Genomic DNA, 57,671 nt, shown 5'->3' on the forward strand with positions numbered 1-57,671 from the left:
CCGCTAGCGTTCATCCTGAGCCAGGATCAAACTCTTCATCGTTGTTTCTTATATATTCGTCCCAACGTCTCCAAATTCCGTCCCCGGCCCCGATCCTATCGATCTAAATTCTTGATATCTTATCTGTTCTCCGAAGTACACAAGGCATATGCCCCGGTACCTCGCTCTCCACAATATTTCAATGAACTACTCTTCATGGACGGAACCCCTGAGGCCCCGACCGACGCCACGGGAATCCCCCAAAGCGGGTGCAAATATAATCAGCATTTTTAATTACACAATGGATATTTCGAAAAAAAATTAAAATAATTTTAAAAAAAATATAACTAATTGATTTTAAGTGATTTGTATTAAAAATTAAATTGACCCAATGCATTAAAATGATATTTAACTGGGAATCAACGCCCTATCCGAATAGGTGGAAATTCATAAAAAAGTCAAATGATTAAAATACAATGAATTAAACAATAACGAAAAACAGCTATGAGAAGAAATTCCAAACGAGACCAAAGCGAATTACAAAGTCTCTATATGGATAATTTGGAGCCGCATAAAAATCATAACCAGTAAAAGAAGAATTAAAATGTTCCGCTTTTAAATATATTCTGGTCTGTTTCACTCTAGCGTTTATGAAAAAATCCAATAATGGAAACCCCCCATGCTCCTCATCGTTTTGAACATAAAACTCTCCTAACAGAGGGCTATATGCATCCATCGTATAGCTTGTGAAATATTTAAAAGTGATTCCGGTCTGCAAATACATCGCTTTATTAAAGACATCCGAAGAAAAATACAAAGTATTCCTCGTTACCAACTGTGGTACATTTAATGCATTATTATCTTGAGAAACATTCTGATACATTACCTTATTGTTCAAAGCAAACTTGCCCAATCTGAATTCTTTGGAATATTTTGCTTTTAAATACGATATGGCAGATGCTTGTTGGAAGGGTCGGATATTGGCTTGCTCTCTATTTTCCTCTATCAATACGGAAGTGTCCGAACCAAAATATGTATAGTTGTTTATTGTTTGATAGTCAATTGAAAGTTGACCCCATACGCTAGAATCAATATCTAAACGGAAACTATTTGTATTCTCCTTCTCAAAGGTGTCCGTATTTTGCCAATTATAATTAAGGTATTCGCTTTGATAGAGCAAGAAATTGAAATTTGGCATACGTGATGATGAGTGTACGGATAGCTCTACTTTATGTTTATCTTTTATCATATATGATGCCGATGCATCCAGTATATTTCCTGTAAGCTCTCCCGACAGGTTATACTTTAATGAACCCTGTATATCAAAATCACCGATTCTTTTGATATAATCACCTCCTAAAGCAATCTCAGTACCTTTTAATTGATTTTGAATAGTTTGCCCCTCCCCAGTTATAAAAATGCTATTAAAAGCATAATTATAATTATACATATTAGCGTTCGCCCTAATAAGTCCTAGTGTTTTATTGTAGAATTGAACATTAAACTGATTATAAAACGTTTTTAGGGATGCTTTGTCATCTATACTTGATAGAACAGATTCACCAAAATATTCGTTACTGTTATCCTGCAAAAATTGATAAAATTTAGTCTCGTAATTAAAAGCATGACCGATAGCCAAAGAAGTTTTTTCAACGTAACTTGAATCTTTCCTTTTTCTAATTAATTTATATTGATGATCTAGATAATACCTCTTGCCTAATACCTTATTGTCAGCATCATCAAAACGGACATCCACTCTAGGTCTATTTCGAAAATCCTCATCCCCTGATTCAAATTGAAGCTCCTTGTCGGTAAGCCCCCCGTTTTCTTGCGAGTCAATGTTTTGAGCTGCGATATGGGCTCTTATTAAGTATCTTTCATTTTTAGTCTGATAATTTACCGTAGTCCTGAAATTTCCCGATAATATCTGATCAAATTGGTACTTGCCTAAAGATCGATGCCCTTTATATGCTAAAGAAAAATTCAATCTTCTAGAAGTATTAAAAGTCAACATTGCATCTAATAATTGACCTTGTTCTAAAGTAGTCTTAAAAAAAAGATCTGTCATAGGAGTAGGAACATTATAATAGTCAATATCCTCTATTTCCAAATAATTGTAGTGTTTAGCCTTTGCCCCAAGTTTCGGATATAAATCTCTCCGATTCAAATTGACACCTAGCTTATTATACGCTTGGCCTGTATTTGAGAAGGGCATCAACTCAAAATCATCTTTTCTAAGATAATTATACTTGTATTCCTTTTGAATAGTAAGTGTAGTATCCAAAAATGTGGTGTCCCTTTCGAAAGAAATTATTTTATAATCTTCGATTGTAAGACCTAAGATGGAATCATTGGTGAGTTCTCGTTTTAGATTTTTATTAGGTTCAATCGGTAGGTCTGTACTATCTCTCTTTATATTATCTCCTTTGGGCTTATCCTCTTGGCAAAAAATAGTTGAAGTGAAAAGAAGTAATAAAAGCGCAAAAAGATATTTCATGCATACATATTGTCTATGGCAAAGTTAATTTTTTTGTTCCTAAGTAAATGTGAAAGTTTGGGGAATAAAAAAACCCCTGTTTCTCAGGGGTTTTTTATATAAATAAAATTAGTGATTAATTCTCGAACCACATTGGAGCAGTCAAATTCTCAACACCGGGAGCATTTGGATTTGCGGTCACCTCACTAAGTGGTATTTGATACCTTCTAATAAAATCAGTCAAAACAGCACCTGTAGGAAGCGTTAAATCTGGAACTTTGTTTCTTCTCCAGTCAGTCCATGACTCAATTGCTCTAGTAAAGTTAGCAACATACGTTTCTTCGTGAATTTTCCTCAAAGCAACTGCATCACTATCTCCAGAAATACTAGCCCTGGCAGAAGCCATGTAAGCATCTTTATCAGCAGCAGCTATTTCTCCAGGTTGACCATCATAATAGTCTAGAGACTGTTGAATTCCTGCTCTATAGAAAGCATTTGCATCCCCAGAAATATATCCTAGCAAAGCTGCTTCCGCCAGATAAAAATTGGTCTCCGATGCAGTAGCATATCTATCTGGCATACTTCTCCTAATAATATTTAAGCTAATGGTAGATACACCCTCCGTACTGAAAACACCTTGCTCCTGTCCTACATAATTACCATCATCGTTTGTATCAAAATAAGTAGCACGTCTAGGATCATCATTAGCATTCATAATATCTATTATGGGGATACCTCCACCCCAAAAAGTATTAACACCACCTCCAAATTGATCAATAGTTTTCCAAATCGGATTTTCATTACCTGGAGTATCAGTATAGCGCAATTCTGCATCCTCAGACTCATCCAATATTAAAGGTTGATTTGCCACAGCTTGAATGTCAGCTTGAACAGAAGCAGGATCTACATTTGCAATTAACATCAAAGCCTTCAATTTCAAAGAATTGGCAAAACGAATCCAAGATTGCCTGTCTCCATTATATACTAAATCTCCGCCTTCCACGATATCAGTATCTGTCGAAAGATTAGCTAAAGCTTCATCCAAAAGCGCAGGAATACCTCTTAATACCTCCTCTTGAGAATCAAATTGAGGTGTTGGAAATTCAACGACCTGCAAAGCTTCGCTAAAAGGAATATCCCCAAAAATTTGAGTTAAATTAAGGTATGCAAAAGCCTCAAGCACTTGGGCCTGCCCCTTCACGTTCAAAGCTGTAGGATTATTTGCATCTGTCAGAATCTGCATTTGATTCAAATTCCTAAGTGCCGTAGTATATTGACCAACCCAAACGTTGTTGGTAGTGTTAGCACTGATGTTATATCTCTCAGGATTGGCAAAAACTCCAAAACCAACCGTTGCCGACCATGACTGAGAATGAAAGTTTGTAGCATTCATTTCTACAGTTCTGTTAGCAGACAGACCCGCAACTAAAACCTGAGGCAATAACAAATCAGCCTCAATAACGATTGCAGCTAAAGGATCGGTATTTATACCTTCAATGGAATCTTCACAATTAACCAATGTGGATCCCAATAAAACACATAAAAATGTTCTATAAATTATATTTCTCTTCTTCATTTCTTAAAAATTAACTGTTAAGTTCATACCAATACTCCGTGGACTTGGAACAGAACCACGTTCAATACCATCTAATTGACTTCCTGAACCTCCAATACTAGCCTCTGGATCTATATGAGGAACCTTAGAGTTGAATATTGCCAAGTTACGACCTTGAATACCCATTTGTAAAGCTTTAATAGGAGTTTTTTCCAATACGCTAGATGGAAAAGTATACGTTAAACTCAACTCTCTCCATTTAATGAACGTCGCATCAAAAATATTACCTTCAGCTATACTGGCACTTGAAAATTGAGACCAGTATCTCTGAGTACTCTCAATAGGTGTTGTGTTTGGAGAAAAAGTACCATCACCATTGTCAACAAAAGTATTAGGATCCACAAATAAGTTATCCCTATCAACTGCTGTCTCTGCTGCCAATCCACTAGTTCTTAAAGCACCTACTGTATTAGAAAATAACAATCCTCCCTGTCTCCAGTCAAATGTAGTCGAAAGTCTAAAGCCTTTGTATCTAAATGTAGTGGACAGACCCATTGTGAAGTCTGGCTGTATTGTACCTAAATCGCCAGCCTCTCCAATTTGTCTGATACCATTTTCATCAACTAAAATCTGGTCTTCTATTTCATTACCTTCACTATCTGTAGCCCTAGCAAATCTTGTTCCAAATAATTGAAAAGGTTTACCTTCAACTGCTCTTACTGATATACCATTAAATTCTGTTGCTAAGTTCAAAGATTCTCCAGGCAAATCAGATAAATCCTCAACAATAGTTTCATTTTGGGTGAAATTAGCAGTCAAATCCCAACCGAAATCACCAGTTTCAATTATTCTCGCATTGACATCAATTTCATAACCTTTGTTAGATACACCACCAACATTCGTTAAGAAGTTAGCAAATCCAGAAGTCTGAGGTGTTGGAACGAAAACAATATCGTCTTCCGTAAGGTTTGAATAATAGGTAGCATTAATATTTAATCTACTTTTAAACAATCCAAGTTCCAAACCTACCTCATAATTTTCCTGATTAGAAGGTTTTAATTGTTGATTTGTAATACTACCGTCCGTGTTAAAGGCTAACTGTCCATTGAAAGGAAAAGTACCCCCTGTTCCAAATTGACCAAAGAATGCATTATCTGGATTAAAGGTGAAATCTAAAAGATAAGGATCCGTATCACCCCCAACGTTTGCCCAACTACCTCTCAATTTACCAAAACTGAATACATCTCCTGAAATACCCAAGGCATCCGAAAACACCCAACTCAAAGAAACAGAAGGATAGAAGAAACTATTATTTTCTACAGGTAATGTAGATGAAAAATCATTTCTTCCCGTTGCGTTCAAAATCAACCAATTTTTGTAGTTGAACGTTATGTCACCAAAAACACCAAAGATTCTTCTAACACTAAAATCCTTAAATGGGTTATTCACGTCTGCATTACCAGGTGCAAAAAGCTCAGGAACAGTTAAATCAGAAGCAATGTTTCCGAATCTTTCAAAAACCCTTTCATTCCATTGCATACCAGCACGTGTGGTAACATTAAAATCATCAGAGATGTCTTTATTGTAAGTGGCAATCAAATCCAATGTAAGCTCTCTACTATTGATTAAGTCATCTCTAAACCCACCATTCAATCGCCCTATGGTCCCGATTGAGTTTTGAGTAAATCGCTTGTCAACAGAGGTATCATATCCCGCTCTTGCTAAAACATCGAACCCATCAAAAGGAAGGTATTGCATAGAAACATTACCAAAGAAACGCTCAACATTAACTTCAGGAGCATTTTCAAATGCTACCCAGTAAGGGTTATTCTGTTGCCCACCTGGATCGTTTATTTGATTGCCTTGGTCATCCCTAAAATTTCTAAACAGATTATAATCTGTTATTCTTGGCTGAAAATTAACAATCCCAGTAAGTACATTCGGGTCATTGGCCCCAACTCTAGCTGTACCGGAAAGGTTAGTTCTAACATAGTTAAAACTAGTACGAGACTTCAATTTTTCTGAAAATTCTTTACCTGCATTAAATCCTACATTTAAACGATTTAAGCCTGAATTTGGAACAATACCTCTTTGATCCGTGTAGGAAATACTCAATCTATAATCACTTCCGTTTTCGCTTCCACCGGCAACCGTTACACTATTGATACTTGTAGCACCAGTTTCGTAAAAATCTCTTAAATTTTGTGGAAAGGCTCTAAACGTGGTTTGTTGACCATTAAAATTCTCATAAGTCTGACCACTCAATGAACCTATGCTTGGACCCCATCCTGCAGAAAACTGACCGTTAGGCAATTCATTAAAATCATACACACCCTCATCACCAGGCGCGAATTCATTTTGATAATCAGGAAGTACCAAGGGCGTATCAAATCTAAAGTTTGAATTAAAAGATATACTGGCTTTTGAACCTTTTTTACCTCTCTTAGTGGTTATCTGGATAACACCTCCAGATGCTCTTGACCCGTATAATGCAGCAGCAGACGCGCCTTTAAGAATGGTAACGCTTTCTATATCATCTGGATTGATGTCTTGGGCTCTGTTACCGAAATCAAATCCACCAGTAATTCGAGAACCACTGGCCGTATTGGCATTTGAAATAGGAACACCATCTACAACAAATAAAGGTTGTACGGTTCCCGATAAACTTGAGTTACCCCTAATTAATATTCGTGTAGACCCACCGACGTTACCACTTTGATTTGTGATTAACAATCCCGAGGACTTCCCTTGGAGTGCATTAAGAACGTTGGATTCACGAACTTCATTTAAATCCTCTGATTGTACAGTTGAAACGGCATAACCTATGGTTCTTGCCTCACGCTCTATACCAAGGGCAGTTACAACCACTTCCTCTAATGCCTCAGCATCTTCTTCCATAGTAACATTAATGGAATTGGACGCACCAACTGTCCTGTTGACTGTCTTTTGCCCGATATAACTAAATCGTAATACCTTGCCCTCGGCAACATTAATAGAATAATTACCATCAAAATCGGTTTGAGTACCGTTAGTAGTTCCTACTTCAACAATAGAAACCCCAGGCAATGGTAATCCTGATTGATCCGATACAGTACCGGAAACTGTTTTTTCCTGTGCATAGGAAAAAGAGATGAAAAACACCAATAATGGCGTTAACATCCATGTAAACTTCTGTTTCATGAATTATAATTTTTGAATTAGCTTGCGCCAAAAGTCTTAAAAATTGCCAACTTATCCAAAAGGTATCCTAACGCTATTTAATATTTTGTTAAAAAACGCTTATTATTTACGAAAAAAACAATTTATTTCAATTTTTATTAAATATTATTCAAATTTTTAACCGTTAAAGTCACAGCAAATTCATAAAAACTTCAATAAAGACCTATTAATGCTCAAAAGTTTTTACCAATATTCAAATGAAATTGGCACGGATGAAGCCGGTAGGGGCTGTCTAGCCGGCCCTGTCACGGCTGCGGCAGTAATACTTTCTAATAGTTTTGAAAATGTTTTGCTGAACGATTCCAAACAATTATCGGAGAAAAAACGCACTATTCTAAAGCCTATTATCATGAAGGAAGCCGATTTTTCAGTAGTGGCTCACGTTTTTCCAGAAGAAATTGACGAAATTAACATCTTGAATGCCTCTTTTCTAGCCATGCACAAGTGTATTAATCAATGTACCATGAAAGTCCCGTTGATTATTGTAGATGGAAATAGGTTTAAACCGTTCAAAAACATTCCTTTTGAATGCATTATAAAAGGTGATTCTAAATACATGAGTATAGCCGCGGCATCCGTTTTGGCCAAAACAACAAGAGATGCTTACATGGAAAAAATCCATGAGGAATATCCCATGTACAATTGGAAAAAAAACAAAGGTTATCCTACAAAAGAACATAGAGAGGCCATCAGAAAATATGGTATCACCAAATATCATCGTAAATCCTTTAGACTTCTTCCCGAGCAACTTACACTTGATTTATAAATACCATAAATTTGTGTAATCAAAGTGTTTTTAATGCGTAATACGTTTTACCTCATATATTTTATATTTATTTTAATTGTAGCTGGATGTTCTCCCGAAAAAAACAAGGCCAGTTCTTTAACCGGATTCATTCCCGAGAATGCCTCAATTACCTTAAAAATTAACGACTATCAATCTTTCGCATCAGACTTTAAGGATAATAAAATTATAGCTCAACTCAAGTCACTTCCTATTGGGCAAAATATTTCTAAAAAATTAATTCCGCTTCAATATGTAGAGAATCAGTCCGAGGGTTTATTGACTTTCATTGGAACCGATGAAAATTTTGACTTCACTTATATCTCTGAAGATTCTCTTCAATTTAATTTTGAGCATAGTCCCAATAAGTCGTTGGAAACTTTGGAATCAGGTGGAAAGACATTCAAGAAATATCAAATAGACAGTCTACAATTTTACACAACGCAATTATTTGAAAAAGAGATTCTCAGTTCCTCATTATCGGTTTTGGAAAAACTCAAAGAAAATAACCGTGATAACATCAAGAATGAGCAATTAGAACGATTGCTCAATGCTTCCGACAGTACAAAAACTGCCAACCTTTTTATAGATTTTACTAAAGATGATAGTATCCATAAAATATTATTAAGAGACAAAGAGTCGTCCCAACTATTGAAATTTACAGATTGGATTTCGCTGGATGTAGAAGTAGACAACGAGGAAATTCTATTAAATGGTGTAAGTGTCATTGGCGATTCCTTAGCGAACTATCTAGCCATTTTTAAAGACGCTGTAAACAAACCCGGCAGAAGTAAATTCTATGCTCCGAAGAATGCGAGCTCTTACAAAACTTACACACTTCCAAATCACAAGATATTCGATTTCAATAGACAAGAATATTTAAATATCGATATTCAAAGAGATTCATTGTTCGCTACGGTCGAGGAAGTGGGAATCGCTTCCATCAAGAATGAAAAAATAGTATTCCTGCATACCTATGGTGCCGCAAATATTATGGATTTTTTAAAATCCGTTCAAAAAAATACTACAGATTTTCAGGGTTCGGAAATAATGGAACTAAACGAAAGCAATTTCCTGAATCAACATTTCAATCCACTACTATTGGATTTTAAATCCAATTTCACATGTATTCTGGAAAATACCCTAATTTTTTCTGAGCGAAAGAAAACACTTGAGAATGTTATCAGAGATTATAAAAGCGGGAACGTCTTTGAAAAGTCGAAAATCTTTTCCACTGCAAATAGGATTGTCACCAACCAATCGACTATACTGACCATCGAAAACGGCAATGGCTTTAAAGAATCACTTTCTACGATTATTTCCCCTGATTTTTCAAGTTCCTTTGATATAACCGATTTTAAAGAGTTTGTATTTGGCTCCCAATTTGTATCAGAAGGTGATTTTATGTTGACCACCTTTTTCATAAAAAAAATATCCGATGAAAATAAAAGCAATACGGTCTCTCCAATATTTAAGATTGAATTGGATGCGGATATTGCGACAAAGCCCCAATTCGTAATCAATCATAGGACCAATAAAAAGGAAATAGTTGTTCAGGATGAGGACAATGTACTATATCTCATATCTACAAAAGGGAAGGTCCTTTGGAAAAAACAATTGGATTCTCGCATTCAGGGAAGAATCCAACAAGTGGATATCTATAAAAATAAACGATTACAACTAGCCTTCACTACAAATAACCAATTTCTAATTCTCGACAGAAACGGAAAAGAGGTTTCACCGTTCAATAAAAAATATGATGGGGGCAACTTAAACCCATTGGCAGTATTTGATTATGAAAACAATAAAAATTATCGTTTTGTGGTTACCCAAAACGATAAGGTTTTCATGTACGATGGTAAAGCACGGATTGTCTCCGGATTTAAATACACTAAAGCGGAAGCAAGTATCTTAAAAGCGCCTCAGCATTTCAAAATCGGCAAAAAGGACTATTTGATTTTTCAGTTGGAAGGCAACAAACTTAAAATTTTAAATAGGGTCGGGGATGTGCGGATCAAAACCAAGGAAATCATCCCCTTTTCGGAAAACGACTTGCGCCTTTACAAAAATACTATCGCCTTTACTACGACGAATGGTCAGCTCTTTCAAATCGCAACGAACGGAACGGTCAAAAAAACAGATCTGAATCTTAATAAGGACCATGGTATGGATGCTACTTCCAAGACCTTGGCCATTATGGACGATAACATACTACGAGTACGAGATAAAAAAGTAGCCTTGGAGCTTGGGGTATATACAAACCCTGCTATTTTTTACCTGAACGATAAAATATACGTGTCGGTGACGGATATCCAGAACCAAAAATCCTACCTCTTTGACAGCCAAACAAAGACGATACCCGGTTTTCCCATCTATGGCATTTCTACTATTGATATGGTGGATATGGACAACGACAAAAAACCGGAACTGGTCATCCAAGACCAAGAAAATTCCTTTACCGTTTACAAAATACGTTGACACATATTTTTTCGGGATTCATAAAGAAAGTACTGCCAACTATACAATCCTAAGTCATTGACCTGCTCTTTTTGATAATTTTATGGTGATGTATTCTTCAGTTCAAGAAGTATACTTTCTATAAAACCTTATTCATTCAAGAGAACTACATATGAAAACTACATATTCCCTCGTCAAGATAATTTTCGTAACAGGTATTTTTATGCTATGCTCCACCTGTGCCAATGCCCAGTTCCTAAAAAAGTTAGGGAAAAGAGCGGAGAAAGCCGCTGAAAGAGCAGTTGAAAAAAGGGTCGATAAAGAAGCTACAAAGAAAACCGATCAAGTTTTGGATAGTATTTTGGAACCTGGTAGCGGCAGCAGTAAAAAAACGCCTTTACCGACTGGGGGAAATCCTCAAAATCAAACTCCGGATGACAATCCGTCATCGGAGAATACAAATGGTCAAGACGCTTCTACCAAAGAAAATCCTAAAACATTATCGATCTACTCTAAATTTGACTTTGTACCCGGTAACGAACCGTTATTTTTTGATGATTTTTCCAATGAATTCGTTGGCGATTTTCCCAGTAAATGGAACACTAACGGCGGTGGAGAATTAACGACAATAAATGACGGAGATAACAAATGGCTAAAGATACTACCCGGATATAATAGTATGTATATTCCCGATATTACGGATTTGCCAGAGGATTTTACGCTCGAATTTGATGTAATCGCCAATGGATTGAACGATAAGACGTCCTCACAATCATTTTTGAGTATCATTATAGCGGACAACAACGATTTTAACAAACCTAAAAACTTCGGGATGGCAGAATATTCCTTTTGTCAATTTATAGCTACAGGTGTCACCGTAGAAAACGTTGTTAATGGTACTAGACAAATCAGAAATACAACCCAAGCCGATATTCGTGATGTTGTAAAAGCAAAACATCACGTTTCCGTTGCCGTGAACCAACAACGCTTTAGAATGTGGATCAATGAACAAAAACTTGTTGATGTCCCTAGATTGCTCCCGGCAAATGTAGCAATGAAAGGCATTAAATTTCAGCTAAGGGGCACTAATATCAACCAAGAGAATATATATCTGAGCAATTTCAAAATTGCCAAAGGCGGTGTGGATTTAAGGAGAAAGCTTATCTCGGAAGGTAAAATATCCACCAATGGTATTTTGTTCGATTCCGGCTCCGATAATTTAAAAGCGGAATCCATGGGCATTATTCGGCAGATATACCAAGTCTTGCAACAAGAAAAGGGCATTAATTTGAAAATTGTAGGACATACCGATGCCGATGGTGCTAGCGATGCAAACCTTAAACTCTCCAAGGCACGTGCCGAAGCCGTTAAAAATGTGCTGGTCGATATCTATGCCGTTGATGGGAACCGACTCTCCACCCAAGGCAAAGGGGAAACCGAAGCGGTAGGCGACAACTCGACCCCAGAAGGAAAAGCGCAGAACCGGAGAGTGGAATTCATAAAACAATAACTAAAACTGAAAAATTATCCCATGAGAACAAAAATCATTATCGCCCTGACCTTATTATATAGTTCTACAAACCTTTTTGCACAGAATAACTGTAGCAAATACTATCCTATGACAGAGGGCACCAAATTCCAATACACAATGTTCGATAAGAAAGATAAAGTGGAGGGCACAACCGAATATGTTATTTCAGAAGTAGATGATTCCCGTGGTGAAACCGAGGCTACCATGAAAACAAAATTCACGGATAAAAAAGGAAAAAACGTATTTGAATCCGACTTTAAAATCACTTGCACGGGAGAAGGTATAAAAATAGATTATAAAAGCCTTTTCCCCTCGCAAATGGAACAGCAATATAAGGATATGGGCATGGAAATGGATATTACCGGAACGGATATACAACTACCGAACAACCTCTCCGTTGGACAAACCCTAGATGATGCCAATGTAAACGTAAGTATGAACATGAGTGGAATGAAGATGAAAATAGATGTGGATATGACGGATAGAAAAGTAGAAAAAAAAGAATCGGTCACCACCGCTGCCGGAACCTTTGATTGTTATTTGATTACTGAAAAAAGCACGTCAAAAGTGATGATGGCCAATCAAGAAACCAGCAACAAAGTATGGCTCTCGGAAGGTGTGGGTATGGTAAAACAAGAAAGCTATGGAAAGAATGGAAAGTTAATGACCCGCATGGAACTGACCAAGTTTAACTAAAGATAATAATTGTATTAAGAAACCTCGGTCTAGACCGAGGTTTCTTGTTTTACGAGCTCTGCTTCAAATAAGGTTTCAAAGTGTCTGAGGAGTTTTTGTTTTACCTCGGCCATATCAACTTTTGTCTTTCCCAATTCAACAACATTCCAGGAAGTCACCGCCTTGTCCTTTATCCCACAGAAAATCATCAAATCAAAATAGAAAAAGGCAATATTTCTATTCAGTACAAATCCATTCAAAGCTTTCCGGCGTTTGTAAACCTGATTACAAATTTAACCTAAGTCGATAATCACAAAGTCTCAAGTTAGTAACCCTCTGATTATCTTAAAGATAAATAAACCCACTCACACATTATTTTTCACCTATTACACAAATCATGGCATCGTCTCAGGGGTATTAGTATAATTTTGAAATCAACACTAGATACAAACTTTAAAATTCGGCCGAAGTCCAAAGTTTTTCTTTCCATGTGTTTACTGTTTTAAATGAAAACATAAATAAGAAAAATCAAAACAATGAAAAATGCAATTTTAAATTTTAAACTTTTAGTAATGGTACTGGGTGCCGTAATGTTATTCTCCTGTTCGGCGGAGGATGGGGAAGACGGAGCCATTGGCCCACAAGGCCCCGCCGGGATTGACGGTGTAGACGGTGCCAATGGGCAGGATGGTGAAGATGGCAATGCCAATGTAACATCTGTCTTACTGGAAAATCAAACAATTAGTAATGGTGATACTGTGTTCGATGTGCCTCAGCTTACCCAAGCCATATACGATACCGGTATCGTGTATGCATATGTTACGGTAACCGGCAATAATTATTGGGAAGTTTTGCCTCTGTCTCTCGGAGGTCAGATAATTCTTGAAATTGATAAAATTGAAATCGGGAGTATTACACTAAAAGCCAACTTTACGCAATCAAACCTTAGGTTAAGATTTGTTTTTGTTGAAGGTAACCTAACTGGCAAAACAATCATTGAAAACATTAAAAAAATGTCCTACGAAGAAGCAATGGATTATTTTGGATTGGAATATTAAAAGGTCATATCCTAAATAATTTAAAACCTCGGCTCAAACCGGGGCTTTTTGTTTTACGAACTCAGCTTCGAACAAGGTTTCAAAATGTGCGAGGAGCTTTTGCTTCACCCCATCCATATCAACTTTTGCCTTTCCCAATTCAACGTTCAAGGAAGTCACCGCCTTGTCTTTTATCCCGCAGGGAACCATTAAATCAAAATAGCCCAAATCCGAATTCACGTTTAGTGCAAAACCGTGCATGGTCACCCAGCGGGAAGCTCTAACGCCCATAGCGCAAATCTTGCGGGCAAAAGGGGTCCCAACATCTAACCAAACTCCTGTTTCACCTTCGGAGCGTTCTGCTTTGAGACCGTACTCGGCCAAAGTCTGTATAACCATTTCCTCCAACAAGCGCAAGTATTTATGAATATCAGTGAAAAAATTATCCAAATCCAAAATGGGGTAGCCCACTATCTGTCCAGGGCCATGATAGGTAATGTCTCCTCCCCTATTTATTTTATAGAATTTGGCCCCTTTTTCCGCGAGCTTATCTTCGCTCACCAGAAGGTTGGATAGGTCGCCGCTTTTACCCAAGGTAAATACATGCGGATGTTCCACAAATAAAAAATGATTTGGAGTTTCAACGGTAGTGCCTTCCCTTCTGTTGGAAATTTTAATGGCCAATGTTTCCTGAAAAATCTGCTCTTGATAGTCCCAAGTTTCCTTGTAATCCTTACCTCCCAAATCTTGTAATAGCACCTTTTTGTTCATTACCACAAAGATAGTGATTGTGTGGTGATAGCTATCTAGTCTTCTAGCTCCACTTCAAGATTCAGCACCTCAGGATTTTTCATTAATTCTAGAAATCCTACCTCATAAATTAATGTTTTTCCATCTGCAGAAAACATGGCCCCATGGACAGAGGCGCTTTTTACTCTTTTCGGAAAATGATATTTTAGGGTGTAGGTAGAACCTGCCAAGAACATTTCTGCACTCTGCAAGCTATCGGTCATTTGTTTGTGCAATTCCATATCGGTAATGATGGCTTTTCTAGTGAACGTGTTGTTCTGAAAGTTATAATCCACTTCAGAGGCTTGCTCATTATCGCCCATGATTTTGGGCGTATTGCCCCCTTGCGGATTTAAACTGCTTATACTTTGAAAAGAATTAAAGGCATCCCCTATTTCATTTATGTTCTTAAAATCGTTATACATATCAAACTTCATTACTTTCTCTTCAGGATTCATGACCATATGAAGTGTAAAGGGTTCCAATTTTTTCAATTTAGCCTGTTCTTCAGGCGACAGGGTTGCTATACTATCCTTTTTGTCTTCTAAAAATTGTTTGAACGATACAGTAGAATCAATTGCCTTTTCACTGCTTTTCATCATTTCTTCACCGGCCATATCCATCAATTGAGAACCATCAAAATTGATGCTGATCTTCCCGGAGCCATCCTCTTCTAAAAAAATTTCTTCCGTAAAATTGCACGAAACTATGAGTCCTATCAATATTAAAAAGGACCAAAACTTAGCCTTTATCATTTTGTATTTTAATTTGGATTATTAAGAATGACCAAGGCAGCAATAACACCTGGCACCCAGCCACAAAAAGTTAAAAGTAGTACAATTAGAAAAGAACCGCAACCTTTCCCGATAACCGATAACGGTGGGAATATAATGGCCAGTAAAACGCGAAGAATACTCATGATCAGTGATTTTGATTGATGTATCTTATACGTCACCAAACTCGCTGTTTTGTTACAAAATATCCTATTTTTACGGTAATAGGACAAGATTTGTGAAACCTACCAGACTCATAATTTTTCTAATCTTTGCGTATAGTTCTGCATGGGCGCAACATCAATTTAGTGGATATCTTGCCGATAGTACTGCCAACAAGACCGTATATCTTTCCATTATCGAAGATTACCGCAAAACTTCCAGGACCTATTTGGACCAAATTATTCAAAAGTCGGAAACCGATACTACAGGTTTTTTCAGTTTCAACGGAGATTATCTACCTTCAGAAAACAGGATTTACAGCTTACATGTAGACAATTGTTCGGAAGCAAAGGAGAACAAACATTATTTAGGTGGATGTGAAAATAGCGAACGGGTACTTTTCATTGCGAACAAGAACGATACCATTTACTTTCCCACCACATTTGATAATGAAATCTTTTGTAACATCACTTCAACCAATGCAGCTTCCAGCCAACTATTGGACATCAATCTTCTAAAAGAGGAAATGATTTTTGATTTTTCCAATTACAGTAGTCCGGCCAATAAGCAATTGAATTTAAAAAAATGGTTTCACAAGCTTCATTCTTTTGCTCAGGGCTTAGACGAACCTTTGGCAGAGCTTTATGCTTTTGAATTTTTATCGGACCGAAGAAATGAAACCTATGAATATTACTTGAAGGATGTTCAGGACAATCCATATTACGATAGTTTATCCGATAGACTTCGAGAAAAATATCCAAGTGCTCGGTTTACCCAGTTATATGCTTCGGATATTTTAATGGACAAACAATTGGGTAATTCCAAAGAATCCGCTGATTTTGATTGGAAATGGATATTGGCCGCATTACTTTTTATTTCGGTGATATCGAACCTATATCTCATATCTAAAAAAATGCAACGCGCAAAAAAGCAACAACAAACTACCCTGGGTAAATTAACGAATCAGGAACAAAAAATTGTTGAATATATTTTAGCGGATAAAACCAATAAAGAAATTGCCGCTACACTTTTTATAAGCGTGAGCACCGTGAAAACACATATAAACAATCTCTACAAAAAACTGAATCTTACCAATAGGGAAGACATCAAAAAAATGTTTTCTTGATCCTTTAAAAAAATCCATCTGGGGTCTAGTCCTCATTTCAACCCTATAAAAACTCCAAAATCACTTTCCTTTTTACAATTTAGATTTTCATTTAAACCATTTATTATGAAAATCTATACAAGTTTTATTATTGCGATCGCAATTGCTCCTTCCCTTTTTGCGCAACTGACCAGTCAAGAAATTTTATTTAAAAACGGTAGTTCATTTTTAATTGGTCCAATTAGCGTTAATGATTTATCCCAAGGCAGTTACGCCAATTGGTACCGGCCAAACTATGACAGTTATGGTGTTGATAGCATCAATGTTTCTAAATTTAAGAACGAATTAAAATCATACCATATCCTTGTTTTTCTAGGTACATGGTGTGGCGACAGCAAAAGGGAAGTTCCAAGATTGATGAAAATCCTTGACACGGCCGAATTTCCATCGGAAAATTTGAAAATGGTAGCCTTGGACAGACGTAAAGCGTTTTACAAAAAAAGCCCTACCGGAGAAGAATGGGGATTGGGCATAAAGCGCGTACCCACTATCATTTTCTACAAGCATGGCAAAGAAATCAATAGGATCATAGAATCTCCCAATAGTACTCTTGAGAAAGATATGCTAACCATTATGAACGGTACTTCTTATGAACCTCATAAAGCGAAGTCCTTACATTTTGACTAAATGGATAAAAACCTTAAAATAGCTTTTAAAAATTCGTTTTGCAAAAAACCTTTTACTATGGGCAGATTGAAAGATTAATGCATTGTGGCTATATTTGCGGCTCTAAAAAAGCATACGATGCAATTATCCGAACAAGAAGTCGTCCGAAGAGAAAAATTGGGAAAATTAAGGGAGTTGGGCATAAATCCATATCCGGCACCTATGTATCCTGTCAATGCTACATCAAAAAGTATTAAAGATGATTTTCAGGAAGATAAAAAAGTAATCGTTGCCGGAAGGCTAATGTCCCGCCGAATTCAAGGGAAAGCTTCGTTTGCGGAAATACAGGATAGTGAAGGGCGCATTCAAGTCTATTTCAATCGCGATGAGATCTGCGAGGGCGAGGATAAGACCTTGTACAATGAAGTATATAAAAAATTATTGGATATAGGCGATATCATAGGTATTGAAGGCACGCTCTTTACTACAAAAGTGGGTGAAAAAACCATCATGGTCAAAAACTTTACCATGTTGAGCAAGGCTTTAAAACCATTACCGCTCCCTAAGCAGGATGCAGAGGGAAATATTTATGATGAATTCAACGATCCGGAACTCCGCTATCGGCAACGCTATGTAGATTTGGTAGTGAATCCCAAGGTGAAGGAAACTTTTATAAAGCGAACCAAAATTACCAACAGCATACGGGAATTCTACAACGAACGTGGTTATTTGGAGGTGGAAACACCAATTTTACAACCTATACCTGGTGGGGCGGCGGCAAGGCCCTTTTTAACGCACCACAATGCCTTGAACATTCCTTTGTATTTGCGAATTGCCAATGAACTTTACCTGAAAAGGTTGATTGTAGGCGGATTTGATGGAGTTTATGAATTCTCAAAGGATTTCCGTAACGAGGGGATGGACCGTACCCACAATCCGGAGTTTACGGTAATGGAACTTTATGTAGCCTACAAGGATTATCATTGGATGATGGAAACCACCGAAAAGCTGCTGGAAAAAGTGGCTATCGATGCCAATGGAACTTCAAAAGTTACGGTAGGCGAAAATGAAATAGAGTTTAAAGCCCCATATGCAAGGGTTCCCATTTTAGAAGCCATAAAAATACATACCGGGGTAGATGTGGCCGGAATGGATGAAAACGAACTTCGTGAAACAGCCAAAAAATTAGGTCTTGAAGCGGATGAAACTATGGGCGTAGGAAAACTGATAGATGAAATTTTTGGTGAAAAGTGTGAACATCATTACATACAGCCTACGTTCATCACGGATTATCCCAAAGAAATGAGTCCGCTTACCAAGGAACACCGTTCTAACCCGGCATTGACGGAGCGTTTTGAATTGATGGTCAACGGCAAAGAATTGGCAAATTGCTATTCCGAGCTGAACGACCCTATTGACCAACGCGAACGTTTTGAGGAACAATTGCGTCTGTCCGAAAAAGGGGATGATGAAGCCATGTTCATTGATCAGGATTTTATCCGTGCGTTGGAATATGGCATGCCCCCAACCTCGGGAATCGGTATTGGTATAGACCGCTTGGTGATGTTAATGACCAACAATTCCTCTATTCAAGAAGTATTGTTTTTCCCTCAAATGAGACCGGAAAAAAAGCCGTTACAGTTATCGGAAAATGAAAAAGCAATTTTTGATATCCTCAAAAAGGAGGCAAAAATAGAATTATCCGTACTTAAGGAAAAAGCAGGACTTAGCAATAAAGCTTGGGACAAGGGCATCAAAGGATTGACAAAACAAAAAGTAGCCAACGTCTTCAAAGAAGGAGATGTTTTGTTTGTAACGATTTCGGAATAGTTTCTATTGATAGCCTGATAAAAAAATCATAGCTTAGAAGCCATATCTTTTAACGCATGGCATTGAGCAAAAAATTAGGGCTTTTATTAGGTCCTATCCTTTTCCTGATTTTAATAAACCTTCCGGTATACCTTATTTCGAATAATGCAGATGCCGTAATTGCCATAGCCCTTTGGATGGTTATCTGGTGGATCACAGAGGCGGTCTCTATCTCCGTAACGGCATTGTTGCCCCTACTCCTATTTCCCATTTTAAAGATTATGCCCATGGGAGATGTCGGGGCCAACTACGGTAGCCCCATTGTATTTCTCTTTTTTGGCGGTTTTGTAATGGCATTGGCATTGGAGAAAGTAAATCTGCATAAACGCATCGCTTTAAATATTATCAAAATTACCGGCACCACCCCCAACAAGGTCGTTTTAGGGTTTATGATCGCTACTGCAGTATTGAGTATGTGGATCAGTAACACGGCCAGTACGGTGGTCATGCTGCCCATTGCGATGTCCGTTATCCAATTGTTGATCAATGATGAAGACGGTTTTACCAAACAGGATAAAAATTTCGCTTTGAGCGTAATGCTGGGCATTGCCTTTTCCGCCAATGCGGGCGGTATCGCCACGGTCATCGGGACGCCCCCCAATTCGGTTTTGATAGGACTTTTAGAGAATGAATATAATATTGAAATCTCTTTTTTGAAATGGATGGTCATGGGGCTTCCGTTTTCCATAATCCTAATTGCCTTATGCTATTGGGTTTTGGTTAAATTGATGTTTCCCAACGGAAATCTAAAATTCAATGCTTCCAAGGAAATCATTGCTACGGAACTTCAAAAGCTTGGGCCTACCTCGGGGAAGGAAAAAATGGTCTTGGTCATTTTTGGCGTAACCGTATTCCTTTGGATTTTTAGAACGGTCATTAATTCCATATTTCCGGATTTGGGACTTTCCGATACCATGATCAGTATTTTTGCTGCCATTTCACTTTTTGCCATTCCCTTCAACCTGAAAAAAGGGGATTTTATACTGCAGTGGAAGGATACCCAAAAATTGGCTTGGGGCATTCTCATTCTTTTTGGTGGAGGCTTGGCCTTGGCAAAAGGAATGTCCGTCACCGGAATTGTGGATTTGGTTGCGGACGCCATCGCAAAAAGTGAAATCAGTGTGCTTCTAACCGCATCGCTCCTTATTTTTCTAATGCTCTTTATGACGGAACTTATGAGCAATGTTGCCCTAGTTGCGGTATTGGCTCCTATGGTGGCCGGTATCGCTATCGGATTGGGCGTTCCCTTGGTCTATTTGTTGATTCCCGTTACCATGGCCAGTAGCTGTGCCTTTATGCTGCCCATGGCCACACCGCCCAACGCCATTGTATTTGCCAGTGGCTATATAAAAGTGCATGAAATGGCCAAGGCCGGTATTCTTTTAAATCTCATTTCAGTGGTGTTATTGGTACTTATGTTTCAGTTTGTTATACCCATCTTATTTTAAAAGATAAAGCCCCTACAGATGGTAAGGGCTTTACACTCGACTAATTCAGAAATTAAAAATTCAATTCCCTATATAAAAGACGCCAAAAAAATAAAATTGTTACAAAATAGGCTTATGATTTCATTAACAAGTCTTTAAATTAATTTTTCAGTTCTTTGGGCGACTTAAAATAAAACTCGAGAATGACTAAACAATTACTATCGCTATTGGCCATTGCTTGCTTTATGCTCAATACCCAATCAACCGAAGCGCAAATTTTCAAAAAGAAAAAAAAGAAGACCGAAAAAGAGGCTGAAAAGCCCAAAGAGGATAAAATCAAACCTTATAACAAGGTCATTACAAAAGATGCCAAAACGGACACGGGTCTTTTTGATGTACATATAGTGGACGACAAGTACTACTACGAAATCCCGGATTCCCTGTTCAATAGGGAAATGTTGATGGTAAGCCGAATTTCCAAGACCGCCTCTAAAATAGGTTTTGGTGGGGGAAAGATAAATACGCAGGTATTACGCTGGGAAAAGAAAGATAAAAAAGTATTGTTACGGGTTGTCTCACATGATGTGGTAGCGGCAGATTCACTACCGGTACATGAGGCTGTGGTAAATTCAAATTTTGAACCTGTATTATACGCCTTCGATATTAAGGCACTAAAAAAAGATTCGTTGAATCCTGCAACGGTAATCGCGGTAGACGATATTTTCACAAAGGACACAAAAGCAATGGGAATGCCGGAATTCTATAGAAAACGGTATAAAGTTTCCAGATTGGACGGCGACCGTAGTTTTATAGAGAATATTAAAAGTTATCCTTTAAATGTAGAGGCCCGGCACGTAAAAACCTATTTGGCCGGTGCAGCTCCGAGCAACGCGAGTTTAGGTTCCATTTCGGTAGAAATTAACAATTCTATGGTATTGTTGCCGGAGGAGCCCATGAAAAAACGCTACTTTGACCGTCGTGTGGGCTGGTTTGCCAGAGGTCAAGTAGATTATGGTCTGGATGCCCAAGAAAGTAAGACCGTACAGTTTTTGGACCGCTGGCGTTTGGAGGTCAAAGATGAGGATATTGAAAAGTATAAAAAAGGAGAACTGGTAGAACCCAAAAAACAGATTGTCTATTATGTGGATAGGGCCACCCCAAAACAATGGGTGCCTTTCATAAAACAAGGTATTGAAGATTGGCAAATTGCTTTTGAAGCTGCCGGATTTAAAAACGCTATTGTTGCCAAGGACCCTCCTACCCCCGAAGAAGACCCGGAATGGTCTCCAGAAGACGTACGTTATTCGGTAGTTCGGTATTTGGCATCTCCAATTCCCAATGCGAACGGTCCCCACGTGAGCGATCCCAGAAGTGGGGAAATATTGGAATCGGATATTAATTGGTACCATAACGTAATGACGTTATTGCGCAACTGGTTCTTTGTACAGACTTCCGCAATTAATCCGGATGCCCGTGGAGTAGGCTTTGATAATGATGTTATGGGAAGACTTATCCGTTTTGTTTCCGCCCATGAGGTAGGTCACACCCTTGGACTTCCGCACAACATGGGAAGTAGCGTCGCATATCCTGTAGACTCGCTTCGCTCTACAAGTTTTACCAAAAAATATGGCACAGCTCCTTCAATTATGGATTATGCACGTTTTAATTACGTTGCCCAACCCGGTGATGAAGGTGTCGCCTTAATGCCTAATATCGGTATATATGATAAATATGCCATCCAATGGGGATACAAGCCTATTTTGGATAAGACCGCAGAGGAGGAAAAAAGCACTTTGGACAGCTGGATTCTAGCGCACGCCGGAGACCCGCTCTATCGTTTTGGACATCAGCAAGTAGGAGATGTTGTAGACCCTAGTTCACAGACCGAGGATTTAGGTGATGATGCCATTAAAGCGAGCGACTATGGGATTCAAAATTTAAAAAGAATTGTTCCCAAACTAATTGAATGGACCCAAGAAGATGGCAAAAATTACGATGATTTAGAAACCCTTTATGGGCAGGTCATCTCCCAGTTCAACAGATATATGGGGCATGTATCCAACAATATTGGGGGTGTTTACGAACATCACAAGACCTATGAACAAGAGGGAGCGGTGTACATGCCTGTCCCAAAAGAGCATCAGGCCAATTGTATGGCTTTTGTACAGCAACAGTTATTCAGAACACCGGAATGGTTATTGGACCAAGAGATTTTTAGTAAAACGCAATATTCGGGTTTTGTGGAGCGCATACGTTCCATGCAGGTAAGAACCTTGCACAATATACTTAGTTTGGGCAAAATGGCAAGACTTATTGAAAATGAGACCGCTAACGGTTCAAAAGCGTATTCACTGATTGACATGATGAGCGACCTGCGAACCGGTATTTGGTCCGAACTTCGCACTGGCAAAAAAATAGATACCTACAGAAGAAACCTACAAAAAGCGCATATAGACCGATTGGGTTATTTGATGACCGCTAAAAACGATGCCAAGAAACCTGAATTTGGAGGGTATCAAAAATCAACAGTGGTGAATACAAGTCAGTCCGATATTCGTTCTACGGCAAGGGCCGAGTTAAAGCGGTTAAAAAGAGATATCAGAAATGCAGTGGGAAGAACCGCTGACCGCATGAGCAAATATCATTTAGAGGATGCCATAGAGCGAATCGACATGATTTTAGACCCAAAATAACGAGATTCGATTTAAATCGATTTTTAACGTAAATCGATGAAAAGTAAATAAGTCCGATGACCCGATTTGCTTAACCACAAACATAGGATTTTAGACCCTACAAAAAGCCCATTTCACAACAATGGGCTTTTTTGCGCCTTTATTTTAAATAGCTTTAATCTGAAATCAAAAACCCCCGGAAAATGAACAATAAAATCAAAAGCCTCCTATTTTTAAGCTGTTTTTTACTAGTTGCTATGGCCTTTCATCTAAGCAATCCTAAAACTATTGTCAAAGAGGAAATACCAAAATCGAACCAATTGGCAGATGCGGATATTGTAATAGACCCCCATAACAATACCGAAGACAACATAACCACAGAATAAATTTACCAAACTACTAAAACCCGGAGCGTGGCCAAAGCCACGCTTTTTTTATACCCGAAAACTAAAAATTAGTTAAAAAAGCAAAAAATTAAGGTCCAATGCTAAACCTTTAGCGGTTACCAAAGTCAAAAGAATATAAATCAAAATTAAAAAGCATGAAAAAAATAATATTTATATGTCTTTTGTTATTGGGCGTAACCCTAAATGCGCAACAACGGCAGCAGAAAGACCATAGAAAAGCTATGATACAAAATTTAACTGCAGCGCAGATTGGCAACTTGGAAGCCAAGAAAATGACCCTGGCCTTGGATTTGACCGATAGTCAACAAAGCAAAATAAAATCCCTGTTTACAGAACGGGCAGCAGAAAGAAAAACGAAAATGGAAGAACGAAAAGCGGCACGGGAAAACGAGGAATCCAAAAAGCCTTCCCCCGAAGAACGCTATGCCATGGCAAATGAACGTTTAGACGAAAGAATAGCCTTTAAAAAAGAGGTGAAGACTATCCTGAACGCAGAGCAATATTCAAAATGGGAAGCTTTGCAAGAAAAACAAAAAAAACGTCACAAGAAAAAAAAGAAGGGTCACCATAGTGAAAGATAGGTTTGGTTGGTTTTTAGATAGATGAGATACCCGCAAATTGCGGGTTTTTTATTTATTGTATGATATTTCTTTCAATTTTAGTATATTTCGTTTTAATCGATTATTATTAGGCGAACTAAATTTCGATATAAAAGGAAAATACGACCCGACCAAAACCATACATTATGAAAACAATGACCTGCAAAGAGTTAGGTGGAGCTTGTGACCAAGAGTTTAAAGCGGAAACTTTTGAGGAAATAGCAGAACTCAGTAAAAAACACGGTATGGAAATGTTCCAAAAAAATGATACCGAACATCTGCAAGCCATGAACGAAATGAAAACGTTGATGCAATCGCCTGAGGCAATGCAGGCCTGGTTTGAAAACAAAAGGGAAGCGTTCGATGCTCTCCCTGAAAGTTAAGCAATGAAAATAGTACGACTCATTCTGATTTTTCTTTTTGCCGCGATGATGCTCCTTGGAGCATTCAATCATTTGTACGCGCCGGAAACTTATGCAGCGTTCATTCCAGAATTTGTTCCGGAATCTTTTGCAAATGTGCTATCAGCAATTGTGGAAGGCCTGATCGGCATTGCTTTAATAGTTCCAAAATATAGAAAATGGGGCGGATTTGGGTTTTTCGTCTTAATGATCGCTTTTTTACCCATTCATATTTGGGACCTGCTCAAAAATACTCCCGCTATCGGTTCAAAGATGGCTGCGATGATTCGTTTGGGTATTCAATTTTTATTGATTGCCGGAGGTTGGTGGATTTATAAAGCAACTCCAAAAGCCAATTAAAAATTCAGTGTTTCCAACGCTTCAATTGTTTCGTCCAAATCGTTATAACTAAGGGCATCGTTCAAAAAATAGCTCTCAAAGGCACTTGGAGGTAGATAGATGCCTTTATGTAGCATCCCATGAAAGTACTTTTTGAACAAATCATTGTTTCCTTTCGCTGAAGAAGCGAAATCCGCAACGGGCCCTTCTGTAAAATGAACGGATATCATACTTCCAAATCTGTTAATTTGATAAGCCAATCCTTTTTTGGAAAGTACCTTGTCCAACCCTTTATGCAAGTACTCCGTTTTATCCGCTAAACTTTGAAAAACCCCGGGTTTATTGTTCAGTTCTGTCAGCATTGCCAATCCGGCACTCATTGCCAAGGGATTTCCGCTCAATGTACCGGCTTGATACACGGGCCCGTCCGGAGCCAAATGATTCATGATTTTTTCCTTTGCCGCAAAAGCACCTACGGGCAAACCTCCACCGATAACCTTTCCAAAGCAAAGAATATCCGCCTTAATTCCCAAAGCTTCTTGAGCACCTCCTTTTGCCAGCCGGAAACCTGTCATTACCTCATCAAAAATCAACAGTATATTTTCGTTTGTGCAGAGTTTCCGTAAGCCTTCCATAAAAGCTTTTGTGGGTACAATGCATCCCATGTTCCCGGCCACGGGTTCAATGATAATAGCGGCCAATTCTCCTTTATTCGCTGCAACGAGAGCCTTCACACCCTCTAGATCATTATAGTTGGCCAACAAAGTGTCTTTAGCCGTTCCTTGGGTAACTCCGGGACTGTTGGGACTTCCAAAAGTGACCGCACCACTACCTGCCTGAATCAAAAAAGAATCCGAATGACCGTGATAACAACCTGCAAATTTGATAATCTTATCCTTTCCGGTATAGCCACGTGCCAAACGAACAGCACTCATACAGGCCTCGGTACCACTGTTCACAAAACGGATTTTATCAATATTGGGCACCATGGATACGGCCAGTTTAGCCAGCTCGGTTTCAATCTCCGTAGGCATTCCAAAAGAAGTCCCCTTTTTAGCTTTTTCGATGACCGCATTCAAGACCGGTTCATGCGCATGACCCAAAATCAAAGGACCCCAAGAGGAAATATAATCTATAAGTTTATTCCCGTCCTCATCGTATAAATAGGCTCCCTTTGCTTCTTTGACAAAAATTGGATCTCCCCCAACCGCTTTAAAAGCCCGCACCGGGGAATTAACGCCTCCCGGAATATATTTTTTTGCCTCTGAGAACAACGCACTGCTTCTTTGATAAATCATTTATACTATTTGTTGATATTGATATTTTTTACCATCAATTTTTGTCCTATGGAGAGTGAGGAATCCCTTAAATTGTTCATCCGTTTCAATTCATCTACGGAAACATAATATTTTTTGGAGATGGCATAAAGCGTATCTCCTTTTCTAACGATGTGAACGGCATCCGAATCCGTAGCGACCAAATCATCATTTTTAAACCCTTGCTTACGGATTTCCTTATCGTATTTGTACAATTGGTATTTCTCGATCAAATAAATCAATTTTTGAGGATATTTCTTATCCGTAGCATAACCCGCTTTTCGCAATCCTTTTGCCCAACTTTTATAATCGGTGTTCCTATAATCGAACAAAAAAGCATAACGGGAACGGGTAGTCAAAAAGATACTATGGTCCCGAAAAGAAAACATGGGATGATTGTATTTTCTAAAACACTCCCCTTTTTCGTCATCATCATGAAAATCATAATCGCCCTGCCATCCTTTATGACATTTAATCCCAAAATGATTGTTTGTTTTCATGGCCAGTTCCCCCTTACCATAGCCACTTTCCAATAATCCCTGTGCCAAGGTAATGCTGGCAGGAATTCCGTAAGCTTTCATTTCCAATTGTGCGATTTCGGAAAACGTTTCGATGTATTCTGAAATAGTTTCTATCTTGAATTTTACAAAACGTCCGGAATCCTTTGGCATAGAAGTATCCGAAGCAGACCTATTCTTAGAAGTTTTATTCCTGTCCGCTGCCAGTACATTTTTTGTTCTGAGCCTATCCGAAGTCGCTTTTTTGGACTTACACCCCAAAACGAATATTCCCAAAACAAAGAGCAGTACAATTTTGTTCTTCATAGCCGTAACAAAGGTAAATTTTTCTTTTTCAGTATCATGTTCATCCCGGCAATTCCTTGCAAACCGCCTGTATGAATGGCCAAAATATTAGTTCCGGTAACAAAACTATCATTCTTAACCCTATCCAACAACCCAAAAATCATTTTTCCGGTATAAATTGGATCTAGAGAAATTCCTGTCTCTATTCTAAAACTGTTGATGAACTCGACTAATTCAGCCGTTACTTTCCCATAACCACCAAAGTGGTAATCCGTATTCAATTGCCAATTATTTTTGTAGACCCACTTCTTTATTTCATTTTCCAGAAAGTTTCCTTTTAATGTCGAAAAACCAATAATCTGTTGTTCGGGTTTAGCCGAATTTATGAGTCCGGCAACGGTTCCGCCAGTACCTACACAAGTACAGACAACATCAAAATCGGTATCGGAATCCGTTAAAATTTCTTCACATCCTTTAATCGCCAATGCGTTTGTTCCTCCTTCGGGAATCAAATAAAAGCTTCCGAATTCACTTTTCAAATCGGTTATAAAATCTTCCTGTTCTTTGGTTCGATACACTTCTCTGGACACAAATTTAAATTGCATTCCGTTTTTATGGGCCAGCTTTAAGGTGGGGTTGGTATGCCACTTATCTCGTAATTCATCTCCTCTTATAATGCCAATGGTCTTGAAACTCTTTTCCTTTCCGGCTACCGCAGTGGCCAGAATATGGTTGGAAAAAGCCCCGCCAAAAGTCAATAATGTATCTATATTTTCCTTTTTTGCCTCTTGAAGATTGTACTTCAACTTTCTGTATTTGTTCCCGGATATAAAAGGATGCAGCTCATCTTCACGCTTTACGGCAAGCGTAATACCTTTACTTTCTAATATAGGAAGATGTATGAATTGATTTTCGCTTTGCACTTAGGCTTTTTTTCCTAGCCAAAGATATTTCATAAAGCTGAATGCCTTTCTTTTTTGAAGATATTGTTCGTTTTGTTCATTGGCATAGGCTTCACGCTCAAAACTAAGATTTTGATAAGCCTTATAACTGTCCAAATACCATATGGTCTTCAACAGCCATTCTAAAACGTATAGGAAATAAAAAGGAATAACCAATAGTTCCAATTGCTGACGCAAATGGATTTTTTCATGGTTAATGAGGGTGGCATCACTTTTTAAGGTATCATCTTTTAAAAATATAAAAGGCCAAAGTGAAAGACCTACGTAGTTTTTATAAAAAAAATGTCTAAAAACCAATATCATACACAAAGCGGTAATGGTTCCAATCAAAGATAAATGCTAAATATCGCTCCTTAAAAAATATGGGATTTTGTTACCAACAATCTCGACAAATGGAAGAAACCAACGGAAAACGCACTCATTTATAGTGGCTTTAGGGTTTAGTTAAGAAGGTTATCAACAGAAAACGATTAATTTTATGGAGGAAATCATAATTTCAGTTCTGTTGAAAGAAATCATTCCTATTGAAGAAGGCGATTTTTATTGGTCGGAAGAGGGTTATCGGGTATTCACCAAACAATTTCACCTTAAAAGAGGTTATTGTTGTGAAAGCGGATGCAGACATTGTCCTTATGGATATGATGCTAAAACAAATAGACAATAACATAAGTTGTTCGGCATGATTTTTGATTTGATATTTAACAAAATAGTTGTAGACAAACCATAAAAATCCATTGTTATGAAAAGATTTAAATATTTGGCCTTACCCTTGCTGGTTTTGGTCTTTTTGAGCTCCTGTACATCAGTTCGCGTATTATCCGATTACGACCAAAAAGCTGATTTCAATGAATATAAATCCTATGCTTTTTATAAAACAGGAATAGACAAGGCCCAAATTTCCGATTTGGACAAAAAACGAATTTTACGTGCCATTGAAACGGAAATGGGCAGTAGAGGCTTTGTAAAATCTGAAAATCCCGATTTATTGGTGAGCATTTTTACCAAAGAACAAGAACGTGTGGACGTCTACAACAACAACTTCGGCTGGGGAGGCTGGGGCGGTTTCGGATGGGGTTGGGGACCTGGTTGGGGCTGGGGACCTGGACTCGGATGGGGTTGGGGACCCGGTTGGGGCGGAAGCCAAGTCAGTACTAGAACAGAAGGTTCACTATATATTGATTTGATCGATACCCAAAGTAAGGATTTGGTTTGGCAAGGAAAGGGCGAAGGCACCTTATCCAACACCAAGAACATAGAAAAGAAAGAGCAACGCATCAAAGAATTTGTTTCCCAAATTTTGGAACAATATCCCCCAAATGCCATTGCTTCAAAATAAAAGTTAGATTACATTGTTTTGATCGGCGATACTTAAAAGTATCGCCGTTTTTTTTATAGCAACGGGTACTGAAAACTATTTTTAGCTTCATTTAAGACAAAAGCACTTTTTACCGCACCAATGTTGGCCAAAGATGCAATTCTCGTTTTGGCGAAATCATAATAATCATCCAAATTTTTAACCGTAATCTTTAGAAGAAAATCAAATTCGCCACCTACCACATAGCACTCTGTCACCTCTTTAAAATCCTGTACTTGTTTTAAAAAATCGTCCATTAGGTTTCCCTTTTGCGCCTCCAAGGATACAAAACTGAAAACCGTGATACTCTCTTCTATTTTTTTAGTGTCCAGCACCGCCACGTAGTTTTGTATATATCCATCCCTTTCCAATCTTTTGATGCGTTCATAGATCGGAGTTTTGGTCAACCCCAATCGATCAGCGATTACGGTAGCAACTGTTTTTGCATCTTTTTCGAGTATCCTTAAAATATCGCGGTCTACACTATCCAACTTTTCCATATCATTTTTTCCTGTTTTGCATTTTAAATCATTCTAAAAATAATATTTATTCCTTCTAAAATAACGTTATAAGGGAATTATTCCCAATTTATTATGAAATAATAAATCAATACACTTATTTTATTATTTTTAATAGAAAATAGTATGCTATGACGTATGAAAGTAATCCTGTTTTAGAGAAGCTTCCCAAGCATTTAAGACAATACATAAAGCCACAGAATTATGAAGAGTATACCTCTATCAATCAAGCGGTTTGGCGTTATGTGATGCGCAAAAATGTGGATTACCTGAGTCAGGTTGCACATTCATCTTATGTAGACGGACTTAAAAAGACGGGCATCTCCATAGACAACATCCCAAATATGTACGGGATGAACCGTATTCTAAAAGAAATTGGTTGGGCGGCCGTGGCCGTTGATGGTTTTATTCCACCCGCCGCCTTTATGGAATTTCAGGCCTATAATGTGCTTGTTATTGCTTCGGACATTCGTCAACTGGAACATATAGAGTATACACCCGCTCCCGATATTATCCACGAAGGTGCGGGGCATGCCCCAATTATTGCCAATCCCGAATATTCGGAATATTTGAGACGGTTTGGAGAAATAGGTTGCAAAGCGATTTCCAGTGCGAAAGATTTTGAGCTCTATGAAGCTGTTAGGCATTTGTCCATCATCAAAGAAGCGAAAGGAACCGACCCTGAAGAAATAACCGAAGCTGAAGAAAAGATTGATATACTTCAAAAAAATATGGGAGAACCCAGTGAAATGGCCATGATCAGGAACCTTCATTGGTGGACCGTGGAATACGGACTCATAGGGAGTTTGGAGCAACCCAAGATTTACGGGGCCGGACTACTGTCCTCTATTGGCGAGAGCGCTTGGTGCATGACGGCTGAAGTAAAAAAAATACCGTATTCCATTGCAGCGGCCCACACGGCTTTTGATATTACCAAGCCACAACCACAGCTTTTCGTAACACCGGATTTTGCCTTTTTAAGTCAGGTCTTGGAAGATTTTGCCAACACCATGGCACTACGTACCGGCGGGTTAAATGGTATTCAGAAACTCATTAACTCCAAAGAACTCGGAACTATAGAATTAAGTACGGGCTTACAGATTTCCGGTAATTTTGAATCGGTAATAGCCTATAAAGGAAAGCCTATCTATTTTCAGACCAAAGGAAAATCTGCCTTGGCATTCCGCGAAAAGGAACTGGTGGGCCAAGATGCGCATCAACATGCAACTGGTTTCGGCTCTCCTTTAGGCAGGTTAAAAGGCATCAATATCGCTATTGAAGATATGAGTCCAAGGGACCTAAAAGCGTACAATATCTATGAAGGAGAGCAAGTTTCGCTGGATTTTGAAGGAGGTATCAACGTGAGCGGTAAGATTATCACTGGAACACGAAATCTTCAGGGACAGATTATCCTTATTACTTTTAAAAATTGTATTGTTTCATACAAAGACAAGGTACTTTTCAAAGCAACGGACGAGCTTTACAACATGGCGATAGGAGAGACTATCGTTTCTGCGTTCAACGGTCCGGCAGATTTAAAAAGTTTTGATCTTATAGACCATGAACTCAGTAAGACCATAACGCAGAAGAGCGATGCATCCGAAACCGCATTAGAAGGGTATTATCAACAAATACGGGATTTTAGGGAAGGTAAAAACACTACTATTTCCAGAAATAAGGTTTTTACCGTGCTGAAAGAAAATTTTCCGAAGGACTGGCTCTTGTCCGTTGAATTATATGAACTAGCGGTGTCCAATGGAGATGCAGAATTTGCTAAGGACATTAAAAAACACTTGGAAAATGTAAAACTTGAAAATCCTAAGCTGGGTAATTTGATCGATGACGGTCTGGAATTGGTAAACGGTATAAAAATCAAGGTGCAAAAACTTTCAGTTCGTTAAAATCGTTTACCGTTTGGGAATTATAGCTCAATTTCCAGCCCATGCTATGGGTCAAAATAAGCAATTTTTGAAGCTCGCTCAAAAGTCTGTTTTTAGCATTGCTTTTTAGAGATGAAGCTTCCACTTTTTGTAAGAGCGATGACTTCACATTATGCTTTATGGCATTGTAATCGCCAGCATCAAAAGGATTTAGATAATCGGCCGTGACATCGTAATACTCAAAATCGGGATTGAGACTTATCTCTGGCTCGGGAATATACTCAAGATATAGTGTCTTGCTCTCTTCATCCAATTTAAATGTCAACTTAGAAAGGTCGTATGCAATCGTTACATCGGCATTTACGACTACCAGAGCTTTTTTCTCGGCGGTCAACAGAGGCCCAAACAGCTCTTTAGAGTCTTTATAATTGTAGACTTCGGCAAAATGGCCTTCGGTCACGATCAATTTAGAAACGTTTTCTATCTGTTGCTGAATCAGCATGGAGTTCTCCTGAAGAATGAAATTTTCATTTTTCCCATCGGAACACGAACGAAAAATGATAAACCCGATCAAAATTATAATAATGGCAATCAGAACCTTTTTCATAAACCTTAACCTTTCCGTTAAAGATACAAAGTCAGGGAAGAAAGTTATCTTTTCAATGCAAAATGACCTGTAAGGCTTTTGCCCGTTTCTGTATCAACGTATTGAAACCAATAATCTGTGGCGGGCATTGGTTTGCCATTAAACTCACCATCCCATGCAGCGTCCAAATCCGGATTCAGTTGTTTTAATAACTTCCCGTATCGATCATAGATATATATGAATATGGTTCCCGTACCTGCAAGTATAGAGGTATCCCATACATCTGATATCATATCTCCGTTAGGTGTAAAATATCTTGGCAATCCTAAAGAAGCACCGTCCGTACATTCCCCAACATCAATAGTTATTGTAAAATTGCGCTCAGATGCACAACCATCCGACTCGGCCCGTACATAAATCGTCTGGCTATCTACAATAGTATCGCCTGCAAGCAACAACGTTCCACCGCCATTGGGCTGTGTATAATAGGAATTATTGTCGCTCAAATTTGGCAAGACATAGGAATTACATGTTTGTACATCTTGTAAATTATCCGCCATGGTACCTGTAACCGTAACCGTAAAGTTACTTTCATCGGTACATCTATTATCGCCAGTCCCCGTAACCGCAAACACATAAATGGTCTGTGTACTTGTAATCACATCACCACTGTCCAATAACGTTCCCGTTCCTCCAGGACCTATATAATAATTATTATTCGCACTTAAATTTTCTAAGGTATACCCGGTATCCTCAACACAAATAACAACATCCGAAAACGTATCCGCAGTTGCTGGCGGATTGGCAATGAGGCTAAAAACCGTTTCGTCAAAACATGTAGAGGAAGCTTCTACCCTCACGGTAATCTGTTGTAGGTCCGCAGTACTGTTCTCATAAGATGGGGTTAGTGTCAGCGGATCTCCCATTGCATTAAAATAAGATACGGTCAACCCAGTTTGTCCATTCAAAACCTGCGATTCAATAGCTGCTATATCCAGCGAAAAGACTGCGAAACCATCATTATCACTATCACAAACCTCAATATCTTCTAGAGCATTCGCAATAGGGCCATCCGTTACGGTAATCGTAATAGGGTTTCTTTCCAAAACCAAATCCGTTACAATGGTGCTGCTGATTTCACAGGTATACACGCCAGAATCCAAGGATTGAACATTGTTGAGCATTAAGCTGGGCGTATTGGAATCAGGTATTTCAATACCTTCCTTAAACCACTTATACACATTAGCGCTACCACTTGCCATCGTTTCTAAAGTAATGGTATCGTCAGCACATACTGTTCTATTTTCCACATCATTGATCGGAGCCTGAGGATTGTCATTAAAGTTTGAAATAGTAACATAATCCACAAATTCATCTTCAAAGTCGCCAAACTGAAAATTATTGAAATCAAAGAAAAAACTATCCAAGCCTGTATTTGATGTTAAATTTGGAATCTGTCCTTCGAAACTATTTTCACTAATATCGAACAAGGTTAAATTGGAGAAATTGGCAAATAATGGGGGTAGAACCCCGCTTAAGTTATTGCCATTAACAATAAACCATATCAAATTGGTCCAGTTGCTGTAGGAGTCAGGTATTTCTCCCTCTATCTGGGTATCCCTAACCACAAAAAATTTCATATTGGTAAGGTTGCCCAACGTAGCAGGGAAAGTTCCGGTGAGTTCTTGCGAACCTATTCTTAAATCCTCTACATTGACAAGATTGCCCAGTTCTTCCGGAATACTTCCTGTTAATTGATTATTGGACAACTCAAAAGTTCTTAAATTAACAAGATTCCCATACTCTGGATAAATGACGCCCGTAAAATTATTCGTTCCCAATTGAAGCCTTTGAAGATTTGTTAAATTTGTAATGGCCAGCGGTATCTCCCCGGATAAATCATTGAATCTAAGGGAAAGAAAAATGAGATTGTTCAGAAGCGTTAATGACATTGGTATTTGACCGGAGAGTTCATTATTCTCTAAGCGAAGCGAAGTAAGGTTCGTCAAATTACCTATGTCCGTAGGGATTTCACCCGAGAATGCATTACTTCTTAAATTTAAGTTGACAAGATTGGTCATACTGGTTATTGTCCCGGGTATTGGACCCGAGAGCTCTCCAATGGCAAGATCTAACACCTCCAATTGGGTAAGGTCCGCTATTACAGACGGCAGTGATCCTACTAAATTATTGCTATTTACGACCATTCCCGAAGGGTTCATGCTAATGGACAGCACATTACTTCCATTGGTAAAAAGACCATACCAATCGTTGGTTACAACAGTAGCGGATAATGGCGTGGCAAAAACCCAATCATTGTTGGGGTCGGCATCTGTTTCACTTACCCAGTTAGGTCCGCCCGTAGCATCATAAAAGGTCTTTAGCACCTCTATTTCGGATAACGGGATCTGTCCGTAAGCCACGCTGATAAAACTGGAAAATAGTACGGAAAGGAATAATCTCTTCATCATTGAACTAAACATTGCATCAATAACGAAAAAATAATTCATATTGTATAGCTTTTTGTTTAGGTAAAAATATCCTGAAAATCCATTTTGTGCTATCATTCCCGGACAAGTACTCTAAAAAATTGATAAAAAGGGTAAGGCACCTAAAAATAAGCAATTCCCAATGTTCTAGTCAAATGAAATTTTCGGGTATCGCTCTTGTAATTTCTGTTTTAAATTTTCCAGCTTTGCGGTAAATTTCCCGTACTGATTGGAATGAATATTGAACGGTCTATGTGCCAAACCTTTTTGAACGGACGCCACATCTTTCATTACACTTTGTGCTTCCCCAGAAATCCATACTTCGGTAAATTTTTCCCAGATATAATCAATTGCTACATCGTTAGGGTGCACCATATCAGCCTTATAAAAGCGATAGTCGCGGAGCTCATCCATCATAATTTCATAAGAAGGGAAATAAGCCTCCCCCCTTCCCCCTCCAAAAAAGGGGGAGCTTAATTTTTTATGAATTGCCGTCACCAAATGCGCCTTGCTTCTTTGGTTTTCTACGAAACCATCTTTTAAATGCCGTACCGGAGATACCGTATAAACAATAGCAGCAGTTTTATTGATTTTTCCGATTTGATGTACTATCCTTTTAAGACTATCCAATACCTCTGGTACCTCCAAAAGCTTTTTATCAAATTCTTTCTGAGGCACTTTATGGCAGTTGGCGACCGTAATTTTACGTTCCTTATGATGGTAAACCCATGCCGTTCCCAAAGTGATGACAATATGTGAGGCCATTTCAATCTGTTTTCGTAATACATGCAAACTTGAATTCAGGTTTTGAAGCAGGTCTTCTTTTGAAACATCGCTCAAATCCGAATGTACATCAAAACAATGCCATCGTTCGTTTAAAAAAAATAGGTCTTTTTCCGTGTAGCTATACTTGTCAATAGCTTTTGTCACGACATTTTCAATGGCCAGAGGATGAAACAATATCCCAAAAGGGTTCTGTACCGATTGAAACTTAAAATAATCCAACTTTGCTCCGATATTTTCAACAAAACAGGACCCCAAAAGCAGTAATCGGCTTTCATAATCAATTTGAGGCTTCGCTTTTTCGAGCGGTATTTGGGTTTGGAGTTTCATTTTTCAGTATTCAGTTATCAGTGAACAGTCATCAGCTTCAGAGGTAGTGCTTACTGTCACTGCCTACTAGGTTAAATAACCTTTGGCTTTCTCCAAAGCCTCATCAATCCCATTAGGATTCTTACCGCCCGCCGTTGCAAAGAAGGGTTGCCCTCCACCACCGCCTTGAATGTATTTGCCCAATTCACGCACAATACTCCCCGCGTTTAGGTTTTTCTCGGCGACCAATTCCTTGGAAATATAACAGGATAATAATGCTTTTCCATTTTGTTCGGTTCCAAAAAGCAGGAATAAATCATTCTGATTTTGCCCCATTTCAAAGGATAAATCTTTAATACCAGCAGCATCTAAATCCACTTTTTTGGATAAAAATCGCACCCCGTTGAGTTCTTGCAACTCATTGTATAAATCACCTTTCAAGCTTTTTGCTTTTTCCTTTAATAACTGTGCGACCTGTTTTTTGAGTTCCGTATTTTCATCTTGCAGTGCCGTTACCGCTTTCACGGGATCCTGGGCTTTACCCAAAGCATCTTTTATTTCATACAACAATCTATTGTTCTCAAAATAGAAATCCTTTACCGCATCACTGGTAATGGCCTCAATCCTTCGTATTCCAGCTGCTACGGCACTTTCCGATTTTATCTTAAAATGCCAAATATCTGACGTATTCTTGACATGCGTACCACCACAAAGTTCAATGGATTTCCCAAATTTTACGGTACGGACCGTATCCCCGTATTTTTCCCCAAATAATGCCATTGCTCCCGCCTCCAAAGCTTCTTTCACGGGTACATTACGTTTTTCTTCAAAAGGAAGTTGCCCTTCTATACGTGCATTCACAAAATTTTCTACCTCACGAAGTTCTTCTACTGTAAGCTTGGAAAAATGTGAAAAATCAAACCGTAAATATTTGGAATGCACTGCGGAACCCTTCTGTTCCACATGTGTTCCCAACACCTCCCGAAGGGCTTGATGCAAGAGGTGCGTTGCGGTATGGTTGGCTTCCGTACGTTGTCTTTGTTTTTGATCCACTACAGCCTTAAAAGTCCCTTCCAGTTTTTGGGGAAGACTCTTGGTAAAATGGATGATTTCGTTGTTTTCTTTCTTTGTATCGATAATATAGACCACATCTCCATCAGCAGATTCCAGATAGCCTTTATCCCCTACTTGCCCACCACCTTCGGCATAAAATGGGGTTAAATTGAAAACCAACTGATATTGTTCCCCGTCTTTTTTAGAGGTGACTTTTCTATATTTGGTTAGCTTAACATCGGTCTGCAACATATCGTAGCCCACAAACTCCTGTTCGCCATCTGCCATTAAAACTTGCCAATCTTCTTTGGAAACTTCCGCAGCGGATTTAGAGCGATTTTTTTGTTGTTGCATAGCGGCCTCAAAACCGGCCTCGTCCAAAGTATACCCTTTTTCGCTAAGAATCAGGGCGGTCAAATCTACCGGGAATCCAAAAGTATCGTACAGTTCAAACGCTTTTTCACCATCTATAGTTTTATTTTTTGCCGACTTGATGATGCTTTCCAATAATACCAATCCTTGATCCAAGGTCTTTAAAAAAGAATGTTCTTCTTCTTTGATGACATTTTCAATGAGTTGCTTTTGTTCCTTAAGTTCCGGAAAGGCATCGCCCATGGTCTGCGTTAATACGTTTACCAAGCGATACATAAAAGGTTCTTTGGTTCCCAAAAAGGTAAATCCGTAGCGTACGGCCCTCCTTAAAATTCTTCGGATGACGTATCCTGCCCCGGTATTGCTTGGAAGCTGACCATCGGCTATTGAAAAGGAAACCGCTCGTATATGATCAGCGATAACACGTATGGCGATATCGTTCTCTTCACTCTTACCATACTCCATTTGACTGATGGTTTCAATCTCCCGTATCAGCGGGGTAAACACATCCGTATCATAATTGGACCGTACGTTCTGCAAAACCATGCACAAACGTTCAAAGCCCATTCCGGTATCCACGTGTTTTGCAGGTAAATTCTCTAAAGAACCATCAGCCTTACGGTTGTATTGCATAAAGACAAGGTTCCAAATCTCTACCACCAAAGGATGGTCTTTATTCACCAAACTGGCTCCAGAAACTTTTTCTTTTTCGGCTGTCGGACGAATATCCACATGTATTTCGGAACATGGTCCACATGGACCTTGATCCCCCATCTCCCAAAAATTATCCTTCTTATTGCCCATGATAATCCTATCTTCGGGCACGATTTTACTCCAAATCGAAAAAGCTTCATTATCCTTTTTCAAATTGTCCGTATCGTTACTTCCTTCAAAAACAGAGACATAGAGACTTTCCTTATCAATCTTAAAGACATCGGTCAACAATTCCCAGGCCCAAGTAATGGCCTCCTCTTTAAAGTAATCGCCAAAGCTCCAATTACCAAGCATTTCAAACATGGTATGGTGATAGGTATCCTTGCCTACTTCCTCCAGATCATTGTGCTTACCACTTACCCTAAGGCATTTTTGCGTATCCGTTATCCGCGAATTTTTGGAATCATTGATCCCCAAAAAGAATTCCTTGAATTGGTTCATTCCCGCATTGGTAAAAAGCAGGGTCGGGTCATCCTTTATGACCATAGGTGCAGAAGGAACTATTTTATGTTTTTTTCCTTCAAAAAATTTCAAAAACCGCTTTCTTATTTCCTTGGAATTCATCTAAAATGGTAAGCTTTTACAAATTTTAACTGTTTATACAAAACAATTTTTATATTTGTTTGTTGTGTTAAAAACAAAGCACAAAAATAGGATAAAATCCAATCATGTCTAAGGTAAAATACTATTACGACCCGGATACGCTATCGTACCGTAAGATTGAACCGCAAAAGTCCAAACGTTATAGAAATATTGGGTTTTTCTTTTTAGGTTCTTTTCTATTTGGGCTATTAGGACTTATACTTTTACTCAACACCAACCTCATCAATACCCCAAGGGAGCTTTCTTTACAGCGCGAAGTGAAAAATTTTGAGCTTCAATTTGAACTTTTGGACAAAAAAATGGAGCAGATCGAGGATGTTCTTGCCAATATTGAGGAACGTGACAATAATATCTATCGCCTCTATTTTGAGGCCAACCCCATATCCGAAGAGCAACGAAGAGCTGGTTTTGGGGGTATAAATCGATATAAATCATTAGAGGGATTCAATAATTCCGAAATGATAATTTCCACGACCAAAAGATTGGATATCATAAAAAAACAAATAGCCATACAATCCAAATCATTGGACGAGATTACCAAATTGGCCAAAGAAAAGGAAAAGTTGTTAGAGGCCATACCCGCCATACAACCCATAAACAATGAAGACCTTAAGCGTATGGCATCCGGTTACGGATGGCGCTCCGATCCCTTTACCAAAGCACGAAAAATGCATTACGGAATGGATTTCACCGCACCCAGGGGCACTCCTATTTATGCGACCGGTGACGGAAAAATAACGCGTGCGGACAACAATTCCTCAGGTTTTGGAAAGCACATACGTATTGACCATGGTTATGGCTATTTGAGCCTTTACGCCCATTTGAGCAGATATAATGTCAAAAAAGGACAAGAAGTAAAACGAGGGGACCTTATCGGATTTGTGGGCAGCACCGGACGTTCCGAGGCACCACACTTACACTATGAAGTCTGGAAGGACAAGGACCGCATAAACCCCCTTAATTTTTACTACGGAAGTTTATCTCCGGAGGAATATCAGAACATGCTGAAATACGCGAATCAAGAAAACCAATCCTTGGATTAATGCAAGTAGAACTCCCGGAAAAAAGGTATTACGGCATAGGCGAAGTTGCCCGGGCCTTTGGGGTAAATACCTCCCTAATACGTTTTTGGGAGAAAGAGTTTGACGTCTTGCAGCCCAAGAAAAATGCCAAGGGCAATAGAAAGTTCACACCACAGGATATCAAGAACCTTCAGTTAATCTACCATTTGGTCAAGGAACGCGGTTTTACGCTAGAAGGGGCAAAAATCCATTTAAAGGAGGAAAAACAAAAGACACTTTCCAATTTTGATATCATCCAAAAACTGGAGCGCGTTAAATCCGAACTTTTGAAAATCAAAGAACAACTTTAAACAACACGACCATGAAAAAAGGAATTATTGTACTTATAGTTCTAGCCCTGATCGGCTTTGGATTATATAGTTGGGGCGTTGGCTTTAATAACACCGCCATAAGCCTAAAGGAAACCTCTACAAAAACGTGGGCCAACGTAGAAAGTGCCTACCAACGTAGAAACGATCTTATAGGAAACTTGGTTAAAACGGTTCAAGGAGCGGCGGATTTTGAAAGGGGAACTTTAAAAGACGTCATAGAGGCACGGTCCAAGGCCACTTCCGTGAGTATAGACCCAACGAACATTACGCCTGAGCAATTGAATCAGTTCAATCAGGCACAAAGCGGATTGAGCGGTGCTTTAAGCAGATTATTGGTAACCGTGGAACGCTATCCGGATTTGAAATCCAACCAAAATTTTCTGGAACTACAATCCCAATTGGAAGGAACGGAAAATAGGATAAATGTAGCCAGAGACCGCTTCAATGCTACGGTAGAGCCCTATAACCTTCATATTAAAAAGTTTCCGAATTCCATTTTGGCCAGTATCCTAAATTTTGATGAACTGGCTTACTTTAAGTCTGAAGCTGGTTCCGAAAAGGCTCCCGATGTAGATTTTGACTTCGAATAAAGCCTATGTCCAAAGTTGAAGATTTTCTCACACAATCCGAAGAGGAAGAAATCGTTGAAGCCATTTTAAAGGCCGAAAAAGAGACCTCTGGGGAAATTCGTGTACATATCGAAGCCCATACCCACATGGAACATATGGATAGGGCAAAGGAAATTTTTCACTTTCTTAAAATGGACAATACCAAAGATGAAAATGGTGTTCTTATCTATGTTGCCGTTAATGACCGAAAATTCACAATTTACGGAGACAAGGGAATTGACAAAGTAGTACCTAAAGATTTTTGGGACACCACTAGGGATGCTATTCAAGAAAAATTTCAAGAAGGCCATTATAAGGAAGGAATCGTTGCGGGGATTCTAAGTGCTGGCAAAGAGCTGCAGGCGCATTTTCCTTGGCATCACGGAGATACAAATGAACTGAGCAATGAGATATCCAAAAGCTAGTATTGCTTTTCTACTTTTCCTTGTTTGTCTTCCGTTATGGAGTCAGTTCCAGATTCCCAAAAAACCAACGTTGGAAACGAGCGTTTACGATTATGTAAACCTTTTACAACCATCCCAAAAGAAAACTCTAGAGCAAAAACTTATCCGATATTCGGATAGTACCTCTACCCAAATCGTTATTGCCATTATTGGTAGTACGCAAGGAGAGAATATCATCTACCTCGGTGCACAGTGGGGACAAGAATGGGGTATTGGCCAAAAAGGGAAAGACAATGGTATTCTTATCTTATTGGCACGTGACGATAGGAAAATAGCCATAAATACTGGATACGGTGTGGAGGGCTCGTTAACGGATGCCATGTCCCGAAGAATCATTGAGGGGGTCATTGTTCCGGAATTTCGTAGCGGAGATTATTTTATGGGATTGAGCAAAGGCAGTGATGCCATTTTTCAGGTCTTAACGGGCGAGTTCAAGGAAGACCGAACGTTCTCGACCAACGATGGCTTTCCACTAAAAGCCTTGCTTCCTATCCTAATTTTCATCATTATCATGATTATCCTGTCCAAACGCAATAAGCGCAATGGTGGTGGTCGCGGTGGAAGAAGAGGGTCCGGACTCGACCTTTGGGATGTTATTATCCTAAGCAATATGGGCCGAAGTGGGCGTTCCAGTGGAGGTTTTGGCAGCGGTGGTTTTGGCGGTGGTGGAAGTTTCGGGGGTGGCTTTGGCGGCGGCTTCGGTGGAGGTGGCTTTGGCGGCGGAGGTGCTTCTGGGGGGTGGTAGATAAGGAATTAGGAAAAATATTCTTTTAAATAATCAGCTGACGGTTTTGAGTGTAATTATTTAGGAAAAACAACCAACAGAATTTTCCATCAAATACCAAGTCTTTGCATAAAATAAAGGATTTAAATTTGGAAATCCTTCCACAATAGATTGCACCTATTTTTGTTGTAAATTTTTATTCTCCTTTGATTTCGGCTAGAATTGTACCACCCTCAACTTTTTGTCCAATCATTTTGAAGAAAACCAGTTTTCCACCAACAAAAGTTTCAAATTCAAATCTTTGTTCTTTATTTTCCACGGTGCCAATAATATCTCCTGGTCGAATTAATTGTCCTTTTTCAAAAAACCATTCCTTAACTCTCCATTCGCTTGAGTTGTCAAGTCCATCTGGGAATATTATTTTTTCCAATTCTCCATTTTTGAGAATACGACCTTTTTGCTCCTGTTCTGTTTTTAAATTTGAACTATCAAGTCCAAATTTTTCTATCTGTTTGATTATCCACTTTCTCATTTTTTAATTTACTACAACTTATTTATAATGACATAAAACAAATCCATATCCCACCAAAATAGCAATAAAACCAATATAATCACTTTCCCGCGCTAGAACTTTTTGAACAATGAACAAAGGTTCTCATTCCCATTCTAGTTTCTCATTTCTAGTTTCCTGTTTCCTGTTTCTTTAAACCAACATCACCGTTTTCCCAATTTTTTCACAAAGAAAATCCAAACGAGAATCGAGTCTCGTAACTCTTATAACAACTACTCTCTAAAAATCCCCTTTTCCAGTGAATCAATACACTACATTTTAAGGTATCTTGCTATGGCATAAAGCCAAAGTTTAATTCTAAGATTTCCAGAAAATGGGCCGTATTCTAAAAGTAATTTTTGCTTTGTTGTTCCTCATCCTAAGTTCTTGCAAGGACAAAAAGGACAACACCACATTAAACACGGATAATCTCTTTAAGTTTAAGGAGTATATCAGTTTTCATACCCATGGCAATCAAAGTATTGCTTCGCCCATACGTTTTGTGCTGTCCAAACCGCTAGAGCAGTTTGAGGTTACCCAAGAATTACCTTCTGAATACATCAAAACCAATCCAAAGATAAAGGGCAAACTTTCCATTGAAAATGGTACGGAATTACTATTTCAACCCGATGATTACTTGGAACCGGACACCACCTATGAAGTAACGCTTCTATTGGACAAACTCTATGAGGATATTGATTCGGAATACAAAAAATATACGTTCGCTTTTAAGACCATAGCTCCTAATTTTAAGGTAGACCTAAATGATTTACAGTCCTATAGCAAAGACTGGCAGTACCTTGAGGGAACTTTGGAAGCATCGGATTTAATAACGGCCGAAAACGCCAAAAGCATACTTCAGGTAAAGCAGGCAGATAAAAACATTCCCGTAAAATGGATGAATACCAGTGAGCACAGTAATTATTTCAATTTTAAAATCGATAGCATCAACCGTAAAACCGAAGATTCCGAACTTGTTATTTCATGGAACGGGGAAGCCCTGGGAGTGGATAATGTAGGAACCGAAAAATATACCATCCCGGGATTGAACAAGTTCGTAGTCCTAAATGCGAGAACGGCCACTGCTCCAAACGCTTCATTGACCCTGAATTTTTCAGAACCGCTACAGGCCAATCAAAACCTGAACGGTCTCGTGACCATCGAAAATGCCGAAACGCTGCGTTATGAGATTGATGGCAACGTATTAAAAGTATATCCCTCCAATCGTATTTTGGGCCAGGTCAGGGTCAATGCCTTTGAAGGCATAAAAAGTGCCTATGGTTTTACCCTGAGCAAAACCTTTTCGGAGCTTGTTTCCTTTGAGCAATTGAAACCACAGGTAAGGCTTATTTCCAAAGGCTCTATTCTTCCAAACGCCTTAAAAACACCCATTTATTTTGAAACGGTAAACCTTTCCGCGGTGGAAGTTAGGGTCATTCAGGTCTTTGAGGATAATATGCTCCAGTTTTTACAGAACAATGACATAGGACAACGGTATAATTCGGACCTCAGACCCGTGGGCAGAAGGGTTGCCTATAAAGTCATTCCTTTGGAAAATAGCGGAGGCAAAAATAATGGTTATTGGAAAGCACATGCCTTGGACCTCTCAAAACTGATTCAAATAAACCCGGGATCTTTATACCGCGTAGAGTTTAGTTTTAAGAAAGAACATACCCTTTATACCTGCGGAGATTCCCCTGAAACGGTCGATGATGATTTCATCGCGGATTCCCAACAAAGCACTACTGAGGAAAGTTTAGAAGAAAAGTACTGGGACAATGAGATCTATTACTGGAGAAATTACGATTATGATTGGGACGAGCGGGACAATCCCTGTCATAGCGCATACTACAATGCGGAGCGGGTGGCGTTCACCAATCTGCTAGGGAGCGACCTTGGGTTGATTGTAAAAAAGGGAAACAATAGGACCTATCATTTTGCGACGACCAACCTCTTGACCACAAATCCGGAATCGAATACCAACATTAAACTGTATAACTACCAGCAGCAGCAACTCGCCGAAGTGACCACGGACGCAAACGGATTTGCAGTGTACGACGGGGAAGCTTCAATCGCTTTTGCCGTAGCGCAAAAAGAAAACAATTATGCCTATGCCAAATTGATGGATGGCAATGCCATTTCCCTGAGTAAGTTCGATGTTTCCGGTGAGAGCTTACAAAGTGGCCTACAAGGGTTTCTTTATACGGAACGAGGTGTGCACAGACCAGGAGATACCGCCCACCTGACCTTTGTCCTAGATGACCGGAACAATCCGTTACCTAAAAATCACCCTGTGGTACTGGAAGTATCGGACGCCCGTGGAAAATTGGTGCAACGTAATGTTTTAAAGAACAATCCTATTAAAGTCATGGATGGCCTTTATGCCAAAAAAGAGAACAATTTTTACTACTTCCCCATCCCTACGAAACCGGATGCGCCAACTGGTACTTGGAATGCCAAAATAGTAGTAGGCGGCGCCGTTTTCAATAAAAACTTAAAAATAGCTACGGTAAAACCAAACCGATTAAAAGTAAACTTTGAATTCGAGGAAGAAGTCTTAAAGGCTAATGAAAAAGCAGTCGGTAATGTAAATGTACAGTGGCTGCATGGCGCACCCGCTAGAAATTTAAAAATCGACATTAATGCAAAACTTCAGGCAACCACTACTTCTTTTGAGAAATTTAAGGACTATCAATTTCAAGACCCGATCAGAACGTTCAACGAAACCGAAATACAATTTCTCAATAGTAAATTGAACGAAGAGGGCAATCTGAGCATCAATCAAAAAATTAATGTGAACGCTAAAGCACCGGGCATGCTCAAAGCAACTTTTACCACAAAGGTTTTTGAAGGTGGTGGGGATTTTTCCATCGATGTATTTTCAAAAAACATAGCGCCTTTCAGTCATTTTGTGGGATTAAAATCCCCAAAAGCGAAGAGATACGGTTCTTTTTTAACGGATGAAAACACCGAATTCGATTTGGTTTCCGTGGATGCTGACGGCAAATCCGCAGGAAATAGAAAATTGGATGTAAAAGTCTTTAAAATCGAATGGCGCTGGTGGTGGAACAGAGGGTACGATAACCTTTCGCGCTACGAAAATGCTACTGTACACCGGCCTTTTAAGGAAATGACCGTCACGACTTCAGCCAATGGAAAAGGAACTTTCAAAGTAAATGTTCCAGATAATGATGGCGGTAGGTATTTGATACGAGTCATTGATCGTGCTTCTGGTCATGCAACAGGAAGACCCGCTTATTTTTATCGAAATTGGTGGCAAAGACCGGCCTCTAACGATACCGAAAGTTCTAAAATTTTGATTTTTTCTGCAGATAAGGAAACCTACCAAACCGGGGAGCAGGCAAAAATTACTTTTCCTTCGGATGCAGGGGGAAGAGCCCTGTTAAGTGTAGAAAACGGTTCCGAAGTACTTTCCCAGCAGTGGATCGAAACCCAATCCGTAGAAACACATGCCAGTATTCCTATTACAGAGGAGATGGCTCCCAATGTATATGTGAATATTTCCTTGTTACAACCACATGGAAAGGTAAAAAATGACTTGCCCATACGTCTGTACGGTGTGGTATCGCTTTTGGTGGAAAATGTAGCTACCAAATTGCGGCCTAAACTCCAAATGCCGGATGTGCTACAACCGGAAAAATCTTTTGAAGTCACCGTTTCCGAGGAAAACAGAAAACCAATGACCTACTCCTTGGCAGTGGTGGACGACGGATTATTGGATTTAACCCGATTCAAAACACCGGATATTCACAGTGCCTTTTATGCACGGCAAGCTTTAGGCGTAAAGACTTTTGACATTTTTGATGATGTTATGGGAGCCTATTCCGTAAGTGTGGGTAATATCTATGCCATTGGAGGTGGCGATATTGCCCAAGGTTCCAAAAATAGAAAAGCACAACGTTTTAAACCCGTTGTCACGTATCTAGGTCCATTTACGTTAAAAGCGGGCGAAACAGCGAACCATACGATTGAAATGCCCAATTATGTAGGTTCCGTACGTACCATGCTCATAGCAGGGAATGCAAATAGTGCTTATGGCAATAATGAAAAAACTACACCGGTCAGAAAACCTTTGATGGTGCTCACGTCGTTGCCTAGAAAATTATCCCCTGGGGAAACGGTTACTATTCCGGTCACGGTATTTGCCATGGAGAAAAAAGTGAAAAATGTAAGTGTATCCATCAATACCGGCAAAGCACTTGAACCTCTTGGCCCTTCTTCAAAATCGATTACTTTTAATTCGGTAGGAGAGCAAATCGTGAATTTCGATTTTAAAGTGAATCCGTCCACTTCTTTTCAAACCATAAAAGTAAAAGCTACGGGAGCAGGGGAAACCGCAAGCAATGAAATAGAGATTGATGTTGAGAATCCGAATCCGGTGACCACAAAAAGTATATTGTACACTTTGGAGGCCAATGCATCAGAAGACATTTCTTTTGAAACCTTTGGTACTTCCGGAACCAATACAGCGGTTATGGAATTCTCTACCTTACCTCCGATGGATTTCTCGAAACGTCTGGAATATCTCGTACGGTATCCGCATGGGTGCGTTGAGCAAACTACATCGGCTGCGTTTCCGCAATTATTTCTGGCCGATGTTTTGGACATCGATTTTGAAAAGAAAAAAGAAACGGAGAAAAATGTAAAAGCAGCCATCAAAAGATTGAACGGGTTTCAATTATCCAACGGCGGGCTTGGTTATTGGCCAGGCGCAAGGGAAGCTGATGATTGGGGAACTTCCTATGCCGGACATTTTATGTTGGAAGCTAAACAAAAAGGATATCAATTACCGCTCACTTTTTTGAACAATTGGCTCAGGTATCAAAAGAACCAAGCAAAACAATGGAGCGGTAAACGTTATAATTATAATACCGATTTAGTCCAAGCGTATAGACTTTACACGCTGGCCTTGGCTCAACAACCGGAATTGGCCGCCATGAACCGCTTACGGGAAACCAAAAATTTGAGCAATGAAGCCAAGTGGCGTCTGGCAGCCGCATATGCACTTGTTGGTAAAAAAGAAGTGGCAAAAACACTTTTACAGAAAGCCAATATCAATTTTAAAGCGAATGATTACGATTATAGAACCTATGGTTCCGTTTTTAGAAATAGGGCGATGGCTCTGGAAACGCTGACCTTGTTGGGAGATTCCCAACAAAAAGAACTGGCCCTATCGCTATCCAAGAACCTGTCGTCCCAAAGATGGTATAGCACGCAGGAAACCGCCTATGCATTATTGGCCCTGGCGAAAATGGTCGTTAAAAACGGTGGAAAAGCTATTGATGTAACATTTACCCAAAATGGAAAAAAAGTCAGCGTGAAGACCGATAGAGCTATTGCGCAACGACCCATTACCATCGCTGGTTTTACCAATAACATTCAAATAGAAAACAAACAGGGAAATATTGTTTATGCTACCTTGACCCAAAGCGGAAAATTACCTGTTGGACAAGAACTGGCACAACAGAAAAAACTGAGCCTAAAGGTGGACTATAAAGATACCGCAAATAAAAGCATCGGTATTTCTACTTTACGACAAGGAACAGAGCTGGAAGCAAAAATAACGGTGTACAATACCACGAACGATACCATGGAAAATCTAGCCCTGACCCAAATTGTGCCCAGTGGATGGGAAATTGTAAATACTTCCTACACGGATAATGGCGATAGCAATACCAGTAAGGCAGATTATATAGATATCCGCGATGACAGAACACATTTCTACTTTGATCTAGGCGCTAAAAAAGCGAAAACGTTCCGAATAAAATTGAACGCATCGTTTTTGGGGGATTATTACCTGCCCGGTAGCCAAGTGGAAGCTATGTATGACAATACGAGCTACGCAAGAAATAAGGGGCAGTGGGTGAAGATAATTCGTTAATTAGGACGAATAATATGTTAAAAAAACTTCTCAAAAAACATCGGATAAAACTTGGTGTATTCCTAGTTCTATTTGGTGTTTGGTTTTTTTGCCTGCCCTCCGTTTTATTCAAAACGCCCACTTCTACAGTGGTAACCAGCGCAAACGGGGCTTTGATAGGCGCAAGAATAGCCGATGATGGACAATGGCGTTTCCCTAAATTGGATTCGGTTCCCCATAGATTTAAAGAAAGTATCTTATTATTTGAGGATGAGTACTTTTACGAGCACCCAGGATTTAATCCTATCTCCATTTTTAATGCGATAAAACATAACCTTACAAAAAAGACACGTCGAGGTGGAAGCACGATTACCCAGCAGGTAATTCGTCTGAGCAGGCTTAACAAAAATCGTACTTATTTTGAAAAAATCATAGAACTGGTCATGGCAACACGACTGGAATTTAAATATTCAAAAGACGACATCTTGAAACTCTATGCCACGCACACGCCCTATGGAGGTAATGTTGTTGGTCTAGAAACGGCTTCATGGCGTTATTTTGGTATTGATGCACATGAACTCAGTTGGGGCCAAGCTGCCACACTAGCGGTATTGCCCAATGCGCCTTCGCTTATTTTCCCTGGGAAGAATGAAGCGCTGTTACTTAATAAACGTAACCGACTCTTAAAAAAACTATTTAAAGAAGAAAAGATTGATAAAACCACTTACGAACTGGCCTTGATGGAACCTTTACCTAACAAGCCGCTACCATTGCCCAACATATCCCCCCATTTGACCGAACGTATTAAAAAAGAATATACAGGGCAACGCATCAATACCAGTATAAATTACACCCTACAACAACAGGCCAATGTTATTGCCAAAACCCATTATGAACGTTTAAAACAGAATGAAATCAATAATCTGGCCATCTTGGTCCTTGATGTCGAGACGCGCAAGGTTTTGGCCTATGTGGGTAATTCGCTATCGGATAAAAACAATGCCAATTATGTTGATATTATTACCAAAAATAGAAGTACGGGCAGTACTTTAAAGCCCTTATTATTTGCTTCGCTCCTGGACGAAGGCCAACTTTTGCCAAATACCTTGGTCATGGATATTCCTACGGTAATCAACGGATATAATCCTAAAAATTTTGATAAGAAACATGCTGGAGCAGTGCCGGCAAATAGAGCATTATCACGCTCCTTAAATGTTCCCGCCGTGAGATTATTACGCAAATATGGTTTACAGAAGTTCTATAATAAATTGAAGAAAATAAATCTGAAATCTCTAAATAAACCTGCTGGTCATTATGGTCTTGCGCTTATCCTTGGTGGTGCGGAAAGTTCGCTTTGGGAAATTACACAGACCTATGCGGGAATGGCAGCGTCCCTAAATTATTTTTCTAAGAACATGAGTGTTTATAGAACGAAAGAATATGCCTCGCCAAACTATTTAAACCAAAAAGTTATGGATTTTGGCGAAACCAACTTTGAAACAAACGGATTCAATGCAGGGGCAATTTATCACACTTTTAAGGCGATGAAAGATGTAAATAGACCGGAAGGCGATGAAAACTGGCAGTTTTTTGATAGCTCTCAGCCTTTGGCTTGGAAAACCGGAACCAGTTTTGGTTTTAAGGATGCATGGGCCGTGGGCGTTACCCCAAAATACGCCATAGGGGTTTGGGCAGGCAATGCCGACGGTGAGGGAAGACCTGGCCTAACAGGTATTACTGCGGCGGCACCAATCCTTTTTGAGGTTTTGGACCGATTGCCCTACAGTGGTTGGTTTGCGGAACCTCTCGACGATTTGGTAGCATTGGAAATTTGCGAAAAAAGCGGCCATGGCGCATCATCTTATTGCGTTAATTCCGCAAGAGTTTTAGTCCCTATAAATGGAACAAAAAGTAAATCTTGCCCTTATCATAAGCCTTTGAATTTAGATAGCTCAGGAAAATATCAGGTAAATGCCTCCTGCTACCCGTTAGAGAATATCCAAACTAAAAGTTGGTTCGTTCTGCCCACAATTATGGAATATTATTATTCCAGTGCCAACACGGATTATAGAGTTCCTCCACCATTTTTAGAGGGTTGTTCCGTTGGTGAGAGTGAATTAATGGAATTCATCTATCCCAAAAAGAATGAAGTTGTGTTACTGCCAAAAGATTTAGGAGAGAAAAAAACCGAAGTCATTTTTAAGTTGGCCCACCAATTACAGAACAGTCAAGTTTATTGGTATTTAAACAACACCTATATTGGAGATACACAGGATTTTCATGAAATGATTTTACCTATTACTACCGGAACCTATCAGTTAACGGCCGTTGATGGTGAGGGAAATCAAATTCAACAGACGTTAAAAGTAAAAATGGCTTCTCAGAATTGATATCTGCTACTTTTTACGCATAAATACAGTAATAGGAACTCCGGAAAAGTCAAAATTCTCACGAATCTTGTTTTCCAAATATCTTTTATACGGTTCTTTGACGTACTGCGGAAGGTTACAGAAAAAAGCAAATTGGGGATAAGGGGTGGGCAACTGCGTACAGAATTTAATTTTTACATACTTACCCTTATAGGCAGGTGGAGGATAATTTTCGATAAGCGGAAGCATCACCTCATTGAACTTACGTGTAATAATTTTCCTGTTTCTATTGTTGTAGACCTCAACTGCAGTTTCGATTGCTTTGAAAATACGTTGCTTGGTCAGCACCGATATAAATAAAATAGGAACATCCGTAAAAGGTTCAATCACCTTTTTTATCTTTTGAGTATACTGTTTTATAGTATTGGTCTCCTTATCCTCTACCAAATCCCATTTGTTCACTAAAATGACAATGCCTTTATTATTCCTGGCCGCCAGCCAAAATATATTTTCCACCTGCCCGTCAAACCCTCGTGTAGCATCTAGTAATAACAAACAAACATCAGCATGCTCTATGGCCCTTACGGAACGCATTACGGAGTAAAATTCCAAATCTTCCTTTACTTTGGCTTTTCTGCGAATACCTGCAGTATCTACTAAATTGAATTCAAATCCGAATCGATTATATTTTGTATCGATACTATCTCGTGTAGTTCCGGCAACATCGGTTACAATGTAACGGTCTTCACCAATCAACGCATTGATAAAAGACGATTTTCCGGCATTGGGTCTTCCCACTACTGCAAATCTTGGCAAATCACTCTCTTCCTCTATAGTTTCCGGAAGCACCTTTACAATAGCATCCAACAGTTCTCCCGTTCCACTGCCATTAACACTGGATAATGTATAATATTCACCTAGTCCCAAGGAATAAAATTCGACCGCATCATCCTCGCGCATGGCATTGTCTACCTTGTTTATCGCAAGAAAAACAGGTTTGTTCACACGTCTCAAAAGCTTTGCAACATCCTCATCCATACCGGTAACTCCCGTCTCCACATCTACCATAAATACAATTGCATCCGCCTCGTCTATCGCCAGCTCTACCTGTTTATCGATTTCCTTTTCAAAAACATCATCACTGCCCACCACATAGCCTCCTGTATCAATAATGGAAAATTCTTTTCCATTCCAATCGGTCTTTCCATAATGACGGTCACGCGTAACACCGCTCACGGCATCTACGATAGCTTCTCTACGCTGAATTAATCTATTAAAAAAAGTGGATTTCCCGACATTTGGCCTTCCTACAACCGCAACTATTGCACTCATGGTACTTATTTAGCTGGCAAAGGTAGTATATCCTACGACGGTATAGAAGTATGTATTATCATTTACCGGTTAATTATTACAGGAACCATTGGTGCCATATGTGAATTTTTACCTAAATAACTTTGCCCTATTTTTCTTTCACATATAGTTTCAGCTGGCGAGCCATAAGCAACAACATTACTGGGTATATGTTTAAGTACCAATGCTCCAGCACCTATTACCGTATGGGAGCCAATTTCAATATTCTCTATGACACTGCAACCTAAACTAATGGCTGAAAAGCTACCTAGAATCAAATTACCTCCAGTACAAACATTGGATGCTAGACTCGAGAAATTACCCATGATACCATCGTGTCCCAAAGATGATTTCGTATTAAGGAAACAATGATTTTCTATTAGGGAACCGGCGTTAATAATTGCACCTGGCATTATTACTGTACCTCTTCCGATACATACATTTTTACCAACAACAGCACTTGGATGAATGACTGTTATAAATCTAAAATCTGGAACGATTTTATTGATTTTATCCACAAAAAGCTTTCTAGACCAATTGTCTCCAACTGCTACAACACCTCCACGTATGTTGTATGCGGACATAATATACGGCAAGTCTTTTTCCGAGCCAAGAATAGGATATCCTATGTGCGAAAGTCCTCTCTTTCTTGAAGAATCAACAAAACCTACAATTCTAAATTTTCCTTGCTTTTCAATACAATCAGCTACTACTTTACCGTGTCCAGATGCTCCAAAAATGATAATATTTTCCATAGTGTTCGGGGATTTTAGCATTTTATCGGTGAAACTATGCACTTCATCGATAAATCAAAGATAGCTATTTTCAATTAGGAACAAAGGAAAATGGTGACTCTATTCGTTAAATTACAGACTTTATTGAATTGAGTGTTTGAAAAATTCGAATTTGATAGGGTTGCTATATCAACCGGAATAGCCAAATCTTTTTAGCTGCCTGCTGTCACTACGCCAATTCTTGTTCACTTTTACATAGAGTTCTATGTGTACTTGTTTTCCGAAAAATTGTTCCAAATCTTTCCGGGCCTCTACCCCAACTTTTTTGAGCGCAGCACCTTTATGCCCGATGATAATACCTTTTTGTGAATCGCGCTCAACCATAATAACGGAACGCATTCGAATGATATTTTCATCTTCCAGAAATTCTTCGGTTTCTATTTCAACCGCATACGGAATTTCCTTTTTGTAGTTCAATAGTATTTTTTCCCGTATCGTTTCGTTAACAAAAAATCGTTCGGGCTTATCCGTCAACTGGTCTTTTGGATAAAAAGGTGGCGCTTCGGGCAATAATTCCATAATTCGCTCAAAAACTTCTTTTACATTAAAATTTTGCAAAGCGGATATGGGGTGAATTTCAACCTTGGGCAGTTGCTCTTGCCAGTATTGTATCTGTGCCTCCAGCACCTCTTGTTCTGAAGCATCTATCTTATTCAATAATAATAATACGGGAATTTTACTATTCCTTATTTTCTCAAAAAAGCGTTCGTCTTTCAATGCTTTCTCCCCTATCTCTACCATATAAAGTAATACATCTGCATCTTCAAAGGCAGATTTAACAAAATCCATCATTGAAGCCTGTAAATCGTATGCAGGCTTGATGATTCCAGGAGTATCGGAAAGAATTACCTGAAAATCCTCACCATTGACTATTCCTAAGATTCGGTGTCTTGTGGTCTGCGCTTTTGAGGTTATGATTGATAATTTTTCGCCTACAAAAGCATTCATCAAGGTGGATTTTCCCACATTAGGATTGCCAATGATATTTACGAAACCTGATTTATGCTTTTTTTTCATCCCTTAATTTTTGAAAATATACCTTGGCTGCTTTATTCACTTTAGGTGCCAACAAAAGTACTGCTATCATATTTGGAATTACCATGAGGGCGTAGGACAAATCGATTAAATTTTTTACTACTTCTAAAGAAGCTACTGCGGCGAAAACAATCATAATCACAAAATACCAATTGTAAAATCGTCCGATTTTCGCATTCGTAAGAAACGATAAGCATTTTACACCATAGTAGGAGTATGTAAATAAAGTAGATAGCGCAAAGGCGGTAACGATTAGCATCAATAAATCGTCCCCGAACCCAAAAAGCGTCTTTTCAAAGGCCGAAAGAGTCATCACAATACCACTGCTTTCCTCTAAATAAGCACCACTCAGAATAATCACTACGGCCGTAAACGTACAGACCAAAATAGTATCAATGAAAGGTCCCAACATGGCAACCAAACCCTCACGTATGGGTTCATCATTTTTAGATTGCCCGTGATACATAGGGGCACTACCCAAACCGGCTTCATTTGAAAACATAGCCCTACGAACGCCTATAATGACCAGCCCCCAGAACCCCCCGGTAATAACAGTATTGAAATTCCAGGCTTCCGAAACAATCAATTTCAACGAAGGCAGTACTTGCGAAAAATTCATTGCCATTACAATGATTACAGCCAACAAATAAACCATCACCATTATGGGAACTATAGCCGTGGCCACTTTTGCAATTTTGGCCAGTCCGCCAAAAATAACAAAAGAGGTTACTATGGCCAATATAAAACCGATTGTTAGCTTCCAATTGAAATCGCTCATTCCTATTAAGGATTCCGATGGATTTATAACACTCATAAAGGTTTCCGTAAATTGATTAGCCGTGAACACTCCCAAAAATCCAAAAAGCCCTGCTATCGCAAAAAATATGGCCAATGGCCTATATTTCTCACCTAATCCTTTTGTAATATAAAACATAGGACCTCCCTGCAATTTCCCCTCGGAATCCTCCCCTCTGAACATAATGGACAAACTACAAGAATAGAACTTGATACACATACCGATAAGGGCCGTCATCCATATCCAAAAAACCACACCTGGACCGCCATCATGAATTGCAATGGCAACACCGGAAATATTTCCGAGACCCACTGTAGCTGCAACTGCGGCAGATAGTGCCTGTAACGAACTTACATCTCCTTTAGCATTTTTATCGTCATATTTACCGCGGATAACAGCAATGGCGTGGCCAAAAAACCGATAAGGAAGAAATTTTGAATATAATACTAAAAATAGCCCCCCGCCGATCAGTAAAATAAACATGGGCCATTCCGTACCCGAGATGGCTTTGACCAAAAAATCATTCAGTTGATTCATAATTTCGAAGGTAACTATTTCCCTTAAAATTTAAGCTATTCCCATATTTTCAAATCAAGGATTCAGAAAATAGAAATCTGTAAGAGTTAATACTTCTACCATGCGCGGCATTAATTCTGCCACTTCTTTTGAATTCGCCATCGCTTTTCAAAACAAGGCAAAAATTCTATGTGATGGATACCTCGTTCAAGCTCGGCATTAATTCGGCCAATTGTTTTGAATTCGCTATCACTTTTCAAAACAAGGCTTCATTAATTTGGAAATAACATTAAAAGAATTGTATCTTTGTCGTCCACATCGCGGGATAGAGCAGTAGGTAGCTCGTCGGGCTCATAACCCGAAGGTCACTGGTTCGAGTCCAGTTCCCGCTACTAGCCAAAAAAGCCTTTCAATTTCTTGAAAGGCTTTTTTAATTCCAAAATAAAATCTCAATACAGCTGCTGCAAAATCCATATGAAATAGAAAAAAAACCAATTCATTTATTGAATCATTTTGTATTCCTCTACATTTAGGTCATTCATTTTGTCATCTCTACTATGAAAAAAAGAACTGCCCGACTCCTTTTTGTTAACTTATTTATCGTATCTCTTTCTATCGGCCAACAACTGCCAGATGGTTTCCCCGATACGGAGCGAACGAAATTAAGTCTCAATCAAGGTTGGAAGTTTCATCTAGGCAATCCCGAAGCAATCTATTATCAAAAGAATTTTGACGACGCTAATTGGAAAACCATAAACGTTCCACATACTTTGGAACTTACTTCTTTGACCTTGGATGGGATAGAAGATGATAAAACACAATCTGTGTTTCAAAGGAATGTAGGGTGGTACCGAAAAAATATCAAGGTCAGTGACTCTCGGAAAAAAGTATTCCTGGAATTTGAAGGAGCTCATCAAGTGACCGATTTGTGGATAAATGGAAAACATGTTGGGCAACATTCCGTAGGTGGCTATACCCCTTTTCATTTTGATATAACCGAGTTTGTAAAAAGAGGTGAAACCAATCAAATCACTCTGCTTTTGGACAATAGAAGAAACGAGGTCGTTCCACCAGACCCTGGACCTTTTGATTATGTAAAATTCAGCGGGTTATACCGTGATGTATATTTGGTAGAGACCGATCCCTTACACGTCACTTTCAACTGGGAATCCCTGAATTCTGGAGTCTATATAACTGCCCCAACGGTTGACCCTGTTCATAAGAATGCAACCATCAATATTAAAACTGCTGTCAAAAATGAGCGTTCCGCTCCTACATCCGTTGATCTGGTCACTAGAATTTTGGATAAGGAAGGGGTTGCCGTACTACGTTTAACGCAGTCTAAAACCATAGCACCGGGAGAAGAGTTTCAGTTCAATCAAATAGGAAGTTTAGAGGATAATGTGCATTTATGGGATATTGACAATCCTTACTTGTATCGCGTGAACAGTGTTGTACTGGTCAATGGGAAAGAAGTGGATTTTGTCGAGAATAAAATTGGTCTAAGAAAATTTCAACAAGACCCTGAAAGAGGTTTTATGCTAAATAACAAACCCATAAAGCTTATTGGGTTCAACCGTCATCAACAATATCCGTATTTGGGAGATGCCGTACCCAATTCACTGCATTATAAGGATATGCTTCAGTTTAAAGAATTTGGATTCAATGTAATGCGAACAGCACATTATCCTCAGGATGATGCCATACTTGATGCTTGTGACGAACTAGGTATTTTAGTGTATGAAGAAGCACCGACTTGGATAGCCGTTTCCCAAAATGAGGAATGGTGGAACAATTTAGAAAAAGCCGCACGGGCCATGGTCCGTAATCATAGAAACCATCCCTCTGTTGTGATGTGGGGCGGCGGCGTAAATCATCGTGGTTATGTCCCTAGACTTCACGATGCAGTTAAACAGGAAGACCCAAATAGGCTTACCGCTTCGCAGGGGGCACGTTGGACAGGCTGGCAGGCCTCCGGTTTAACGGATATAAACGCCAATATGCTGTATGGTCCCTTTCTTTGGGACCGTACGGAACCTATATTCGCTATGGAAGGAGGTAGAGGGCCCAAGGCATTGGCTCCATACAAGAAAGATTCTTTGATGACCGGCCTTATCGCTTGGGTAGCACATGCGTATTACACTTTTCATCCCAATCATGACAAAGCCGATAATCTCATAGATAAAACCCGATCAGGGGCGATGACCATATTTAGATATCCAAGACCTAATTTTGAATGGTATAAATCCGAACTGGTAGAAAAACCTATGGTCTATATTGAAAACGAATGGAAAGATGGCGTAGAAGAAATCGATGTTTTCAGTAACGGCAAAGAAGTGGAGCTTTTTCTTAATGGAACATCGATCGCTAAAAGCAGACCCAGCCAAGATACCGTATACTTTGGTTTGGACCACCCACCATTTCACTTTAAAAATTTAAAATATCGACCAGGAAAATTGGTCGCCAAAGCCTATTTTAAAGATGGTACTACCATAGAATCCGTTAAACAAACTCCGCAAAAACCGTA

46 protein-coding genes and 1 tRNA gene (1 of these 47 running past the window's edge) are annotated in these 57,671 nt (G+C 39.2%); 26 read left to right on the forward strand and 21 right to left on the reverse strand.

Going from position 1 to position 57,671, the window contains the following annotated elements:
* Positions 1-481: 481 nt before the first annotated feature.
* The 3 genes from ACKWBX_RS11685 to ACKWBX_RS11695 all read right to left on the reverse strand — a co-directional run bounded on the left by ACKWBX_RS11685 (position 482) and on the right by ACKWBX_RS11695 (position 7,190).
* Positions 482-2,476 carry a putative porin gene (locus ACKWBX_RS11685; protein ID WP_413968882.1) on the reverse strand — a complete coding sequence of 665 codons (1,995 nt, stop codon included), beginning with the start codon at positions 2,474-2,476 and terminating at the stop codon, positions 482-484.
* A 115-nt stretch (positions 2,477-2,591) separates the two neighbouring features.
* Entirely contained in the window at positions 2,592-4,031 is a 1,440-nt protein-coding gene (locus ACKWBX_RS11690) for a SusD/RagB family nutrient-binding outer membrane lipoprotein (protein ID WP_413968883.1), read from the reverse strand.
* A 3-nt stretch (positions 4,032-4,034) separates the two neighbouring features.
* Complete coding sequence (locus tag ACKWBX_RS11695; protein ID WP_413968884.1) at positions 4,035-7,190, reverse strand: SusC/RagA family TonB-linked outer membrane protein; 3,156 nt, start codon at positions 7,188-7,190, stop codon at positions 4,035-4,037.
* Positions 7,191-7,398: 208 nt separating this feature from the next.
* On the opposite strand from ACKWBX_RS11695, the gene ACKWBX_RS11700 reads away from it, so the two are divergent.
* The 4 genes from ACKWBX_RS11700 to ACKWBX_RS11715 all read left to right on the forward strand — a co-directional run bounded on the left by ACKWBX_RS11700 (position 7,399) and on the right by ACKWBX_RS11715 (position 12,697).
* The gene (locus tag ACKWBX_RS11700) at positions 7,399-7,995 is read left to right on the forward strand and encodes a ribonuclease HII (protein WP_413968885.1); all 597 of its coding nucleotides are present in this window, start codon (positions 7,399-7,401) and stop codon (positions 7,993-7,995) included.
* A gap of 33 nt (positions 7,996-8,028) precedes the next feature.
* Complete coding sequence (locus ACKWBX_RS11705) at positions 8,029-10,491, forward strand: ribonuclease HII (protein WP_413968886.1); 2,463 nt, start codon at positions 8,029-8,031, stop codon at positions 10,489-10,491.
* A 151-nt stretch (positions 10,492-10,642) separates the two neighbouring features.
* The gene (locus ACKWBX_RS11710; RefSeq protein WP_413968887.1) at positions 10,643-11,980 is read left to right on the forward strand and encodes an OmpA family protein; all 1,338 of its coding nucleotides are present in this window, start codon (positions 10,643-10,645) and stop codon (positions 11,978-11,980) included.
* A gap of 21 nt (positions 11,981-12,001) precedes the next feature.
* Positions 12,002-12,697, forward strand: a complete 696-nt coding sequence (locus ACKWBX_RS11715; protein WP_413968888.1) for a TapB family protein — start codon at positions 12,002-12,004, stop codon at positions 12,695-12,697.
* 29 nt (positions 12,698-12,726) lie between these two features.
* Here ACKWBX_RS11715 and ACKWBX_RS11720 read toward each other — a convergent pair whose 3' ends face one another.
* The gene (locus ACKWBX_RS11720) at positions 12,727-12,936 is read right to left on the reverse strand and encodes a hypothetical protein (RefSeq protein ID WP_413968889.1); all 210 of its coding nucleotides are present in this window, start codon (positions 12,934-12,936) and stop codon (positions 12,727-12,729) included.
* Positions 12,937-13,212: 276 nt separating this feature from the next.
* On the opposite strand from ACKWBX_RS11720, the gene ACKWBX_RS11725 reads away from it, so the two are divergent.
* Complete coding sequence (locus ACKWBX_RS11725) at positions 13,213-13,734, forward strand: collagen-like triple helix repeat-containing protein (RefSeq protein ID WP_413968890.1); 522 nt, start codon at positions 13,213-13,215, stop codon at positions 13,732-13,734.
* Between the two features lie 33 nt (positions 13,735-13,767).
* Here ACKWBX_RS11725 and lipB read toward each other — a convergent pair whose 3' ends face one another.
* The 3 genes from lipB to ACKWBX_RS11740 are packed head-to-tail and all read right to left on the reverse strand — an operon-like array spanning position 13,768 to position 15,421.
* Positions 13,768-14,484, reverse strand: coding sequence for a lipoyl(octanoyl) transferase LipB (gene lipB / locus ACKWBX_RS11730; protein WP_413968891.1), 717 nt, complete (start codon positions 14,482-14,484; stop codon positions 13,768-13,770).
* A 35-nt stretch (positions 14,485-14,519) separates the two neighbouring features.
* The gene (locus ACKWBX_RS11735; RefSeq protein ID WP_413968892.1) at positions 14,520-15,257 is read right to left on the reverse strand and encodes a hypothetical protein; all 738 of its coding nucleotides are present in this window, start codon (positions 15,255-15,257) and stop codon (positions 14,520-14,522) included.
* A gap of 8 nt (positions 15,258-15,265) precedes the next feature.
* Positions 15,266-15,421, reverse strand: a complete 156-nt coding sequence (locus tag ACKWBX_RS11740; protein WP_413968893.1) for a YqaE/Pmp3 family membrane protein — start codon at positions 15,419-15,421, stop codon at positions 15,266-15,268.
* Positions 15,422-15,513: 92 nt separating this feature from the next.
* Between ACKWBX_RS11740 and ACKWBX_RS11745 the strand changes: the two genes are divergently transcribed.
* From ACKWBX_RS11745 to ACKWBX_RS11785, 9 genes are all read left to right on the forward strand, one after another.
* Positions 15,514-16,563, forward strand: a complete 1,050-nt coding sequence (locus ACKWBX_RS11745; RefSeq protein WP_413968894.1) for a response regulator transcription factor — start codon at positions 15,514-15,516, stop codon at positions 16,561-16,563.
* 105 nt (positions 16,564-16,668) lie between these two features.
* Positions 16,669-17,229 (forward strand): thioredoxin family protein, encoded by a 561-nt coding sequence (locus ACKWBX_RS11750; RefSeq protein ID WP_413968895.1) that lies wholly within the window; start codon positions 16,669-16,671, stop codon positions 17,227-17,229.
* A gap of 117 nt (positions 17,230-17,346) precedes the next feature.
* Positions 17,347-19,038: a lysine--tRNA ligase gene (gene lysS / locus ACKWBX_RS11755; protein WP_413968896.1), complete on the forward strand. Its 1,692-nt coding sequence runs from the start codon at positions 17,347-17,349 to the stop codon at positions 19,036-19,038.
* A 56-nt stretch (positions 19,039-19,094) separates the two neighbouring features.
* Complete coding sequence (locus ACKWBX_RS11760) at positions 19,095-20,525, forward strand: SLC13 family permease (RefSeq protein ID WP_413968897.1); 1,431 nt, start codon at positions 19,095-19,097, stop codon at positions 20,523-20,525.
* A 182-nt stretch (positions 20,526-20,707) separates the two neighbouring features.
* Entirely contained in the window at positions 20,708-23,197 is a 2,490-nt protein-coding gene (locus ACKWBX_RS11765) for a zinc-dependent metalloprotease (protein ID WP_413968898.1), read from the forward strand.
* A 182-nt stretch (positions 23,198-23,379) separates the two neighbouring features.
* Positions 23,380-23,562, forward strand: a complete 183-nt coding sequence (locus ACKWBX_RS11770) for a hypothetical protein (RefSeq protein WP_413968899.1) — start codon at positions 23,380-23,382, stop codon at positions 23,560-23,562.
* A gap of 155 nt (positions 23,563-23,717) precedes the next feature.
* Entirely contained in the window at positions 23,718-24,164 is a 447-nt protein-coding gene (locus ACKWBX_RS11775; RefSeq protein WP_413968900.1) for a Spy/CpxP family protein refolding chaperone, read from the forward strand.
* A gap of 164 nt (positions 24,165-24,328) precedes the next feature.
* Positions 24,329-24,565 (forward strand): DUF1059 domain-containing protein, encoded by a 237-nt coding sequence (locus ACKWBX_RS11780; protein ID WP_413968901.1) that lies wholly within the window; start codon positions 24,329-24,331, stop codon positions 24,563-24,565.
* A gap of 3 nt (positions 24,566-24,568) precedes the next feature.
* Entirely contained in the window at positions 24,569-24,943 is a 375-nt protein-coding gene (locus ACKWBX_RS11785) for a DoxX family protein (protein ID WP_413968902.1), read from the forward strand.
* Here ACKWBX_RS11785 and hemL read toward each other — a convergent pair.
* From hemL to ACKWBX_RS11805, 4 genes are read right to left on the reverse strand one after another with little or no spacing between them, the layout of a single operon-like run.
* Positions 24,940-26,220, reverse strand: coding sequence for a glutamate-1-semialdehyde 2,1-aminomutase (gene hemL, locus ACKWBX_RS11790; protein WP_413968903.1), 1,281 nt, complete (start codon positions 26,218-26,220; stop codon positions 24,940-24,942). The genes ACKWBX_RS11785 and hemL overlap by 4 nt on opposite strands.
* Before the next feature lie 5 nt (positions 26,221-26,225).
* Complete coding sequence (locus tag ACKWBX_RS11795; RefSeq protein WP_413968904.1) at positions 26,226-27,062, reverse strand: glucosaminidase domain-containing protein; 837 nt, start codon at positions 27,060-27,062, stop codon at positions 26,226-26,228.
* On the reverse strand, positions 27,059-27,964 hold the full coding sequence (locus ACKWBX_RS11800; protein ID WP_413968905.1) for a 1-aminocyclopropane-1-carboxylate deaminase/D-cysteine desulfhydrase: 906 nt from the start codon (positions 27,962-27,964) through the stop codon (positions 27,059-27,061). The genes ACKWBX_RS11795 and ACKWBX_RS11800 overlap by 4 nt, the downstream gene beginning before the upstream one ends.
* Positions 27,965-28,306 carry a hypothetical protein gene (locus ACKWBX_RS11805; protein ID WP_413969438.1) on the reverse strand — a complete coding sequence of 114 codons (342 nt, stop codon included), beginning with the start codon at positions 28,304-28,306 and terminating at the stop codon, positions 27,965-27,967.
* Positions 28,307-28,481: 175 nt separating this feature from the next.
* On the opposite strand from ACKWBX_RS11805, the gene ACKWBX_RS11810 reads away from it, so the two are divergent.
* Together ACKWBX_RS11810 and ACKWBX_RS11815 are read left to right on the forward strand one after the other, a co-directional pair.
* Entirely contained in the window at positions 28,482-28,667 is a 186-nt protein-coding gene (locus tag ACKWBX_RS11810) for a DUF5522 domain-containing protein (protein WP_413968906.1), read from the forward strand.
* A gap of 75 nt (positions 28,668-28,742) precedes the next feature.
* Positions 28,743-29,339, forward strand: a complete 597-nt coding sequence (locus ACKWBX_RS11815; protein WP_413968907.1) for a DUF4136 domain-containing protein — start codon at positions 28,743-28,745, stop codon at positions 29,337-29,339.
* A 53-nt stretch (positions 29,340-29,392) separates the two neighbouring features.
* Here the strand turns inward: ACKWBX_RS11815 and ACKWBX_RS11820 are convergent, their stop codons facing one another.
* The gene (locus ACKWBX_RS11820) at positions 29,393-29,857 is read right to left on the reverse strand and encodes an Lrp/AsnC family transcriptional regulator (RefSeq protein ID WP_413968908.1); all 465 of its coding nucleotides are present in this window, start codon (positions 29,855-29,857) and stop codon (positions 29,393-29,395) included.
* 149 nt (positions 29,858-30,006) lie between these two features.
* On the opposite strand from ACKWBX_RS11820, the gene ACKWBX_RS11825 reads away from it, so the two are divergent.
* Complete coding sequence (locus ACKWBX_RS11825) at positions 30,007-31,776, forward strand: aromatic amino acid hydroxylase (RefSeq protein ID WP_413968909.1); 1,770 nt, start codon at positions 30,007-30,009, stop codon at positions 31,774-31,776.
* Here the strand turns inward: ACKWBX_RS11825 and ACKWBX_RS11830 are convergent.
* From ACKWBX_RS11830 to alaS, 4 genes are all read right to left on the reverse strand, one after another.
* A complete protein-coding gene (locus ACKWBX_RS11830; protein ID WP_413968910.1) occupies positions 31,748-32,362 on the reverse strand; it encodes a DUF4230 domain-containing protein in 615 nt (204 codons plus the stop codon). The two genes, ACKWBX_RS11825 and ACKWBX_RS11830, sit on opposite strands and share 29 nt — an antisense overlap.
* A gap of 44 nt (positions 32,363-32,406) precedes the next feature.
* On the reverse strand, positions 32,407-34,851 hold the full coding sequence (locus ACKWBX_RS11835) for a T9SS type B sorting domain-containing protein (RefSeq protein WP_413968911.1): 2,445 nt from the start codon (positions 34,849-34,851) through the stop codon (positions 32,407-32,409).
* A 126-nt stretch (positions 34,852-34,977) separates the two neighbouring features.
* A complete protein-coding gene (locus ACKWBX_RS11840; protein WP_413968912.1) occupies positions 34,978-35,943 on the reverse strand; it encodes a GSCFA domain-containing protein in 966 nt (321 codons plus the stop codon).
* A gap of 66 nt (positions 35,944-36,009) precedes the next feature.
* Positions 36,010-38,625, reverse strand: a complete 2,616-nt coding sequence (gene alaS / locus ACKWBX_RS11845; RefSeq protein ID WP_413968913.1) for an alanine--tRNA ligase — start codon at positions 38,623-38,625, stop codon at positions 36,010-36,012.
* Positions 38,626-38,729: 104 nt separating this feature from the next.
* Between alaS and ACKWBX_RS11850 the strand changes: the two genes are divergently transcribed.
* From ACKWBX_RS11850 to ACKWBX_RS11870, 5 genes are read left to right on the forward strand one after another with little or no spacing between them, the layout of a single operon-like run.
* Positions 38,730-39,707: a M23 family metallopeptidase gene (locus ACKWBX_RS11850; protein WP_413968914.1), complete on the forward strand. Its 978-nt coding sequence runs from the start codon at positions 38,730-38,732 to the stop codon at positions 39,705-39,707.
* Positions 39,707-40,036, forward strand: coding sequence for a MerR family transcriptional regulator (locus ACKWBX_RS11855; RefSeq protein ID WP_413968915.1), 330 nt, complete (start codon positions 39,707-39,709; stop codon positions 40,034-40,036). The genes ACKWBX_RS11850 and ACKWBX_RS11855 overlap by 1 nt, the downstream gene beginning before the upstream one ends.
* An 11-nt stretch (positions 40,037-40,047) precedes the next feature.
* Positions 40,048-40,647: a LemA family protein gene (locus ACKWBX_RS11860; RefSeq protein WP_413968916.1), complete on the forward strand. Its 600-nt coding sequence runs from the start codon at positions 40,048-40,050 to the stop codon at positions 40,645-40,647.
* Between the two features lie 5 nt (positions 40,648-40,652).
* Positions 40,653-41,090 (forward strand): TPM domain-containing protein, encoded by a 438-nt coding sequence (locus ACKWBX_RS11865; protein WP_413968917.1) that lies wholly within the window; start codon positions 40,653-40,655, stop codon positions 41,088-41,090.
* The gene (locus ACKWBX_RS11870) at positions 41,071-41,874 is read left to right on the forward strand and encodes a TPM domain-containing protein (RefSeq protein ID WP_413968918.1); all 804 of its coding nucleotides are present in this window, start codon (positions 41,071-41,073) and stop codon (positions 41,872-41,874) included. Before ACKWBX_RS11865 ends, ACKWBX_RS11870 begins: the two co-directional genes overlap by 20 nt.
* Positions 41,875-42,049: 175 nt before the next feature.
* Here the strand turns inward: ACKWBX_RS11870 and ACKWBX_RS11875 are convergent, their stop codons facing one another.
* Positions 42,050-42,385 carry a biotin/lipoyl attachment domain-containing protein gene (locus ACKWBX_RS11875; protein WP_413968919.1) on the reverse strand — a complete coding sequence of 112 codons (336 nt, stop codon included), beginning with the start codon at positions 42,383-42,385 and terminating at the stop codon, positions 42,050-42,052.
* A gap of 352 nt (positions 42,386-42,737) precedes the next feature.
* On the opposite strand from ACKWBX_RS11875, the gene ACKWBX_RS11880 reads away from it, so the two are divergent.
* Both ACKWBX_RS11880 and pbpC read left to right on the forward strand, forming a co-directional pair.
* A complete protein-coding gene (locus ACKWBX_RS11880) occupies positions 42,738-48,305 on the forward strand; it encodes an alpha-2-macroglobulin family protein (RefSeq protein WP_413968920.1) in 5,568 nt (1,855 codons plus the stop codon).
* 14 nt (positions 48,306-48,319) lie between these two features.
* Positions 48,320-50,674, forward strand: coding sequence for a penicillin-binding protein 1C (gene pbpC / locus ACKWBX_RS11885; protein WP_413968921.1), 2,355 nt, complete (start codon positions 48,320-48,322; stop codon positions 50,672-50,674).
* Positions 50,675-50,680: 6 nt separating this feature from the next.
* On the opposite strand, the gene der is transcribed toward pbpC, so the two are convergent.
* The 4 genes from der to ACKWBX_RS11905 all read right to left on the reverse strand — a co-directional run bounded on the left by der (position 50,681) and on the right by ACKWBX_RS11905 (position 55,165).
* Positions 50,681-51,985, reverse strand: coding sequence for a ribosome biogenesis GTPase Der (gene der, locus ACKWBX_RS11890; protein ID WP_413968922.1), 1,305 nt, complete (start codon positions 51,983-51,985; stop codon positions 50,681-50,683).
* Between the two features lie 62 nt (positions 51,986-52,047).
* Positions 52,048-52,758: an acetyltransferase gene (locus tag ACKWBX_RS11895; RefSeq protein WP_413968923.1), complete on the reverse strand. Its 711-nt coding sequence runs from the start codon at positions 52,756-52,758 to the stop codon at positions 52,048-52,050.
* Between the two features lie 168 nt (positions 52,759-52,926).
* Positions 52,927-53,814, reverse strand: coding sequence for a GTPase Era (gene era / locus ACKWBX_RS11900; protein WP_413968924.1), 888 nt, complete (start codon positions 53,812-53,814; stop codon positions 52,927-52,929).
* The gene (locus tag ACKWBX_RS11905) at positions 53,798-55,165 is read right to left on the reverse strand and encodes an alanine/glycine:cation symporter family protein (RefSeq protein WP_413968925.1); all 1,368 of its coding nucleotides are present in this window, start codon (positions 55,163-55,165) and stop codon (positions 53,798-53,800) included. The genes era and ACKWBX_RS11905 overlap by 17 nt, the downstream gene beginning before the upstream one ends.
* Before the next feature lie 298 nt (positions 55,166-55,463).
* Between ACKWBX_RS11905 and ACKWBX_RS11910 the strand changes: the two genes are divergently transcribed.
* Positions 55,464-55,536 (forward strand) — tRNA-Met (locus ACKWBX_RS11910).
* Positions 55,537-55,701: 165 nt separating this feature from the next.
* Positions 55,702-57,671, forward strand: partial view of a glycoside hydrolase family 2 protein gene (locus ACKWBX_RS11915; protein ID WP_413968926.1) — the 5' portion only. Its footprint extends 952 nt past the window's final position; the window shows 1,970 of its 2,922 coding nt (coding positions 1-1,970); its start codon is at positions 55,702-55,704; its stop codon lies off the right edge, out of view.

It is taken from the genome of Maribacter algae (assembly GCF_047345745.1).
Taxonomy (GTDB): Bacteria; Bacteroidota; Bacteroidia; order Flavobacteriales; family Flavobacteriaceae; genus Maribacter.

Excerpts from the sequence above, each read along its gene's own strand:
- ACKWBX_RS11835 (WP_413968911.1), bottom strand. The coding sequence starts at position 34,851 with ATGAATTATTTTTTCGTTATTGATGCAATGTTTAGTTCAATGATGAAG.
- ACKWBX_RS11825 (WP_413968909.1), top strand. The coding sequence starts at position 30,007 with ATGACGTATGAAAGTAATCCTGTTTTAGAGAAGCTTCCCAAGCATTTA.
- ACKWBX_RS11830 (WP_413968910.1), bottom strand. The coding sequence starts at position 32,362 with ATGAAAAAGGTTCTGATTGCCATTATTATAATTTTGATCGGGTTTATC.
- ACKWBX_RS11785 (WP_413968902.1), top strand. The coding sequence starts at position 24,569 with ATGAAAATAGTACGACTCATTCTGATTTTTCTTTTTGCCGCGATGATG.
- ACKWBX_RS11865 (WP_413968917.1), top strand. The coding sequence starts at position 40,653 with ATGTCCAAAGTTGAAGATTTTCTCACACAATCCGAAGAGGAAGAAATC.
- hemL (WP_413968903.1), bottom strand. The coding sequence starts at position 26,220 with ATGATTTATCAAAGAAGCAGTGCGTTGTTCTCAGAGGCAAAAAAATAT.
- ACKWBX_RS11875 (WP_413968919.1), bottom strand. The coding sequence starts at position 42,385 with ATGAGAAAGTGGATAATCAAACAGATAGAAAAATTTGGACTTGATAGT.
- ACKWBX_RS11715 (WP_413968888.1), top strand. The coding sequence starts at position 12,002 with ATGAGAACAAAAATCATTATCGCCCTGACCTTATTATATAGTTCTACA.
- ACKWBX_RS11705 (WP_413968886.1), top strand. The coding sequence starts at position 8,029 with ATGCGTAATACGTTTTACCTCATATATTTTATATTTATTTTAATTGTA.
- ACKWBX_RS11860 (WP_413968916.1), top strand. The coding sequence starts at position 40,048 with ATGAAAAAAGGAATTATTGTACTTATAGTTCTAGCCCTGATCGGCTTT.
- ACKWBX_RS11750 (WP_413968895.1), top strand. The coding sequence starts at position 16,669 with ATGAAAATCTATACAAGTTTTATTATTGCGATCGCAATTGCTCCTTCC.
- ACKWBX_RS11880 (WP_413968920.1), top strand. The coding sequence starts at position 42,738 with ATGGGCCGTATTCTAAAAGTAATTTTTGCTTTGTTGTTCCTCATCCTA.
- ACKWBX_RS11905 (WP_413968925.1), bottom strand. The coding sequence starts at position 55,165 with ATGAATCAACTGAATGATTTTTTGGTCAAAGCCATCTCGGGTACGGAA.
- ACKWBX_RS11795 (WP_413968904.1), bottom strand. The coding sequence starts at position 27,062 with ATGAAGAACAAAATTGTACTGCTCTTTGTTTTGGGAATATTCGTTTTG.
- ACKWBX_RS11810 (WP_413968906.1), top strand. The coding sequence starts at position 28,482 with ATGGAGGAAATCATAATTTCAGTTCTGTTGAAAGAAATCATTCCTATT.
- der (WP_413968922.1), bottom strand. The coding sequence starts at position 51,985 with ATGAGTGCAATAGTTGCGGTTGTAGGAAGGCCAAATGTCGGGAAATCC.
- ACKWBX_RS11760 (WP_413968897.1), top strand. The coding sequence starts at position 19,095 with ATGGCATTGAGCAAAAAATTAGGGCTTTTATTAGGTCCTATCCTTTTC.
- era (WP_413968924.1), bottom strand. The coding sequence starts at position 53,814 with ATGAAAAAAAAGCATAAATCAGGTTTCGTAAATATCATTGGCAATCCT.
- lipB (WP_413968891.1), bottom strand. The coding sequence starts at position 14,484 with ATGAACAAAAAGGTGCTATTACAAGATTTGGGAGGTAAGGATTACAAG.
- ACKWBX_RS11700 (WP_413968885.1), top strand. The coding sequence starts at position 7,399 with ATGCTCAAAAGTTTTTACCAATATTCAAATGAAATTGGCACGGATGAA.
- ACKWBX_RS11870 (WP_413968918.1), top strand. The coding sequence starts at position 41,071 with ATGAGATATCCAAAAGCTAGTATTGCTTTTCTACTTTTCCTTGTTTGT.
- ACKWBX_RS11895 (WP_413968923.1), bottom strand. The coding sequence starts at position 52,758 with ATGGAAAATATTATCATTTTTGGAGCATCTGGACACGGTAAAGTAGTA.
- ACKWBX_RS11770 (WP_413968899.1), top strand. The coding sequence starts at position 23,380 with ATGAACAATAAAATCAAAAGCCTCCTATTTTTAAGCTGTTTTTTACTA.
- ACKWBX_RS11780 (WP_413968901.1), top strand. The coding sequence starts at position 24,329 with ATGAAAACAATGACCTGCAAAGAGTTAGGTGGAGCTTGTGACCAAGAG.
- ACKWBX_RS11850 (WP_413968914.1), top strand. The coding sequence starts at position 38,730 with ATGTCTAAGGTAAAATACTATTACGACCCGGATACGCTATCGTACCGT.
- ACKWBX_RS11740 (WP_413968893.1), bottom strand. The coding sequence starts at position 15,421 with ATGAGTATTCTTCGCGTTTTACTGGCCATTATATTCCCACCGTTATCG.
- ACKWBX_RS11840 (WP_413968912.1), bottom strand. The coding sequence starts at position 35,943 with ATGAAACTCCAAACCCAAATACCGCTCGAAAAAGCGAAGCCTCAAATT.
- ACKWBX_RS11820 (WP_413968908.1), bottom strand. The coding sequence starts at position 29,857 with ATGGAAAAGTTGGATAGTGTAGACCGCGATATTTTAAGGATACTCGAA.
- pbpC (WP_413968921.1), top strand. The coding sequence starts at position 48,320 with ATGTTAAAAAAACTTCTCAAAAAACATCGGATAAAACTTGGTGTATTC.
- ACKWBX_RS11765 (WP_413968898.1), top strand. The coding sequence starts at position 20,708 with ATGACTAAACAATTACTATCGCTATTGGCCATTGCTTGCTTTATGCTC.
- ACKWBX_RS11710 (WP_413968887.1), top strand. The coding sequence starts at position 10,643 with ATGAAAACTACATATTCCCTCGTCAAGATAATTTTCGTAACAGGTATT.
- ACKWBX_RS11805 (WP_413969438.1), bottom strand. The coding sequence starts at position 28,306 with ATGATATTGGTTTTTAGACATTTTTTTTATAAAAACTACGTAGGTCTT.
- alaS (WP_413968913.1), bottom strand. The coding sequence starts at position 38,625 with ATGAATTCCAAGGAAATAAGAAAGCGGTTTTTGAAATTTTTTGAAGGA.
- lysS (WP_413968896.1), top strand. The coding sequence starts at position 17,347 with ATGCAATTATCCGAACAAGAAGTCGTCCGAAGAGAAAAATTGGGAAAA.
- ACKWBX_RS11775 (WP_413968900.1), top strand. The coding sequence starts at position 23,718 with ATGAAAAAAATAATATTTATATGTCTTTTGTTATTGGGCGTAACCCTA.
- ACKWBX_RS11690 (WP_413968883.1), bottom strand. The coding sequence starts at position 4,031 with ATGAAGAAGAGAAATATAATTTATAGAACATTTTTATGTGTTTTATTG.
- ACKWBX_RS11695 (WP_413968884.1), bottom strand. The coding sequence starts at position 7,190 with ATGAAACAGAAGTTTACATGGATGTTAACGCCATTATTGGTGTTTTTC.
- ACKWBX_RS11725 (WP_413968890.1), top strand. The coding sequence starts at position 13,213 with ATGAAAAATGCAATTTTAAATTTTAAACTTTTAGTAATGGTACTGGGT.
- ACKWBX_RS11735 (WP_413968892.1), bottom strand. The coding sequence starts at position 15,257 with ATGATAAAGGCTAAGTTTTGGTCCTTTTTAATATTGATAGGACTCATA.
- ACKWBX_RS11685 (WP_413968882.1), bottom strand. The coding sequence starts at position 2,476 with ATGAAATATCTTTTTGCGCTTTTATTACTTCTTTTCACTTCAACTATT.
- ACKWBX_RS11855 (WP_413968915.1), top strand. The coding sequence starts at position 39,707 with ATGCAAGTAGAACTCCCGGAAAAAAGGTATTACGGCATAGGCGAAGTT.
- ACKWBX_RS11815 (WP_413968907.1), top strand. The coding sequence starts at position 28,743 with ATGAAAAGATTTAAATATTTGGCCTTACCCTTGCTGGTTTTGGTCTTT.